Consider the following 57,671-nt stretch of genomic DNA (forward strand, 5'->3'; position numbering starts at 1 on the left):
AGAGTAGGACGTTGCCAGGCTTGTATTATTCCGCAGTAGCTCAGCGGTAGAGCTATCGGCTGTTAACCGATCGGTCGTAGGTTCGATTCCTACCTGCGGAGCCATTATGCTTCCATAGCTCAGCTGGTAGAGCACTTCCATGGTAAGGAAGAGGTCACCGGTTCAAGCCCGGTTGGAAGCTTGGGAACAGTTTTTAAATTTTTGGCCCGTTGGTCAAGTGGTTAAGACACCGCCCTTTCACGGCGGTAACACGGGTTCGAATCCCGTACGGGTCACCACTTTTGGAGGATTAGCTCAGCTGGGAGAGCACCTGCCTTACAAGCAGGGGGTCGGCGGTTCGATCCCGTCATCCTCCACCATATATGTTTAAATGTCGGAGGGGTAGCGAAGTGGCTAAACGCGGCGGACTGTAAATCCGCTCCTTCGGGTTCGGCAGTTCGAATCTGCCCCCCTCCACCATTTTCTTTAAAAATAACCTGAGAGGGTTTATTTTTTTGAAAAGATAACCATACTAGTAAATATTAATGGGCTATAGCCAAGCGGTAAGGCAACGGACTTTGACTCCGTCATGCGCTGGTTCGAATCCAGCTAGCCCAGCCATTTACGAGCCATTAGCTCAGTTGGTAGAGCATCTGACTTTTAATCAGAGGGTCGAAGGTTCGAATCCTTCATGGCTCACCATTTTCGCGGAAGTAGTTCAGTGGTAGAATACAACCTTGCCAAGGTTGGGGTCGCGGGTTCGAATCCCGTCTTCCGCTTAATTACTAAGGGGCCTTAGCTCAGCTGGGAGAGCGCCTGCCTTGCACGCAGGAGGTCAGCGGTTCGATCCCGCTAGGCTCCATATAAATAGAGAAAGCTTACATCCTATGATGTAAGCTTTTTTTGTGTTTAAAAAGACAACTTTCATATTTGTCGTTTAAAATGAAGAAAACGTAAAAATAAAGGGTGGGGGATAATTGTGAAAGTTGTCATTGCATCTGATTCATACAAAGAAAGTCTAAAAGCTATAGAAGTATGTGAAGCTATTGAAAGAGGTTTTGGAGCAATTTTTCCTAAAGCAGAGTATGTAAAAATACCAATTGGAGATGGAGGTGAAGGAACTGTTGATTCACTTGTTGATGCCACTGGAGGAAGGATTGTATCACTTCATGTGACAGGACCACTTAGAGAGGGTGTACAAGCCTTTTACGGTATGTCTAAGGATAAAAAGACAGCGTTTATTGAAATGGCCGCAGCATCAGGGTTACAACACGTTCCGATTGAAAAGCGAAACCCACTTATCACAACGACAAAAGGAACAGGAGAACTTATATTACATGCGCTAGACCAAGGGGCTGAGCATATTATTTTGGGACTTGGAGGAAGTGCTACAAATGATGGTGGAGCAGGTATGTTGTCAGCTTTAGGAGTAAGGTTTATAAATGAAAAAGGCAAAGTAATAGAGCCATCTGGAGGAACATTACATTCAATTGCAGAAATTGATTTTTCACGAATGGATTCGCGTCTAATGCATATAAAGATAGAAGCGGCATGTGATGTAGACAACCCGTTAGTCGGAATAAGGGGAGCGTCTTTCGTATTTGCGAGTCAAAAGGGTGCGACTGTAGAGATGCAAAAAGAGCTGGATGAGAATTTAAAACATTATGCGAATATCCTTAAACGGTACTTATCTTTTGATGTATCTAAAATATCTGGTGCAGGGGCAGCTGGAGGAATGGGAGCAGCCGTTATTGCAGTGTTAAAGGGAAACTTACGGAAGGGAATTGAAATTGTATTAGATTATACAAATTTTGATAAGCATATAGAAGGAGCAGACTTAATTATAACTGGTGAAGGTAGAATAGACGAACAAACAGCATATGGAAAGGCTCCTGTAGGTGTTGCGGAGCGCGCGAAGTATTTTCATATTCCTGTGATTGCTATTGGAGGATCTGTATCTCCAAATTATCCAGTTGTTTACGAAAAAGGAATCGATGCAGTATTTAGTATTACAGCGAGTCCAATGACACTAGAAGAAGCATATAAAGTAGCAGAAGAGAATATCGAAATGACAGCAAAGAATATTGCAGCAGTGTGGAAAATAGCATCAAAAAAACGCTTCTAAATTTAGGAGTGTTTTTTATTATTATTTAATAATAGTGATAGTAGTTGTTTCACTAAGTTAACTTTATACATAGAATAGTCTTAAGATTTGGATTTTAACGCAGATATAACTGAATAAATTGTATATCCATGCAGGAAAATGTTGAGTTGAGTCAGACTATATAAAAGATTTAAAATATTTAGGAAGGCATAAAAGGGGGATACTATCTATGAAAAAAGAAATCTCAGTTATTGGAGTTCCAATGGATTTAGGACAGATGCGTCGTGGGGTTGATATGGGACCGAGCGCGATCCGTTATGCAGGGGTAGTTGAAAGAATTGAAGGAATTGGATATGACGTTAAAGATATGGGAGATATATGTATAGAGAGAGAAAAAGAAGTAGATGAGAATACAAAATTAAGAAACCTTACACAAGTTGCGACTGTATGTAATGAATTGGCAAGTAAGGTGGATCATATTATAGAAGAAGGTCGTTTTCCACTTGTATTAGGTGGTGACCATAGTATTGCTATTGGTACACTAGCTGGTGTGGCGAAACATTATAAAAATTTAGGTGTTATTTGGTATGATGCACATGGTGATTTAAATACAGAGGAAACTTCACCATCTGGAAATATTCACGGAATGTCACTTGCAGCAAGTTTAGGTTATGGACACCCTTCACTTGTAGACTTATACGAGGCGTATCCAAAGGTGAAAAAAGAGAATGTTGTAATTATCGGTGCACGTGCGTTAGATGAAGGAGAAAAAGACTTTATTCGTAATGAGGGTATTAAAGTATTCTCAATGCATGAAATTGATCGTATGGGTATGACTGCTGTTATGGAAGAAACAATTGCGTATTTATCTCATACTGATGGTGTACATTTATCATTAGATTTAGATGGTCTTGATCCTCATGATGCACCAGGAGTTGGAACACCTGTAATTGGTGGTCTATCTTATCGTGAAAGTCACTTAGCGATGGAAATGTTAGCGGAAGCGGATATTGTTACATCTGCTGAGTTTGTTGAAGTAAATACGATATTAGATGAGAGAAATAGAACGGCAACAACAGCGGTTGCTTTAATGGGTTCTTTATTCGGTGAAAAACTAAAATAAATGTAAGAAAAGCAACTGAGAAGTTGCTTTTTTTATTTGAAAATAGGCGTATAATAATGATTTATATTATACTGTACGATAAGAATGTTTGACATCTTACCAATTTAAGCTAAAGGGGGTTGTTTGTAATTGTTGTTTGTTTCATGTATGGTATAATTAACTAGTTGTTGGAAATACATACAGATAGAGCATAAAACAATATTTCAATATATGGATAGAATTGCTCGTAAGTAGGAGGAAGGGTTAGCATGCCTTTTGAAGATACGACCATTTTGAAATATCTTAGTACGGTATTAGATATTGCCGTTGTATGGTTTATTATATATAAGCTAATTCTTATAATCCGAGGGACGAAAGCTGTTCAACTTTTAAAGGGGATTACAGTTATTATTGTCGTTCGGATGATCAGTATTTTCCTTGAATTGCATACGCTATATTGGTTAACGGAACAAGTATTAACGTGGGGATTTTTAGCCGTTATTATTATTTTCCAGCCCGAATTGCGAAGAGCGCTTGAGCAGCTAGGACGCGGAAGTTTATTTTCGCGTGTGGGGACTAATGAGGAAAATGAACCTGAAATTGTTGCCACAGCGATAGCGAAAGCAACGGAATACATGGGAAAACGTAGAATTGGTGCGTTAATTACTTTGTCAAAAGAGACCGGTATGGTTGATTACGTGGAAACGGGAATTCCGCTAAATGCAAATGTATCATCGGAATTACTCATTAATATTTTCATTCCAAATACGCCTCTTCACGATGGCGCAGTAATTATGCAAGGAAGTACGATTAAAGCTGCAGCATGTTACCTTCCATTATCGGAAAGTCCTTTTATTTCTAAGGAATTAGGAACTAGACATCGCGCTGCAATGGGAGTTAGTGAAGTCACTGATAGTATTACAGTAGTTGTATCGGAAGAAACTGGCCAAATTTCTTTAACAAAAAACGGTGAGTTGCATCGTGATTTGAAGACAGAACAGTTGAAGGATATGTTATTAGCAGAGTTTAGTGGAAATGAAAAAACGACTTCTTCGTCTTTATGGAATTGGAGGAGAAAGCGTCATGGATAAGTTAATGGAGAATCATTGGTTTTTAAAGGGAATCTCATTACTATTGGCGTGTATGCTTTTTATGTCAGCAACTCTAACCGAAAAAAATACGACAGCGAATGTATTACCTTTCGTAAATGAAGCGAAAGAAACATTAACTGACTATCAAATCGATCTTAAATATGATGAAGAAAAATATATTGTGAGCGGAATTCCGCTAGGTGGAGTTAAGGTGAAGTTAGAGGGCCCAAAAGCATCTGTTGCTGCAACAAAAGCCAAAAGACAATTTAATATACCAGTTGATTTGCAAGGCCGTCCAGAAGGAACTTATGAAGTTTCTTTAAAGGCGAATGGTCTTCCAGATGATGTGAAAGGAACAGTTCAGCCATCAACAATTAAAATCACTCTTCATGAAAAAGCGAAAAAATATGTTCATGTAGACTTAAAATTATCAAATGAAGATCAGATGCCAGCAGGTACTACTCTTGAGAAATCAAGTATAAAGCCGGATACGGTTGAAGTAGTTGGGACAAAGGAAGAAATAGAAAGTATTTCATCTGCTAAGGCATATATCGATTTGAAAGATGTTAATAAAACTGTTACAAAAACAGCAGAAGTTACATTGTACAATAAAGAAGGAAAACGTTTAAATGTAAAAACGAATCCTTCTAAAATTAGTGTAACGTTGAATGTAGCAACGCAAGCTACAGCAAATAACATCGAAAAGACCGTTCCTGTAACATATACAAAAAAGGGAAGTTTACCGGAAGGGTTGGCTGTTACAAATGTCAGTATTGAGCCAAGCGAAGTAACGATAGCAGGTCCAAAGGAGACCTTGGATAATATACAAGCTATAGAGGGGGTCGAAGTAGATCTTAGTCAATTGACAGAGTCTACAACATTCGATACCTCTGTTTTATTACCAAAGGGTATAACAAGTGCAAAGCCGAATCAAGTGAAGGTTTCCGTAGGAGTACAAAAAACGAAACAAACGAAAACCAGAACGATTGATGGTATCCCGATTCAAAAAAATGGAGTTTCTAAAGATGTTACGGCCCAGCTACTTTCGCCGCAAGATGGAAAGATAAGCGTTGATATTTCAGGAGAAGCAAGTATAGTAGATAAAATAACAGCTGCTCAAATAACAGCTGCAATTAATTTGCAAAATGTATCTCCAGGGACGAAAGATATTTCGATTCAAGTGAGTGGTCCTGGTAATATTTCAATAAATCCAAAACAAACAAGTGCTAAAGTCTCGATTGTGAAGAAAGAAAATCCAGACAAAGAAGTACAGGGTGATGGTCAACAACCAGATTCAAATAACAATCAAACTGAAAAACCAAAAAATCCTGAATCTGAATCTGATTCAGAAGAGGACCAGGAAAAAAATAAAGATAAAGAAACTAATCAAGAACCAACATTAGATAATCAAAAAGAGCAAGAAAAAGGAGCGAATCATAATGGGTAAATATTTTGGTACAGATGGAGTACGTGGGGTTGCGAACCAGGAGTTAACACCTGAATTAGCATTCAAAATTGGACGTTTTGGTGGTTACGTATTAACAAAAGATACAGATCGTCCAAAAGTAATTATTGGCCGTGATACACGTGTATCTGGTCATATGTTAGAAGGAGCTTTAGTAGCAGGTCTATTATCAACTGGAGCAGAAGTAATGCGCCTTGGTGTTATTTCTACGCCAGGTGTTGCTTATTTAACAAAAGCGTTAGATGCACAAGCAGGTGTTATGATTTCTGCATCTCATAATCCGGTACAAGATAACGGAATTAAGTTTTTCGGTTCAGACGGTTTTAAATTAACAGATGAGCAAGAAGCTGAAATTGAAGCTTTATTAGACAAAGAAGTTGATGAATTGCCGCGTCCAACAGGTACTAACTTAGGACAAGTGAGCGATTACTTTGAAGGTGGACAAAAATATTTACAATACATTAAACAAACTGTAGAGGAAGATTTCTCTGGTTTACATATTGCTTTAGATTGCGCACATGGTGCTACGTCTTCTTTAGCTCCATACTTATTTGCAGATTTAGAAGCTGATATTTCAACAATGGGAACTTCACCAAATGGTATGAATATTAATGATGGAGTAGGTTCTACGCATCCAGAAGTATTAGCTGAATTAGTAAAAGAAAAAGGTGCTGACATTGGTCTTGCTTTTGATGGTGATGGTGACCGTTTAATCGCTGTAGATGAAAAAGGAAACATCGTTGATGGCGATCAAATTATGTTTATTTGTGCGAAGTACATGAAAGAAACGGGTCAACTAAAGCACAATACAGTTGTGTCAACGGTTATGAGTAACTTAGGTTTCTACAAAGCACTTGAAGCGAACAATATTACAAGTGATAAAACAGCAGTTGGTGATCGCTACGTAATGGAAGAGATGAAACATGGTGGTTACAATTTAGGCGGAGAACAATCAGGTCATATTATCTTACTTGATTACATTACAACTGGTGATGGAATGTTAAGCGCACTTCAACTTGTAAACATCATGAAAATGACGAAAAAGCCATTATCTGAGCTTGCAGGTGAGATGACAAAATTCCCACAATTACTAGTAAACGTTCGTGTAACAGATAAAAAATTAGCATTAGAAAATGAAAAAATTAAAGAAATTATTCGTGTTGTAGAGGAAGAAATGAACGGTGATGGCCGCATCCTTGTTCGTCCATCTGGAACAGAGCCGCTTATTCGTGTAATGGCAGAAGCACCAACACAAGAAGTTTGTGATGCATATGTACATCGCATTGTAGAAGTTGTTAAGGCTGAAGTTGGCGCTGAATAATTTGATGAATTTATGAAAAAGGAGCACAAGAAGTGCTCCTTTTTCATATGTTTTAAAGACGATGAAAAAAATTTCATTGACGGTTTATATTGTTTGTTATAAGATGGTCTTGTTCTTTTTCTCAAAGTAAATATTGTAAATTATAAAAGCGCCAGAACTACAAGTAGTGTAGTTGACGAGGTGGAGTTTATCGAGATTTCGGCGGATGACTCCCGGTTGTTCATCACAACCGCAAGCTTTTACTTAAAACATTAAGGTGACTTAGTGGACAAAGGTGAAAGTGTGATGAGAGAAAAGGAACGGATGAAAACTAGCTGTATAAGTATATACGGACTTAAACCCCAATTGAGAGGAAGGTGAAAGCCGTTACAAGCTTACAGGGCTAGCAATATGTAATCCGTTTTTTAGGATAAATAAAAAAATGGTATCGGACTATGTCGTTACATGTTCGCAAAGCAGTGTAAGCATTTGTAACGGCGACTAAACATGTGTGGAATCGTAGGATTTATTGGAGAGCAAGATGCAAAGGAAATTTTATTAAAAGGTTTAGAAAAGCTAGAATATCGAGGATATGATTCAGCAGGTATTGCGGTACAAGCAGAGAACGGTGTTGTTGTATACAAAGAAAAAGGCCGTATTGCAAAACTTCGTGAAATCGTAGACGAGAACGTAGCAGCAAGCGTAGGAATTGGTCACACACGCTGGGCTACACATGGTGTTCCAAGCAAAGTAAACGCGCATCCGCATCAAAGTACATCAAAACGCTTTACATTAGTTCATAACGGTGTAATTGAAAACTATGAATTAGTGAAAAAGGAATATTTACAAGATGTAACGTTCGTAAGTGAAACAGATACAGAGGTTATCGTACAGCTTATGGAACAACAAGTGAGCACTGGATTAAGTGTAGAAGAAGCGTTCCGTAATACGCTGTCTCTTTTACATGGTTCTTATGCAATCGGATTACTTGATGCTGAAAATCCAAACATGATTTATGTTGCTAAAAACAAAAGCCCGCTATTAGTAGGTGTTGGTGACAACTTTAATGTTGTGGCGAGCGACGCTATGGCGATGTTACAAGTTACAGATCAATTTATCGAGTTAATGGATAAAGAAATTGTAATCGTAACAAAAGAAAGCATCACAATTAAAAACTTACAAGGTGAAACGATTGAACGTGCACCTTATACAGCGGAATTAGACGCAAGTGATATTGAAAAAGGAACATACCCTCATTTCATGCTTAAAGAAATCGATGAGCAACCACTTGTAATCCGTAATATTATTCAAAAGTATCAAGATGAAAATGGCGAAATTGAATTAGATCAAGAAATCCGCAATGCGATTTTAGATAGCGATCGTATTTACATCATTGCATGTGGAACGAGTTATCATGCAGGTCTTGTTGGAAAGCAATTTATCGAGAAGTTTGCAAAAATGCCAGTTGAAGTACACGTAGCAAGCGAATTTTCTTACAACATGCCATTATTAACAGAAAGACCATTCTTCATTTACATTTCGCAAAGTGGTGAAACAGCAGATAGCCGTGCAGTACTTGTACAAACAAACGAAATGGGTCATAAAGCATTAACAATTACAAACGTACCTGGTTCTACACTTTCTCGTGAGGCAGATTATACACTTCCGTTATATGCGGGACCAGAAATCGCAGTTGCATCAACGAAAGCTTACACAGCACAACTTGCAGTACTTTCAATTTTAGCAGCGGATATTGCTAAAGCGAAAGGTGAAGTTCTTGATTTCGATTTAACATACGAACTAGGACTTATAGCAAATGCAATGGTAGAGCTTTGTGATCAAAAAGAAGAAATGGACGCATTAGCAAAACAATTTTTAGCAACAACGCGTAACTGCTTCTTCATCGGACGTAGCGTAGACTTCTTCGTAGGTTTAGAAGGTGCGTTAAAACTAAAAGAAATCTCTTACATCCAAGCAGAAGGATTTGCTGGAGGAGAATTAAAACACGGTACAATCGCCTTAATCGAAAACGGTACACCAGTTATCGCACTTGCTACACAAGAGCACGTAAACCTTGGAATTCGTGGTAACGTGAAAGAAGTAGTAGCACGTGGAGCTAACCCATGTATCATCTCAATGAAGGGCTTAGAAATGGAAGGAGACAGCTTCGTATTACCAGCTGTACACGAAGCACTAGCACCGCTAGTAGCAGTTATTCCATTACAACTTATCTCATACTACGCAGCGCTTCACCGCGAGTGTGACGTTGATAAGCCACGTAACTTAGCTAAGTCGGTTACTGTTGAGTAGAAGAGTGATAGGTTTGAAATAAAATTGCGAAGCTTTGCCCCTTTGGATAGGATTATCTAAAGGGGCATTTTTGTGTCGAAAAGAAATCTCTAAAATCGATAAGTAAGTTAAAGAGGACAGATTAAAAATTCGATATGTTTCCTTATTAGGCCGGTCAACAAGATTAAAAGGTATAAAAGCAGACAACATGAGTTTTTATCGGTTTGGAACAAAACTACTTTTATCTATCTGAATTTTCCGTTATCATTTTAGGTATTCGTGAACAATGTCCTTTATTGCGACAAGAAGAGATGATAGATGGATAGACATTACGAGGGGGATTAATGAAAGTGAAAGAAAAAACATATCTAAGTATAGAAGAGATTATTTCATTACCAACCGTATTAAGTACAAACATAAGTGATGATGGCAAAAACGTAGCGTTTGCCAAAAAGACAGCTAACTGGAAAGACAATACATATAGGAATCATGTATGGATATATGAAAAGGATAAGGGGCAGAGTTATCCATTAACAAATAGGGATATAGATAGTACATGCCCGTTATGGTCTCCAAATTCCAGGGATATTGCATACCTTAGCCCTGTCGGCAATGGGAAAAATCAAATCTTTGTTAAGTCACTAGATGGTTATGGTGGGGTGCAAATTACTGATGAGGAAGAAGGGATCAGTACATTCAAATGGGAGCCTACTGGTAAAGGTTTTTATTATGTTGCACAATCAAAAGAATGCGAGGAGATAAAGAAACGTAAGGAACTATATGGAGATTTTCAACATATAGGTAAGGACCACCAGAATAATTGTTTATATTACATTGAAATAGAAAAAGGGATACAAAATGATAAAGGGGAACGAGAGATTAACGGTGTTTATCAACTAACTGATGGTAAGGATTTTCATATCCATGACTTTGATATTTCAAATGATGGGACAAAGGTTGTATTTATGGCTACACCAAGCCTAAACGATCATATGAATGGTGATCTATACATATTAGATGTTGAAGCTGAGGAACTACAAAAGATGAATGTAGATAAGTTGTTGGGCGGGAGCGTTTGCTTTTCTCCTGAGGGCAGCAAAATATGTTACTCAGCAAGCATAAGAGAGAAGGATTACTATAGAAACCATATACAAGAAAGTACATTAGAGATATATGATATGAATACTGGAGAGGTAATTCAGCCTCTAACAAACTTTGATAGTACGGTTATGCCATTACAGTGGACAGCTAAGGGGATTTTAATTAGATGGCAGGATAAAACTAACTATCGTATTGGATTGCTATGTGAGGATGGCACTGTGGAAATGTTAAGTGAGAAAGTAGATGGCTTTATAATGGATGCTTCTATAACAAGGGATGGAAAGCATATATCCTATAGTAAGGCTATAACAAATGAAACCTTTGAAATCTATTTAGACAATAAAAAAATAACGGATGAAAATAGCTTTTTTAAAGGGAAACTGAAAAGTAGCAGGGAAATAATCTCATGGCAAAGTAGTGATGGTCTTGAAATAGAGGGTGTTTTATCAACCCCAGTAGATTTTGATGCCAATAAAAAATATCCCTTATTAGTAGTAATCCATGGTGGTCCGGCTTGGGCATCTTTTCCGATATTCTCAGACTGTTTTAATGAGAAATATCCGATTGAGCAGTTTATCGAAAAAGGTTTTATAGTTTTAGAGCCAAACTATAGGGGAAGTTCTGGTTATGGTAATGAATTCTTAAAAGCCAACTATAGAAAACAGGGAATTGCTGACTACGATGATGTTATATCTGGAGTGGATAAACTAGTTGAAGAAGGGATTGCAGATAAAGATAGAATAGGGGTTATGGGATGGAGCAACGGGGGATATATATCAGCTTTCTGTGCTACATTTAGTAGTAGATTTAAGGCGATTTCAGTTGGAGGCGGAATTACTAACTGGAGTACCCATTACGTAAATACAGATATACCTTACTTCATTAGGATGCACTTAGGAGATACTCCATGGAATGATCCAGAGATATATACGAAAACGTCACCAATGACGTATATGAAATCAGCCTGTACTCCTACCCTAATCCAACATGGCGAAAAGGATGCAAGAATCCCAACTACAAATGCATATGAGCTCTATCAAGGATTAAAGGATATGGAAGTTGATACAGAATTAATTGTATTTAAAGGAATGGCATATGGTCCTGATCAGCCAGGAATGAATGTGGCTATTATGAAGCAGAATTTGATGTGGTTTTCACACTATATTCTTGGAGAAAGTATGGAGGATTTTAGTACTATATAATGGATATCCGCACAGGGATTTTTCGTTGTGCAATCGGGTCAGATTGTTGAAAAAGAGATACAACAAATTATATAATTTGTTGTAAACTGCATTTAAACCATTATTGAGAAGATTTAAGTGATTAGAAGGAAACGTAATTCGGAGGGCTAATATGACAGAGAATAAAAATGTGTTACCAGTAGAACAGCGTGAAGAACTATTAAAAGTATTAAAAGCTCGTTTTGAGAAAAACATGAACCGCCATGAAGGACTTGAATGGGCTAAAGTTGAGGCAAAGCTGAATGCTAATCCTGAAAAAGTAGGGTCACTTAACGAAATGGAAGTAACGGGCGGTGAGCCGGATGTTGTTGGGTACGACAAAGAGAAGGACGAATATATTTTCTGCGATTGCTCAAAGGAGAGTCCTAAAGGCCGCAGAAGTCTTTGTTATGATCTTGAAGCGTTAGAAGCAAGAAAAAAACATAAACCAGAAAATAACGTCATTGATGTGGCAACCGCTATGGGTATTGAACTATTAACTGAAGAACAATATCGAGAGTTACAACAACTTGGAGATTTTGATATGAAATCATCGAGTTGGGTACAAACACCTTCAGATATTAGAGAACTTGGTGGTGCTCTATTTTGCGATTATCGCTTCGGACACGTTTTCGTGTACCACAATGGAGCAGACTCCTATTATGCTGCCAGAGGTTTTCGTGGCTCGTTAAAAGTTTAAATTTGGATAAATAAGAAAAAGAGCCTATACTCAGGCTCTTTTTCTTATTTATATTTTAAGAGTAAACCGTTACTACGCAGTTTTACTTAATTTATATGTTCCGTGGTTGCTTTTACGGAAAAATTTTGGGAAAACATAGCCATCTAATCCAATACGTCCAGCATTCTGCCCTGCAACTAAAATGAACATAGTCAAAATAAGCAGGTTTGGGTTTACACTAACAGTTCCGCTTAATAAAAATGAAAGATTCATTATGATTCCGAAAAATGCAGCTGTTTTTGTTAATCCGCCTAAAATCAAACCTAGACCTACTAAAATTTCTCCCCATTGAACTAAAAAGCTAAATAGGTCTGCGTTTGGAAGAACAAAATGTTGAAGAAAATCTGCCCACCAACTTTGTACTGCAGGGTGGTCACCTGATGCTTGAGCAATAGCACCCTTTAGAAAACCACTTGCGTCAAAAGATTGTCCGAAGACTTTGCCTATTCCAGCAGCGAGCCATGTATATCCTATGTAAAGTCGTAAAAATAATAATATGAAAGTAGCACGTTTATCAGTTCTTAAAAAATTGATAACCATTGAAATCCCTCCAATATTGTATTTACAAGTTTATTATATATCCATTGTGAAAATAATCACAATGGATAAAATGTGAACAAATTTATGATTTTTTATTTATAAAATTGCACATAAAATATTGTGAAGTTTATTTTTGAAAATTAAGCAATAAATGAGGGATAGGAGGTCAATATATTTTCTTTTCCCATCATTTTTCCTCCCTACACTTATACAACGGATAGGTAATCATAAATGTATACACTTAAATTAAAGTTTTGTTCTTGATACAAATAGAAAAGGCGTATAACAATCATATGTTATACGCCTTTTCTATTATATATTTAGTAATTTATTTAGGTAATGTAAATTTAGCTTTTTTACCTTGTGAAATATCTTTAGCTTCTTTATTTCTCATAGGTCCTAGTTCAATTTCAAAGCTTTTTTCTTTCCAAATCTTTTCATACTGTTCTTGATCTAAAATATATACTTGCAGCAATTCTCCAGATGTTCCAGTTTTAACTGCAGCGTTATAGTCGTAATTTAATAGCATACCTTCACTAATCGTATATTGTGTACCATCATTCATTCTTAATGTAGAGCTTATAGGAGATAGTGCAACGTCTTGAGTATCTTTGTTATCAAGCTTGAATTTCACTGTTAATAGAACAATACCGTTTTTGAAATTTGCAAAGCGTGGAGCTTCGACGGAATTTGGTGTGAATTGAGTAAATTGGTATCCATCTAATGTAACATTAACAGCGCCTAATTCTTGGCTGTTATTAATATTTGATTTCTCTTTTAACATTTTTTTATCGCCCATGTTATTAGCTGTAACTTTATCTTGGTAGAAAGTTTTATCTGCTGCAACTTTTTCAGAACCTTGTTTGTTTAAACTTAGAGAAAAGTTTCCAGGGCTTCCGATTGGGGCATCAAATTTCCCTTTATTAGCTTGTGCAGTTGGAACTGTGACTGAGACAGTTGAGAGACCTGAAATTTTCGCTAAATCATCTTTTCCAAATGGATAAGCGATATAACCAGAAATAGTTTCTCCTGCTTTTACTAAGTAATCATTTGTTGGAGAAAGCTTAGTTGGTAGCTGATCTTCTTTTGGAATTAAATCTTTATAGTTACTATATACTTTCTGCGCACCAGTAAACGACATGTCCAATGCTGGCATATAATAGATATCTTTAGCTGAACTATTTTTCACGCTATAGTTCACAAGAATAACCCCGCCCTCTGTTTGACGGTTAAATGGAATGTCGAAGTTCGTATGGAATCCATTTAATTCAACTAATGTATAACTATTCATTGATACTGAAACATCTTCAGCTTTATAGACTTGTGGTTCTTTATTTTCAAAAAGAACTTTTGTTTTACCACCTGTTTCTTTTTCCATATAGGAAATCAGCTTAGAATAATCGCTTGAGCTAGTAGCTGTATTTTCAGGCTTTTTATCTTCAGTTTTTTTATCTTCGGATTTTTCTTCAGCAGGTTTATTTTCTTTCGTTGTATCCGTTTTTTCTGTTTTGTTTTCTTTGGCTGCATTTTCTTTTTGTTCTTTATTTGTCGTATCGCTTTGACCACAGCCAGTTATTACAAAAGCTGCTACGATTACTGTAGAAAATAAAGAAAGTAATTTTTTTGACATGTTTCTTCCCCCTATTTGTGTAAAACTAAACTCTCACATTAGCCCCACGTTTTATTATAAGAAGGTTAGTCAATATTTACCAGTGTTTTTTCTGATTATTTCCATTGTTTAAATATTATAATGTAGTAAAATTGATAGAAGTTTGGAATGGAATAGTGATTTTTATTTTTTTATCATTTGAAATATTACATCGTATGGGTATGATAGAAATAGAGATATATGGAAAGGAGACAAGGACTCAATATGTGGATGAACTTGTGAAGATTAGAAATGAGATAGATGAATTTTTCTCTCATGAGTGAGGGTTTATTTAGCTATCTGTAAATCATGCAAGGACTGCATATTTGGCTTGTACATCCCTTTTGTAAGGATAGATACCTGTGGGGGGAATTTATATCTCTTGTATAAAATATGCGTCCTTTAAACTTGGAGGAGTATATGATGAATCAATTAAAAAATAAAGTAGCAGTTGTTACAGGTGTAAGTCGTCTAGACGGTATAGGCGCAGCGATTTGTAAAGAGTTAGCTGAGGCTGGATACGATATATTTTTTACGTATTGGACAGAGTATGATAAAGAGATGCCTTGGGGCGTTGAGCGAAATGAACAAATACAATTAAAAGAAGAGCTATTGCAAAACGGTGTGAAAGTATCGAGTATGGAGTTAGACTTAACTCGAAATGATGCACCACAGCAGCTTATAAATAAAGTTACTGAACAACTGGGATACCCTCATATATTAATTAATAATGCAGCGTATTCTACAAATAATGACTTCTCTAATTTGACTGCTGAAGAACTGGATAAGCATTACATGGTAAATGTTCGTGTGACTACGTTGTTAAGTAGTCAATTTGCCCGAGGATTTGATAAAAAATCTGGTGGTAGAATTGTGAATATGACTTCGGGGCAATTTCAAGGGCCTATGGCTGGAGAACTGGCGTATGCAACAACGAAGGGAGCTATTGACGCTCTTACTAGTACGTTGTCAGCGGAAGTCGCCCACTTAGGAATAACAGTGAATGCAATTAATCCAGGTCCAACCGATACAGGCTGGATGACTGAAGAGATAAAACAAGGATTAAAGCCGATGTTTCCTTTTGGTAGAATTGGTGAGCCAAAGGATGCAGCAAGGCTCATTAAGTTTTTAGTAAGTGAAGAAGCAGGATGGATTACAGGGCAAGTTATTCATTCAGAAGGTGGATTTAAAAGATAAAGTGAAACTTTAATCGGTGGGGGGGTGTTCATCCCCACTGATTATTAGCCTTCACCAATCGGGCTTTTACGGGCAGCCCGACCCCCACCTAACTTCTTTGCTTCCACTGAATTTTGAGGTAGGGGTCTTACTGCCCACAAATAGCGGGATAAAAAGAAGGTATCTCATTTCGGTGAGATACCTTCTTTTTAATCTTTCTTCAATCTTCGTGCAACACCATTCCCTAAAGACTGCAACCCTTGAACGAGGATAATTAAAATAAAGACGGTTGCATACATTACTTCAGGTTCATAGCGTAAATGTCCGAAGCGATATGCTAAGTCTCCTAGCCCGCCAGCACCTACAAGTCCAGCCATTGCTGTTGCGCCAATTAGGCCAATGGTTGCGATTGTTAATCCGAGTACAAGAGATGGACGTGCCTCTTTAACCATGACGTGCCAAATGATTTTAATAGTAGAAACCCCCATCGCTTGATAGGCTTCAATGACGCCGCGATCCACTTCTAATAAAGCAGTTTCCATTAAACGTGCAATATAAGGGGCTGTGAATACGACAAGTGGTACGATAACACCTTTCACGCCAATGGATGTTCCCATTAGAAACTTTGTGAAAGGTAAAATAAAGAATAATAGAATGATAAATGGAAGAGAGCGAATGACATTAATAACTGTATTAAGAATAGGATAGATGAGTTTATTTTCCCGCTGTCCACCAGGTCTCGTTAAAACCAGTGTGACACCAAGAGGTAATGCGATAAGGATAGAGATAAGTAATGAAATAGATGTCATTTGAAATGTTTGGATTGTTGCTTCCCATATGACGTTACCCCATTCATCCAAAAAGGACTTGTTTCCCATAGTCTGTTCTACCTCCCTCTACGATGATCCCTTGTTCTTGTAAAAATGATAAAGCACGGTGTACTTCATTTTCTTCCCCTTGCATATGAACGACAAGTTTCCCATATGCCTCATGTTTTAACTGTGTAATATTACCGGATAAAATGTTCGGATATACTTGGAAGCGTTTTGTAGCAACAGCTAATGCTGGTTTTCCTGAAGAATTTCCGATAAAAGAAAGAGTTACAATTTCACCAGTAGTTTGCAGTTCTTTCTGTACGTCTTCTGGAATTTTCGCTGCAAATGCGCTATTTACAAATTTCTTCGTCGTTATATGTTGTGGGTTTGTGAAAATATCTTTCACAGTCCCGCTTTCGACTACAGATCCATGTTCCATAACAGCAACGCGGTCACATATACGCTGGATGACATTCATTTCATGTGTAATGAGTAAAATCGTAATTCCGATTTCTTCGTTGATCTTTAATAGCAAATCAAGGATGGAATCGGTTGTTTCTGGATCTAATGCGCTTGTTGCTTCATCACTTAATAAAACTTCAGGTTCATGTGATAGTGCACGAGCAATTGCAACCCGCTGTTTTTGGCCGCCAGAAAGCTCACTTGGATATGCATCTTTTCGATTAAAAAGATCGACAATACGTAAATACTTTTCTACTCTTTTTCCAATTTCGGCTTTTGGAATGCCGGCAAGGCGTAAAGGTAATGCGATATTTTCATAAACAGTAACAGTTTTAAGTAAATTGAACCCTTGAAAAATCATTCCGATTTTTTGTCTCGCTTTTGCTAGTTCTTTTGTCGATAAAGTTGTTAAGTCTTGATTGTTTACAATGATATTTCCTGTCGTTGGTTTTTCTAATAAATTTACACAGCGGATTAATGTACTTTTACCAGCACCGCTATATCCGATGATTCCAAATACTTCGCCCCTTGCTACTTTAAGAGAAGTTGATTTAAGAGCTTCGACATTCCCTTTTTTTGTTGAAAATACTTTGGAAATATTTTTTAATTCAATCATTATCGTCAGCTCCTACCAAGACGGTAAAACAGAACCATCAAATTTTTTCTCGATAAACTCTTTTACTTCTTTAGATTGATAAGCTTTCTTTAATTTATTTACAACTGCATCATCTTTATTTTCGGTACGAACAACGACCCAGTTTACATATGGTGAATCTTTTCCTTCGCGGAAAATGGAATCTTTCGCTGGGCTTAATTTTGCACCTAATGCGAAGTTTGTGTTAATTGCAGCTGCTTTCACTTCACTTAGCTGCGTTGGTAATTGAGATGCCTCTAATTCAACGATTTTTAAATTTTTCGGGTTTTCAATCACATCTTTTGCAGTCGCTTTTTCTGTAGCCTTTGGATCTACTTTTAAAACCCCTGCTTTTTCAAATAGCTTTAAAGCTCGAAGTTCATTCGTTGGATCATTTGGTACAGCGATCGTATCGCCCTCTTTTAATTCTTTTATATCTTTTAAGCTTTTTGAATATACGCCCATAGGGAAGGTTACTGTTGAAAATACTTCAGTTAATTTCATATTGCGTTCGGATTTAAATACGTCTAAATATGATTTAGTTTGATAGCTATTTACATCAAGGCTTTTTTCATCTAAAGATACGTTTGGTGCTACGTAATCATTAAATACTTTTACATCAATTTCGAGGCCATCTTTTGCCGCAACTTCTTTTACCTTTTCAAAAATTTGTTCATGTGGTCCACCTGTTACGCCGACAGTAATCTTTTTCTCATCCAGTGCTTTAGCCTCTTTATCTGAACCTGGGCTACATGCGCCTAATAATAATACCGCCCCGCTTACAATACTTAATAATACTTTCTTCATTTATAATTCCCCCTTAATATACGTTCCAAAATAAAAAGCACCTCTCAAAATAAGAGAGGTGCCGAATAGACAAAATAGGTTCCTCTCTTATCTTCCAAAACGAAAATTCGTTTTGCAGGAATTAGCACCTTAGCTTATACGTTATAAGCTCGGTTGCCGGGCATCATCGGGCCAGTCCCTCCGCCACTCTTGATAAGAGTTTGTGTATGTAGTTTTTTAATATGGTACTAATAGTAAATCTTACAACGGGGATTGTCAATAATGTTTTCTGAATATATTTTATTTTAAGGTAATCGAAACATTCCCTTTTTTATGCCCTGTCTCTACGTACATATGGGCCTCTCCAATTTCTTCTAACGGGTAGGTTCTATCAATAACAGGCTTTAGATTTTCTGTTTCAGTTAGTTTTTTTAGTAGAATCATATCGTCTTTGCTTACCTTTGCCATCATTCCATTAACAGATACATATTTACCAGTAGGCGTTAATACTTTTTGGCAAAGGGATTTTTTAATTTTTCCAACTGCATCAAAGATAATATCGTAGCGTTCATCTCGCTTTGTAAAATCTTCTTTCGTATAATCAATTACTTGATTAGCTCCTAAAGATTGCACTAGTTCAAAATTTGAATTACTACAAATAGCCGTAACGGTTGCGCCGAAATGTTTAGCAAGTTGCACAGCGGCGGTACCTACTGATCCAGAGGCACCATATATGAGAACTTGTTGCCCTTTTCGTATATGTCCTTTTCTCAGGAAATGTAGTGCTGAAGTTCCTCCAAATGGAATAACGGCAGCTTCTTCATATGTTAAGTTATTTGGCTTTAATGTAAGTAACCCACTTTCATGTACACATGTATATTCAGCATAAGCACCCGCATGAAGCCCGGTTAATGCAAAGACTGAATCCCCCTTTTGAAATTGAGTCACATCCATTCCTATTTCTTCGATCTCTCCAGCTAATTCTACGCCAAGTATAGGGTTTCTCGGTTTTCTAAGCCCTAATACAAGTCGCATAGGAATCCAAAATAAAAGTGGACTAGTAAAGCTTCGCATTCTACAATCTCCAGTGGTTACACTTGTTGCATGAATCCTAATTAATACTTCATTTTTTTTAGGTGTAGGTTTCTCTACATTTTGGAGCTGTAGAACACTAGGTGGTCCATATTTTGTGCAAATAATTGCTTTCATAATGACCTCCTGAAATGAGTTGTTTTTCTTTACATCATATTTAAGTGTTTCTCTAAACATGTTGTTATGAGAGGAATAAAATTAGATAGAAATATTAAAAAAATATGGATTTAAAAGGAAAATAGATGATATCCTTTTGGAAAGGAGGGGGAATTATGAAAAAATTTATTTTAATTTCTAGTTTAGTCCTTACGGTTAGTTTAGGTGCAGGGTGTAGTAATGAGAAAACAACAAAAACTGATGAACCGAAAAAAGAATCGGTACAAAAAGAGAAGGAATTAGCAGCGAAGGATGTTTTCAAGAAAGCGAATGAGGCTTTTAAAAATGAAGAAAATGTAACGATGACATATGATGTAGGGATAAAAGCTGAAGGGACAGAGATGGATGTACTAAAGGCTAAAATGCAATTAGAGCCAAAGAAAAAGAATTCTCGTTCTGAGATGAATGTTTCTGGTACAGATATTGTAGTTTATACTGTGGATGGTAAAGTTGCTGGTCAGGTGAAAAATCCGAATACAGGAGAAGTTATATCTGTACCGGAGGAGCAATTAAATGCTAGCGGAATGAAAGCAACTCAAGATATTGTAGATAATTTAGAAGTGCCAGCAGTAGTTTTAGATAAACTGAAGATGGAGAAAAGCGGAGACAAATATAAACTGAAGTTCATATTAAAAGGGCAAGAGACAGAAAGTATGTTAGCTAGCGTGGATGAAACACAAAAGAAAATGCTACAAGCACAAAATGCAAAGATAGAAGAAGTGAATGCAGAATATATCATTACAAAAGACTTTAAATATGAATCAGCAAAGATAGATATGATTATGAGTAGTAATGGTACAGATAAAGCGCACATTATGACTGATGCAAAATTCACATCGTACGAAAAGTTCGAGCCAATACAATTGCCAGCAGCAAAGTGATAGTTTTGATGAGGGAGGGACCTGAAATAAGTGGGCTCTCTCTTTTTTGTTAATACTTTCTTCTTAGGAAAATAGGTACAATATGAAGAGGAAGAATGCTAGAAGAGGAGAGTGCCATTTGAAAAAAAGAAAGATAGTAGTTGTCATTATAGCGTATACGGTGTTGTTAACAGCGTCTATACATACGTATAAAAAACAACTTGATCATCCTATTATGAGTGATGTAGGTAAATTGCTTCCAACAAAAATAAAACGTGTTGAAAGTGCTACGGATGAGCACTCATTAATAAAATTAGTGCAAGATGCAAGAGTCTCAGGAGAGAAGATTTCTATTGCAGGTATGCAACATAGCCAAGGCGGACAGACGTATTATCCGAACGGTACGATGCTTGATATGAAAGGGTATAATAAAATATTAGAATTTGATCCAGAGAAGAAGCGGATTACAGTTCAAAGTGGTGTCACGTGGAATGATATTCAGAAGAAAATTAATCCATATGGTCTTGCAGTTCAGGTGATGCAATCGCAAAATATTTTTACAGTTGGAGGCTCATTAAGCGTAAACGTACATGGGCGTGATATTCGTCACGAAGCCTTAATTGATACAGTAGAGTCGTTCAGATTGTTAATGGCAGATGGTACTGTACGTAATGTAAGCAGGGAAGAGAATAAGGAGTTATTCCCTTATGTCATTGGTGGTTACGGATTATTTGGTGTGATTTTAGATGTGACGCTGAAGTTAACAGATGATGAATTATATGAAATGCACACAAGAATGCTAGATTATAAAGAATATACGACGTATTTCAAAGAGAAAGTAAGAAAAGATGAAAATGTTCGTATGCATTTAGCTCGTATTTCTGTTGCACCAAATTCATTTTTAAAAGAGATGTATGTGACGGATTATATATTGGCACAAGATCAAAATATGAGAGCAGAGTACAGTGAATTAAAAGAAGAAAATATTATAGCTGCGCCGAAATTTTTACTCGGATTAGCCCGTTATAGCGATTGGGGAAAGAATACATTTTGGGATATACAAAGAAGTTATTTTGAACGTACAGATGGAAAGTATGAGACGCGAAATAATGTTATGAGATCAGATAGTGCTTTTATGGAATATGAAAATCCGAACCGTACAGAAGTGTTACAAGAATACTTTGTACCCATAGATTCTTTCACGGAATATATAGATGATTTACGTAATGTATTAAGTGAAGAAGAGCTGAACTTGCTCAATATTACGATTCGTTACGTGGAGCAGAATGAAAATGCAGTTTTATCCTATGCGAAAGAGGATATGTTTGCGCTGGTGCTTTTAATTAACCAGGGGCGTTCTGAAAATGAGATAAAGAAAACAGAAGCTGTGATTCAGAAGATGATTGATGTTACTTTAAAATATAACGGTAGTTACTATTTGCCGTATTATTCTTATCCAACGAAAGAACAGTTAAAGAAAGCATATCCTCGTATAGAAGAGCTTTTTCAGAAGAAGAAGGATGTAGATCCAGAAGAGAGATTTGTGAATTTATTTTATAGGGAGTATACGAAATGACATATAGAAGATTTGTAGCGTCACAAAGTATCATTATGATGGCTGGAAGTATGGTATTTCCTTTTTACATTCTATTGCTCCGGAATGTTGGAAATAGCTTCTCTCAGTTTGGTTGGGCATATGGCTTATTTGCTTTAACTTCAGCACTTGTATATCCGCTAGTAGGAAAGATGTCTGATAGAGTAGGAGATAGAACATTATTAATAATATACGCTTGGTCCATGGCGATATTAATGCTTTGTTTTCCGATTGCCACAGAAGTTTGGCATGTATACATTCTTCAAATTGTAATGGGAATTTTAGGCGCTGTACAGCGTAACACTGAGAAAACGTCTTTAGCAAGAAAGGTGATGCAGGAAAAGGCAGGATATGAGATTGGAAAATACCATGTTTGGACATCGATTGGAGGAGCAGTAGCAATTATTGCAACGGGGTATTTAGTGGATTTCTTTACAATTGGTACGATTTTTTATATTGCATCTATCTTATATGTAGTGAGTGGAGTTGTATTAAGTAGTAAAAAAATATAATTATTCCTATTTTCACCTGAATACCCTTTATTTGTTATACTAAAAGGGAAGACAAAAGAAAAGGGGACATTGCCTTTGATGAAATTTTTAGTTTTAGCTATTCTCACTTTGTTTTTGATTCCATGGACAAGAAGCGGTAGGAAACTTCGAACGGTGGATAAGAAAGGAGATGAGAGAATTGTAAAGGGTAAGAAATCATCTATTTTAGTTATTCCTATTTTATTTTGGATTGGTATAGCAATCTATGAATATCTTTGGCTAATTGATGATCGCGTAGATTCGATTCTTACTCATTATTCTGTTGCAGTAGCAATTTTAATTGGGCTTGTTTTATTTTCACAGGATAAGGTAGGGAAATTAGAAGGTACATTAAAAGGACTTTTAATGTTTGTTTTACTTGCAAGTTACGGTTATTTTGGTTATTTGCATGATATAGTAATCACGCAAAAGAAATATGATTCTGTTGTTAAGGTAGAGAAAGATATTTCAGAGCCATTTACTGAAAATGATCAGCCGTTTACAGTGCCGCCTAAAACAGCGGAAAATAAAATGAAAAAGGTATTTGGGGATATCCCCAAAGTAGCTTATTTTGAACTAGGCGAATTAACACCACAAATGGTAAACGGTGAAGCTTTATATGTAGCACCGATTGAAGTTTCAGGCTTTTTTAAAGCACGTAAAGCTGAAACAATTCCAGGTTATGTAACGATGTCAGGTACAAATCCTGATGCGGAAGCGAAACTACATCTCGGTTATAAAATGAAATATGTACCAAGCATGTTTTTCGGTAATAAATTAGAACGTGTCGTTCGAAAAGCAGAACCAGATCTAATCTTTAAAGGGAAACCTAAATTTGAAGTTGATGATAAAGGGAAACCGTATTATACAATGACGTACGGTGAATTTATTTCAGGAAGATCTGGATTTGAGGTAGAGGGTGTTGTTGTAGTAGATGCACAAACAGGTGAAGTGAAAAGATATGATAAAGGAAAGGCACCTAAATTTGTTGATGGTGTATTAAATCACGAGACAGCATCTACGTTAAATACGTATTTCGGTAAATATATTCACGGATTTTGGAATACAAAATTCTCGCAAACTGATATGAAGATTCCGACTGAGTGGGGAACGAAAGAAGGAGTCACACCAATCTTCGGTAAGGATGGAACTCTATATTACTTTACTGATTTCACCTCTCCAAAAGAAGGCGTAGACTCTGCGTTAGGTTACTCACTCATTGATGCAAGGACAGGGAAGTTATATTACTATAATGGAAAAGAAGTAAAAGGAATTATGGATGGTTCGGCTGCTACAGAAGTAGTGGATAATTCCTTTAAGAGAGAGAAATGGCATGGAACGATGCCAGTTATTTATAACGTGTACGGTAAACCTTCTTGGATTGTACCTGTCATTGATGACGGGGGATTAGTACGTGCGCATACTGTCATATATGCTTCTAATGCGAAAATATTTGCAACAGGTTCGACGCAAAAAGAAGCGCTTGAGAACTATAAAAATGCGCTGAGCGGAAGTGGAGATTCATTTAGACCGACTTCAAGTGGAAAAGAAGCACAAAAAGAAGGTATTGTACAACGTGTATATAAAGAAAAATCAGGTGAAAATACAATTGTATACGTACTGTTAGAAAATGAACAAAAAGTATTTATGATACCTGCGAAAAAATTCCCGTATGCTATGTTTACGGAAGTGGGAGATCCAATTCAAATCACATATTTAGATACAGGAGAGGCGATGTCTTCCGTATCTAAGTTTACAAATAGCAATTTGAAAAAGTAAAGCGATAGAATTTCTATCGCTTTTTTTTTACAATATGAAACAGGAAAATACGCTATACTTGACGTATGTTTATGTTGTAACTATAATTGTTACGATTCAGTATGTATAGGAAAGGGTGAATGGAAAAAGTGAATGGAGTTAATCAAGAAATATATAAGCCTGTAAAGACAAACAGGTTATGGATGATTCTTGTACTAGGGACACTTACAGCGATTGGGCCATTATCTATTGATATGTATTTGCCTTCTTTACCGAAATTAACGGATGATTTACAAACGGGTGCATCCCTTGCACAGCTTACGTTGACAGCTTGTTTACTGGGGTTATCAGTAGGACAATTATTTGTCGGTTCCATTAGTGATATTTACGGAAGACGTAAACCTCTTATTATTGCTCTTATTATTTATGTTGCTTCTTCTTTACTTTGTGCTGTTGCGCCATCTATTTGGACTTTAGTATTATTGCGCTTCCTACAAGGAGCTTCAGGATCAGCCGGGATTGTTATATCTCGTGCAATGGTACGTGATATGTACTCAGGTTCTGAAATGACGAAGTTTTTCTCACTGCTCATGTTAGTCAACGGAGCAGCACCTATTTTGGCGCCGATTATTGGAGGGCAATTATTACAGTTCACAACATGGCGCGGTGTCTTTATTGTTCTTGGAGCAATTAGTGTATTCATGTTAATATCGGCTACGTTTGTATTACGTGAAACATTGCCTCCGGAAGAAAGAGAGACTGGTGGTTTATCAGGAACATTAGCTACGTACGGGAAATTGTTAAAGGACCGTTTATTTATGGGATATGCATTGTCACAAGGATTAGTAACAGCGGCAATGTTTGCGTACATTTCTGGTTCACCATTTGTGTTACAAAATATATACGGGGCATCACCACAGCAGTTTAGTTTATTCTTTGCGATTAACGGTATCGGTATTATTATTGCCAGCCAAGTTACTGGTCGTTTAGCAGGAAAAGTTAGTGAGAAGATATTATTTGTTTCTGGCATCATTATTGCGGCTGTTGGTGGTCTATCTTTACTACTGACAATTGTATTAGGACTAGGTTTAATTGGTGTTTTATGCTCGTTATTCCTTGTTGTATCAAGTGTTGGGGTTGTATCAACAACTGGATTCTCGTTAGCGATGAGAAATCAAAAACAAGCTGCAGGAACAGCATCAGCTTTATTAGGTTTATTACAGTTCATTTCAGGAGCACTTGTTGCACCGTTAGTAGGTATTGGTGGAAGTAATACAGCATTGCCGATGGGTGTTGTTATTGCACTTTGTGAAGTGGGAGCCGTGTTATGTTATTTATTTATGGCGAAACGAAGTGAAAAGCAATTTGATTTGCAAAAAGGATCAAATATAGAAGTATAGGAAAATAAAAAGCGATGACATGTTGTCATTGCTTTTTATTTTTGGAATGTAAATCTAATTATTCTGTAATTTCATTGTTTTCGATTTATTGTTTGCTTATAATGGATATTGGGTCTGTCTTATATTCTGTAAAGAGTATAGGGTGGTATAGATAATAGAATGGTATCAATAATAGGGGAGGAATATTTTTTATGTTTAAAAAGGTAAGTGCAGTAACTCTTGTATCACTTTTAGCTTTATCTCCTGTTGCAGCGTTAGCGGCACCGGAAGATAATAATGTGAAGCAAGTAAATGTGGAAAAAGTAGATAAAGAAATTGAAGATGGAAATAACGATGCGAAATTAAAAGAACTAGAACAAAAGAAAGATCAGAATCAAGGAAATAAAGAAGTTTCTAAAGAAATAGAGCAGACTATAAAACCAGAAGAAAAGAAAGAATTCAAAGAATCAAAACCTAGTGTAGAAAAGAAATTGGAATCAGTAGAAGAAAATAAACAAGAGCAAAAGAAAGAGAATATAGGACAAAAAAATGTAACACCTGCAAAGCCGGTAGCACCGTCAGGACAAGTTACTAATAAACCGTTAGCGCCACCTTCTTCAAAAGTAGATGAAGAGGAAACAATAGATGTATCTAATTTTAGTGGGAACGTAGTAGGAAAAGCAAAATGGGATCCGAAAGAAAATCATTATGTATTAGATATAACAGCAACAGTAACAAATAACTCTAAGGAAAAGGCAAGTGACCTTTATATTGGTATAGCTATACCAAAGGGATTAGATGGAGATTTTGAAGATGTCCATGGAGTAGAACTTGAGGACGGTTCTGAGGCGATTGCAATTCAATTGCCAGAAATGGATGCGGGTAAAACAGTTACAAAAAATATTAAGATTCCTGTTTTAGGAAATGTAGCCGGTGAAAAAGTAAGTAAAGATATCGAATTATATTTAATTGATCATGCAAATAATGAATATGAGCCTCTTGGGAAAATTAAAGGGAGTGCTAATATTGATTTCTCAGAAATGAACAAAGATATACGTTTTGAAGGGAAAGTAAAGGCAACAACATGTGTACAGAATTTAGGGGAAAATCAATTTATACTAGATTTCTTATTAACAACTCAGAATTTAACAATTGAGGACTTAAAGGGATTTGATGTGGAAATTGATGTTCCAAAAGATATTAAATTAACAATTCCTGACCATTATAAGCAAGCAGAAATTCCTGATTATTTAAAGGATGCTTCTTTACAAGAAGGGCTTCATGAAGGGGCAATGAATCTAGATATTAAATGGAACGGAAATGTAGCGACAATCCCAGTGCAAGCAATGGAAGCAGGAGAAGGATCTGTATTATACTTCCAAATTGTTGGTGAAACGGCTAAAAATTTAAAAGATTTAAAAGTGACCTTTACTGCAAAACGTGGAGATCAAACTGTAAAGAAACAAGTAGCGATTGAAAAAGTAGAGAATAAAGACTGTAAAAAGAAAGATGATAAAAATACAGCAGGAAATAATAATGGTGAAGGAACTGGAAATAATACACCTAATACAAAAGAACCAAATTCAAATCAAGTAATCGATAAGCCAAATCAAATTACACCAACACCAGTTACACCGACACCAGTTACACCAACAAAAGTAACTCCAACACCAGTAACAGTGAGTGATAAAGCAACTTTGCCAAAAACAGGTGCTTCACAAAATGATAATTTACTTACATTAGTGGGTGTTGCTATGCTGGTGGGAAGTGTTCTCGTCCATAAACGTAGTCGTATGAATGTGAATAAATAAGAAGCGGTAAAGATACATAGTAAATTTTCCGTTTGAAAAGACCTGGTAAAGTTATTACCAGGTCTTTTCATATCTATATTTTAGTTCTTTATGTGTGCTTACTACAGTACTGTGAGGTGGCAATACAGTAAAGTAGTGCAAAAGTTACTTGCATAAAGTGACGATACTGTGACAAAAATGTATGTATATATATTACGATATCGTCTTAAGTGTTAAAAATAGAGCATTCTCGGTATAATAACAAGTAGAGATAAAAGAAACTATAATTATAAGTAGCTGTAGATAAAAGGAGAAAATGAAATGAAGAAGGTTTTGGGTATTGCTGTAATGGGAAGTATGATCCTCCTCGCGGGGTGTAATGGAAATAAAGATACGAAAGAACCACAAAAATCGCAAGAAAAGGTAGAGCAATCTACTGAACAAACAGAAGAGATGAAAGTGTATCGCGAGGTACATGAAAAGTATGATGTGAAGATGAATAAAGAAATTAATAAAGCATTACAGTTATTTGAAATTGCAAAAGAAAAGGGCGGTAAGGAAATAACTAATGCTAAATATAAAGAAGACGTGCAAAAGGTAACAACGGATATGTTAGAAGATATCGATCACATGCGCAAAGAAATTCGTGTGCCGAAGTCAAAAGAAAAAGAACATGAGTTATATGTTGGTTTCTTGAATGAATCGGAACAAGCGATGAAAAAATTACAGAAGTTAGCTAAAGAAGAAGATTCATCATTGATTCGTGATATCGAAATTAATTTCTCAACAGCATCGACATACTATAAACGTTTTCAAGAAGAAACGAAAAAATAACCTTGCGCATGCAAGGTTATTTTTTTCTCATCATCACGGTCTTCATCCGCACATACTAACACCTATCGTTCTTCATGAAATTCGGAAATGATTTGTCCGGCAATGTTATCAAAGGGAGTGTAAACAGAAGTGATATTTTTCTTTTTAATAAAGACGTTGATAACTTAATTAATCAAGCAGAAGATATTATGTTTACAGAATATCCTTTAATCCCGCTAGTATTCCAGGCAGACTCTTATTTACAAAAGTCATCTGTATTTGGGTTTAGGATCTCAATCAAGCTTACGGTATGCTAAAAAATAAAATAAAGAAGTAGGCAACTGCCTACTTCTTTATTTTATTTCTCTTTTATATTCCTTTTTCGTTCCATCAGAGAAGACAACTTCTAAATCGAATTTTTGGTAGTCTTTATCAAGTTTGAACACGTTTACTACTTGATCGATTACTTCTTGGTCAGGAGTATCTTTATCAAATTTTAACTCTTGTAGAAGTGGGCTTAATTTTGTAATAGCCTCATCTCCTGTTAATTTTACATCTGCTTTATGATCTTCGATTTTTGCTTCCATTTTCTTATCAGCTGCTACATTTTTATAATCAGCTTCGTAGTCTTTCTTTGTATCTTGATAGTCTGCCTTTAAATCGAATTTATTGAAGTTTAACTTTAAATCAGCAGGAGCTTCATTCTTTGCCTCTTCTGTAGTCTTTTTATTAGAAGTTGTGTCTTCTTTTGCAGGAGCTTTACATCCTGTTAATGCAGGTACTAGCATAAGAGCTAATAAAACTGATAGTAGAATTCTCATTATAAATTCCTCCTTATGTAAATTCGTTCTATACAAGTTTTTCCCAAAATCATGTAATTATGTATGTGTTGAAAATAAAATATTTTCTTATACCTTTGAGGGTTAATCCGCAATTTAAATCAAAACTGATTTGTATGTATATGGTAAATTGAAGCTGTGAGGAGGTACTGAAATGCATGAAGAATATAAAGAGATGATAAAAAAAGCAATCGAATATATAGAGAATCATTTAGATGAAGAGCTTACAACAGAACGAGTGGCATTCCATAGTGCAGTATCGATGTACCATTTTCATCGTATTTTTCAAAGTTATATCGGGATGAGTGTAACGGATTATATTCGAAAGAGAAGATTAACTCATGCTGCACAGGCTTTAGTGTCGACTGAAAGAGCGGTTATTGATATTGCAGTGCAATATGGTTTTTCCTCACAAGAGGCATTTACGAGGGCTTTTAAAAGAATGTTTCAATTCCCGCCAAAGAAATATCGAAAATATTTTCAATCATTTTATATTGAAAGAGAGGGTGTTTCGATGCAAAAAGGTATACCGAAAGGGTGGATATTAAGTGGAAGTCATCCTGCTGAATATGAGATGGGTTTAGATTATGAAGTTGTCCATCAAGGAAAAGTATCCGCATATATAAAGGCAAAAGAGGACGTTACGCATGGAGGATTTTCAACATTAATGCAAATGTTCCGAGCGGATAAATACATAGGTAAGAGATTACGTTTAACAGCATTTGTTAAGAGTGAGAATGTAAAAGACTGGGCAGGATTGTGGATGCGAGTAGACGGAAAAGATACTGAGCCTATTGCTATGGATAACATGCAAAATCGTCCAATAAAAAATACGAATAACTGGCAATCATACTCGGTTGTACTAGATATAAAAGAAGAGGCGCTTGGTATTGCATTTGGTGTTTTATTATCAGGAGAAGGCTGTGTATGGCTGGATAGCATTCGGTTTGATGAAGTGGATGAAAAAATTCCTGTAACGGATTTGGCAGAAAGCTTTTATGAAAAACTCTTAGAAGAACCGGTGAATCTGCAATTTGAAGAAATAGAAAAGTAATAAAGTAAGGAGAAAATATATGCTCAAATATGTAAAACTAATAAGTATTAGCTTAGTAATATCGTCGTGTATTATGGGAATCAACTATTTAATTAGTTATCTTTGGTCAGGACATATACCTTCTTTGACGTGGAAAACATATTTGATGTTTATGTTTATATTTTTTATGAGTTTTAGCTCAATACAAAAAGAAGGGAAAGAGGGTTATTGACGATAGTCTTCTTCTTATTTCTTTCATTAACACATAAATGCTTATCACTGTATTCGGGATTATTTCCCGCGATACACGCAGCGAACGGTTATTATACAATAATATTTGGTGGAGTTAGTTTAGAGGGAAATATTATTTCATTATTGTTTATTATTTTAGATACACAATTGGTAGCAGGAATCACTCTAGTTATAAAAGGAATAGCAAAGGGAAGAAGTCCTGTAGTTAAAGAAGTATAAAATAAAAAGGTATCCTTCAATTGGATACCTTTTTAGTAGAAACATGATGATTAAAATTGTATCTTATTTCTCAATTTTTGCCCATTTGAAGTTTAATTGACCGGCAAAGTCTACTTGCACAATTCCTTTCACATAAGAACGTTCTAAATAAGATTCTCCTTTTTGGTAGAGAGGAGCGATAACAGAGTCTTTAAATAATATTTTCTCTGATGCTAGTAATGCATCAAAGCGGGCTTTTTCATCACCGGCTAAAGTCGTTTTCACCTTTTCGATTGTGTCATCAAACTCTTTATTAGAGTAATGATCTAAGTTGTAAGGGTTATTCGTTGTAAACAGTTCAAGGAATGTAATTGGATCAGCGAAGTCAGGGCTCCAACCATCAATTCCAATTTCATAGTCACCTTTTAATAAGAGTGAAACTTGTTGTTTACGCGGTTGTGGTTTTATATTTACTGTTAAGCCATCTAAATTCTTTTCTAGTTGTCCTTTTAGGAACTCACCAGTTTTCTTCTCAAGGTCCCCGTCACTTGTTAATAATTCTAATGTGATCTTTTCAGAACCAAGTTCTTTTTTTGCTTTTTTCCATAATTCTTGTGCGGATTTTGTATCAACTTTTGTTAAATCACCGTTTGTAGCACGGAAGTCTTTTCCATCAGGCCCTTTTGCAAAGTTTTTTGGCACGAGACCATAGGTTGGTGTAGATCCATCATTTAATAGCGTATTTACAAAGGATTTTCGATCAATTGTTTGATCAATTGCTTGGCGTGCAGAAACGTTTTGAAGTACTTTATTTTGTTGATTCATACGTAAAAATTGTACTCCTACGTTTGGACGTTCTTTAAAGTTAGCATCCTTTTTATATTTATCAACGAAATCAGATGTTAGTTTGATACGATCTAATTGTTTAGATTCGAATAAGTTCACTTCTGTTGATTTTTCTTTTACGACGTTAAAATTGATTTCTTCCAATTTGACAGTATCTTTATCCCAGTAGGTAGGATTTTTCTTAAATTTAAAGCTTTGTTCATGCTTCCAATCACTTAGTGTAAAAGCCCCGTTGTACAAAATTGTATTATCTTCTAAAGCGTACTTATCACCTTGTGCTTTAAAGAATTCTTCGTTAATTGGTAGAAATGTTGGGAACGCCGTTAAGCTAATAAAATAAGGAACAGGACGCTCTAATTCTACTTCAAACGTATGGTCATCAACTGCTTTTACACCAAGTTGATCGGCTGGAAGTTCTTTGTTGTTAATTTGTTTTGCATTTTTAATATCAAAGAATAAAAAAGCGTATTCAGAGGCTGTTGCTGGATCAACGGCTCTTTGCCAAGCGAAGACAAAGTCTTTCGCTGTAACAGGAGTACCATTTGACCATTTGGAATCTCGTAAATGGAATGTGTATTTCGTTTTATCGCCACTTACTTCATGAGATTTTGCAACACCTGGGACAGGGTTGTTACCTTCACCAAGATTATACAAACCTTCAAATACGTTTCTCATTACTTGACCAGAATCAGTATCTGTAGCACGAGCTGTATCCATTGTTCGTATTTCAGTAGGTGAAGATAAGTTTAAAACCTGTTTACTAGGTGCCTCGTCTTTTGCATTTGCTCCGCTGGCTTCGTTTTTATAACTACCACAACCAGTTAATAAAATACTTACTCCTACAACTGATGCAATACCGGGTACAAACTTCTTTTTCATTTGATTTTCCTCCTAGATAATTAATAAGATTGGATGATGATGAGGGAAATGAAAAATAAAAAATCCCTCTTTTCTGATTGAGAAAGAGGGATTTTCATATACAAGTTATGCATCAGTATATAAACGAAGTCCCTCATTCTATCTTTCAAGCATAAAGCTTGCAGGAAGTGGCACAGTATTCAAAATGAACCTGCTGCCGAGGTTTCAAAGGGCCAGTCCCTCCACCTCTCTTGATACAATGAGTAAACAAATAAATTTTATTAATTTTTGTGTTTCTTTGATAATTCAAAATCTTACACCTTGAAGAATGAAGTGTCAATTGAATGCAATATAGTTTAAATTTTCAGTTTTTTTAATTTAAAAAAACCACTGCCTTATGCAGTGGTTTTCCTACTAGAAGTTAAAGTTATCTGGATCTGGACCAACGCGATGGTTTTCATTTAAAGCTTGAATCGCGCTCATATCATCAGCACTTAATTCAAAATCGAATATATTTGCATTTTCAATAATACGATGTTCTTTAATAGATTTAGGGATTGTTACAACTTCATTTTGTAGATCCCAGCGTAAAATGATTTGTGCAGTTGATTTATTATATTTTGTCGCGATTTCTTGTAATGCTGGGTTATCAAGGAGTTGGCCCTGCATTAATGGTGACCAAGCTTCAAGCTGAATGTTATGTTCTTTACAGAAAGTATGCAATTCTTCTTGCGTTAGACGTGGATGGTATTCTACTTGGTTAACCATTGGCTTAATCTCAGCGATTTCAAACACGTCTTGCAGATGGTGAATGTGGAAATTACTCACACCGATAGCACGAACACGGCCATCTTTATAAAGCTTTTCTAACGCTTTCCATGATTCAGTATATTTTTCTTTTACAGGCCAATGTACTAAGTATAAATCTAGATACTCAAGGCCTAATTTTTCTAATGTAGTTTCAAACGCTTGAAGTGTTGATTCATAACCTTGATCGCTATTCCATACTTTTGATGTGATAAATAATTCTTCACGTGGAACGCCTGATTCACGGATTGCTTGTCCAACGCCCTCTTCGTTTTGATAGATTGCAGCAGTATCAATGCTACGGTATCCATTTTTGATTGCTGCTTTTACAGACTCAATTACTTCTGAACCATCTTCTACTTTAAAAACACCTAAACCGAACCAAGGCATTTTTACACCATTATGCAATGTTGTATAGTCTTTTAAACTTGTTACACTCATATTATTTCCCCCTAGCTTTTTTGTTTGTTGCTTCTACTGCGTTTTGAATTGCTTCTGAAAAATTATATTCATATAAAGTTTTGAGACCTTCAGCTGTGGAACCGCCTGGTGTTGTTACTTGTTCGCGGAGGTTAGCTGGATCTTGCGTCTGTTCAAGCATAGAAGCAGAGCCAGAAATCATTTGAATGACAAGGTGTTTTGCGGTTGCTTCATCGACTCCATAACTTTTTGTTGCTTCAATCAAGCTTTCAGCAAAGTAATAAAGGAAGGCTGGTGCACTTCCAGTAACTGCAGTAAGCTGATGAATTTCTTCCTCGGTGCAAAGTTGTGAAGTACCAATGCCTCTTAAAAGCAGTTGCAGGGTGTCTTGATGCATCTCGTTTACTGATTGTCCCATTGTATATAAGGAGATAGACTTACCAATTTCAGCAGCTGTATTTGGCATAATCCAAGCAACAGGTGTGCCCCCGGGAAGTCTTTCTTCTAAATAAGATGGTCCGATTCCGGCAGCTACTGTTACGACAAATTGGTTGGTTAGAAGAGGAGATAACTCCTTTAATAACTGTTCATGTGCAGCAGGTGGCATCGCTAAAACAATCGTATCAACAGATGCAATATGCTGCTTCCAATCTGTTGTAGTAGACACATTATATTGCCCTTGTAATTGTTCTAGTTTTTCTACGTTGCTTCGGTTGGAAACGATAATCTCTTCGATGTATTCTCTGCTTGTTTTCAGTAATCCGGAAAATATAGCTTCTGCCATACGACCGGCACCAATAAATAAAATTCGATGTTTATTTTGCATATCCTTTATTCCTTTCTAGTGGAGATATGTTATAAAAAACGATACCATCTTTAAGAGAATTTTGTAAAAAGAAAAGGCTTATAGTGAAAAGAATGAAATTGGAGGGAGGAGGATTGATACAAAAAGGTTATAAATATTATTATATTTGAAAAATAGTTGTAATTAAAAAATCCCTGAAGTAGTTATACTTCAGGGATTAATAGCATATAAGTCTATGCTTTCGTCATACCAAGCAATACGGCGCCGCCGATAATTAGAACACTACCTAGTGCAATAAAGATCAATTGGCGTTTTGTTTTCTTTTCACCTAAGAAGACAATCGCACCGAATGTTGAGATAATGATACCAGTTTGAGATAATGGGAAGCTTGTTGCGACTCCGACACGTGGTAGTGAAAGAAGTAAGAATAAGTTTCCTGTTCCCCATAGTAAACCAGATAAAGCATTACGAATGGCATATTTGTTAAATGGTTTATGTTTAGATGTCAGTACAACTGCTCCAACGAACATACCAACTGCCTGCGGTAAAATAGCAGACCAACCATCGATATTGTACCAACGAATAATAATTACATATACAAGATAGCCGAAAGTAGAAACAATTAAAGTAAGAAGTCCTTTTTTCAATTGTCCTGGTGGCTGTGCATTTTCTTTATCATCTAATGAAGTGAATACAACACCAACTACAATTAATAGGATTGCAATCGTTCCCATAATGATCGTTGTAGTAGTAGTCCACTCATGAAAAGCGATAACCCCAAAGATAGAAGTTGCAACAAGTTGCATACCAGTAGAAATAGTTACAGTAGTTGAAACACCTAACTTTTCAACTGTTTTTAATTGGTTTACTTGTCCTAAAGCCCAGAATAAACCTGAAATAAAACCAACAATCAAGATTGTCATTGTTAAAGCTGGTTGAGTAAATACATACATAACTGTTGCGAAGAATAGAGCACCGATTGTCATACCTACCGTTTGGCTATATGCACCACCGCCCATTTTTACGCTTACTAATAAGATGTTTCCCCATGCAATTGCAGGAAGAAGCGCTAATAAAATGTCCATTACAAGACTCCCTTCGTTTTGCTATACCAATATAATTACATATCGTTCTAACGATCGGTAATGCCCCACTAATAGAGTAGAAGATTACCGATCGCTAAAACAGGATGAAGAACTTACGATATAAATGCGTTTTCATTTCTTCATCTTTTCAAACACCTCCATATAATAACAGGAAATTGACTGTTTTAGAAAGTGAATTCAAATAAAATGTATATTTAAATAAAAAGTAAAATTCAGTTATTAATCAAACCATTTTATTTTTCGGGAAATAAAAAAAGCAGCTTTTGTCGAAAGCTGCTTTAGGAAGTGGTAATTCGTTTATTAATGAGTTGAATACATAATAAAAATAGAAGTGACATGCTAATCGTTATGATGACAAGGGTCCAAGCGAGTTGCATATTACTTGCATCGATAGCCATGTAAATGGCGGTTGGGATTGTCTGTGTTTTCCCAGGAATGTTTCCGGCAAACATGAGTGTAGCACCAAATTCTCCTAGTGCACGAACAAAGCTTAAAATCATACCGCTTAGTAGTGCAGGAAATGCAAGCGGAAGTGTAACGTGTAGAAAAACTTGATATTCACTTGCGCCAAGGTCGCGAGCACCGTCCTCAATTTGCATATTTGCGACAGAGAATCCTGTTTTCGCTGATTGATACATAAGAGGAAATGCTACGACTGTAGAAGCAATGATAGCAGCAGTAGATGTAAACATAATAGACTGCTGAAATAATGATTCAATCCACATTCCAATCGGACTGTTATTTCCAAAAATGATAATGAGAAAAAAGCCGATAACAGTTGGTGGAAGCACCATTGGTAATAAGAAAATAGTTTCTAGTAGTACTTTATATCGCCACGAGGATCGCGCTAATGTTCGTCCAATAATCGTTCCCAAAATCGTAACGATAATGGTGGCGCACGCAGCTACTCGCAAAGATAGAAAGACAGGTGACAAAATTGTATCAAAGCTCATAGCAATTATGGCAGGATTGTAAATCCATATTTCTTAAAGATAGATTGTGCATCTTTTGACTGTAAATACTCATAAAACGAAGTCGCCTCTTTCTTATGCTTTGATTCTTTTATAACGCCTAAAGGATAGTGGATTGGCCCATGAGAAGTAGCTGCTGCCGTCTCACCAATCTTTACTTTATCCGAAATGAGGGCATCTGTTTTGTACACAATACCAGCATCGACATTACCTGTTTCTACATATGTTAACACTTGGCGAACATCTTTTGTAAATACGATTTTATTTTGAACGTCATTCCAAAGATTTTCATGTGTAAGAGAAGCCTTTGCATATTTTCCAGCAGGCACAGATTCAGGTGTACCAAGTGCGATCTTTTTGATTTTCTCATCTTTTAAGTCTTGAAATTTTGTAAGAGAACTATCTTTTGGAACGACTAGAACTAGTTCGTTTCCAAGAAGGTTTTTTCCTTCTTTTTCATCAATGAAGCCTTTTTTAACAAGGGTTTGGAATTTATCTTCTGCTGCAGAGAAGAATAAATCAGCAGGAGCACCTTGTTCAATTTGTTGTTGAAGTGCCCCAGAAGCACCAAAGTTAAAAGAAAGTTTAATATTTGGCTCTTTCTCTTTATATTGTTTTTCAATTTCTTTTAATGCATCTTGTAAGCTTGCAGCAGCTGATATAGTCAGTTCGACTGTTTTTTCCTCTTTAGCAACTGACTTCTCTTTCTTTTCTTCGCTTGTACAAGCAGCACTAAATATAAGAAGGGAAGAAAGTATAAGTGCCCCAATGAATCGTAATGTGAATTTGTTCATAAAAAAATCCCCTTTCATGTACTATGTTAATTATAACTAATTATATCTAAATATAAATAGTTATAATTGAATATAATTAGAAATATGTAATTCTACTTAAAAGCTAGGAGAAATATTCTTTTCTTTGTTACAATGAAGGGAGAAAGTGAGGAATCGTCTATGGATCATCATTCCTACACAACGGAAGAAGTAGCAAAGCGATTAAAAGTATCAAAATTAACTGTATACGACTTAATTAAAAAGGGAGAATTGCCTTCTTATAGAGTTGGAAGACAGATGCGCATTGATGCAGTAGATTTAGAACAATATATAAAACAAATGAAAACAGGGAAGATACAAGTTACTCCTGTAAAAAACGATGGTAGTAGTATCTCGAATACGTGTATTATTAGCGGACAAGAACTAACGTTAGATATGTTAGCAAAACGTATAGAAAAGCGTCTGCCAAGTTCTAATGTGTTACGGGCATACCAAGGTAGCTTAACGAGTTTAGTGAAAATGTATCAAGGTGAAGGTAGTATCGTTAGTTTGCACTTGTTTGACGGGGAAACGGGTACATATAATGTTCCTTACGTAAAACGTATTTTAGTGGGACAACCATGTATTATGATCAATTTACTAGCGAGAAACGTAGGGTTTTATGTCCAAAAAGGAAATCCAAAGAAAATAAAGACATGGGCTGACATATCTCAATCCTCTGTAAGATTTGTAAATCGAGAAAGAGGCTCTGGCATTAGAGTGCTAGTGGATGAGCAATTACGAATCCAAAAATTAAATAAAGATGATATTAGCGGATATGAATGGGAAGAATCGAATCACCTCGGCGTTGCCACGCAAGTTGCGAATGGGAAAGCAGATGTTGGGGTAGGATCAGAAAAGTTTTCACAAATTGTAAATGTAGACTTTATTCCGATAATGGAAGAACAGTATGATTTAGTAATATTGAAGAATAAAGAAAACGAGGAACTTATTGAGGCTATAAAAGAAATCCTGCAATCGGAAGATTTTCATAATGAATTGAAAGCAATTGGTGGATATGATATGACGAAAACGGGTCGAATTATATACGAAACAAATTAAAAAGCTGCTTGTCTATAAGACGAGCAGCTTTTTCTATATATAAAGGGGTTTGGGGAACAAAGTATTAAACAAGACTTTGAGCAAGTGTATAAATGAAAGCTGTAAGAAGAGTCGCTCCACTTGCAAGTCCGAAAAAGTCTGATTTGTTGAATGTAATGTTGTTCATCATGATCTCTCCTTATTTGTTTAATGTAGTTGCAACGGCTTTTGCATCGACAAGTGCGGATAGCACCATGCCCATTGTATTTAAAAATTTGTTTGATTTCATGTTGTTCATCATGCGTATCCGCTCCTTTTCGAATTGTTGTTGCCCTGCTTATGTCTTAATTATAGGAAATATGGTCACCTGCAACTATCGAATTAGCTTACGAAAGACTTACACTTTTGTAAGAAAAAAAGACATTCATGTAAGAATGTCCTTCACAGCATATTGATATGATGGTGCTCTTTAATTGTTTTTAAAAAGCTTTGCATCGAATTGGTCATATAACTATCTTTACGGCGTATGAAAACTGTTGAAATACTGCCGTATTTTTCGGGAATTGGATGGCAGTGTACTTTGCCTGCTGCAGAAAGATGTTGTACCGCAGACTGGGGGACGAGTGTAATCCCAAGACCGAGTGCTACACTATTTAATATAGTTTCTAATATGTTAAATTCCATAATTCTTTTTGGTAGTAAACCTTCATCTTTAAGCCATCGTTCTAGTTTGGAACGGTATCCACATCCTTGATTAAAAACGAGTAGGGGCGTCGTTGTAAATTCTTCTATATGAAAAGCTTTATTTTGTGTCACAAGCATTAATTTTTCTGTACTAACATCGTACTGTTCAATAAGTGGATGTTTAATAGGACCTGATATAAAAGCACCATCCAATTGATGATCAAGCACTTCTCTAATAAGTTCTTCTGTTAGACCAGCTTGTAATGATAAATCGACATGGGGATAACTTTTGTAGTAAGAAGACAAAATGGTAGGTAATGTGCTTACTGTTTCGACTGTGCCGATTTTTAATATACCAGAGGGTGTTTCACTATCTAAAAATACTTGTTTTAGTTCTTCAACGTCCTGCAAAATTTTATTGACGTAAACAAGCATTTTTCTGCCTTCAGCTGTTAAAGTCATGCCTCGTTTATGACGATAAAAGAGCGGTGTTTTTAGCTCATTCTCTAATTGTTTAATACGTGTTGTTACATTAGATTGTACGTAATTTAATTCCTTGGCTGCGCCGCTTACACTACCGCGGTCGGCAACGCTTTGGAAGATTTGTAAGTCTCTTAATTCCATTTTATGCTCCCCCTTGATGTTAACTATCATTATAAGTGATAGTTAACATCATTTTGAATCATTTTACGTGATATATTTTTTCTTTTACAATTCTCTTTGTGCAAATAGAAAGAAGCGGGGGATTGTAGTGAGAAGAAGTCAAATGATAATAGGAGCTTTGGCATGTTTAATCGCAAGTATGTCATGGGGAGCAATGTTTCCAGTTGCTGATCATGCGCTAGAATACATAGATCCATTTTATTTTTCACTTATTCGCTATGGAGCGGTGGCGATAGTACTGGTTGTATTATTGTTAATGAAAGAAGGAAAACAGGCATTTCGTTTAGAAGGAAGAGGAAAGTTACTCGTCTTTTTTGGAACAATGGCGTTTACTGTATATAATGTACTCGTATTTTTAGGTCAAATGCTAATGGGGAAATCAGGTGTAATGGTAGCATCCATTATGGAAGCACTTATGCCGATGATTTCTATTTGTATTTTATGGGGATATAAGCATGTAAAACCGAAAAAGTATATGATAACGAGCATGATTATCGCTTTTGTAGGAGCGGTGTTTGTTATTACGAAAGGTGATATGAGCTTCTTTTTAACATTGAAAGATAACATGTTTTCGTTAGCATTTATATTTGTTGGAGTTGTAGGTTGGGTTATTTATACGATGGGTGGTCAAACGTGTAGCGATTGGTCAACATTACGCTATTCTACGTTGACGTGTGTATTCGGTACGACTGTTACAGGAATTATAACGGTAATTATTACGGCGCTTGGATATGTTTCGGTTCCGAATATGGAAACGATTTCTATTGTGAAATATGATTTATTATTTATGATGACATTACCAGGTATCGTAGCGTTACTTGCTTGGAATTATGGTGTAAAAATTTTATCATCCATTAATGGTATTTTATTTATTAACTTTGTACCCATTACGACTTTAGTGATTATGATGATGCAAGGATATCAAATCACAACATTTGATATTGCAGGAACTTTACTTGTTATTGCAGCACTTATTCGCAATAACGTTTGTCAGAGAAAAGAAGAAAATATAAATAAACGAGTTTTACAAGAGGAGCAATTACGTCAAGCTGTTTAATAGGCAATTGGAGGATTTCACATGTTAGAAAGTTTATTGTTTTTCTTCGCGGTCGGGGTTGCCTGTGAGCTGGCAGCGATTAATCGGAATGGTCGTAAGAATATAAAACAACAAGCTGAGCTAATACAGCTTTTGAAAGAATTAAAAGAAAGAAAAATTTAAAAAGACGACCGGGCATAGACGGTCGTCTTTTTCTATATAAAGGGGAAAGGGGACACAAAGTTATACAAGCGTAGCAGCGTAAATGAAAGCAGTAAGAAGAATTGAGCCGCTAGCTAGTCCTAAAAAATCTAATTTGTTAAAAGGGATGTGATTCATAATACATTCTCCTTACTTATTTAATGTAGAAGCAACAGATTTTGCATCGATAAGAGCGGAAAATACCATGCTCATTGTAGTTAAGAAATTGTTCGTTTTCATTGTGTTCATCATATAGATCCGCTCCTTTTCGAGTAGTTGTTGCCCTGTTTCTAACTTAATTGTATGAAATATTGCGGATAGTTACTATCGAATTAGCTTACAAGAAAATTACATTTTTGTAAGAATTGAAATTTAACAATAAATACTTATTTTTATTACCAACTCCTAAAACTTAGTGTTATAATCATTGTAAGAAAATGATTATACTTCGGATATTCAGAAAGGGACGAAACAAATGTATAAACCAATTACATTTTTGTTGAAATATATATTTAAAACAGCTGGGAAAGTAGAGGTACAAGGGAGAGAGAAATTACCGGAAGGTGGCCCTTACGTTGTTGCGTGTACACATACAAGTTTTATGGATGTTTTAATGTTGGCGACGGGGATGTATCCAACCCAAATTCATTACATGGCTAAAAAAGAATTGTTTGAAGGGAAATTCAAAAATTGGTTCTTTAAAAATGTAAATGCATTCCCGGTAGATCGTGCGAATCCAGGACCAAGTACATTAAAAATACCATCGCGTTTATTAAAAGAGGGAAAAGTAGTAGGGATTTTTCCGAGCGGAACGAGATCGACAGAAGACGTTTCATTAAAAGCTGGGGCCGTTACGATTGCACTGCGTTCTAACGTTCCATTAGTGCCGGCAGCTTATATTGGTCCATCAAGTGTAAAAGAATTAATGAAAGGGAAAAGGGCGCGATTAATTTTTGGAGATCCGATTCAAATTGATGTGGGAGAACAAATAGATCGAAAAACGGCTATGAAAATGATGACAGATCAATTAAATGAAAAGTTTGAGGAGTTAAAGGTAACTTTGCAATCAAATTAAAAGTGAGAAAAGACGACCGGGCATAGACGGTCGTCTTTTTCTATATAAAGGGGAAAGGGGACACAAAGTTATACAAGCGTAGCAGCGTAAATAAAAGCAGTAAGAAGAATTGAGCCGCTAGCTAGTCCTAAAAAATCTAATTTGTTAAAAGTGATGTGATTCATAATACAGTCTCCTTACTTATTTAATGTAGAAGCAACAGATTTTGCATCGATAAGAGCGGAAAATACCATGCCCATTGTAGTTAAGAAATTGTTTGATTTCATTGTGTTCATCATATCGATCCGCTCCTTTTCGAATAGTTGTTGCCCTGTTTCTGACTTAATTGTATGAAATATTGCGGATAGTTACTATCGAATTAGCTTACAGGAAAATTACACTTTTGTAAGAAAAACGAATGAAGGTGTAATATGGTAGGGATATTTGAGAAGGATAATTTTACGCTATGTTATCAACATGGAATTTTTGCTGCCACTACTAGACGTCTCCTTTTTTACGGGAAATTTCCATACTATCCTGCAACATTTAAAGATTACTCATATTTGCATATAGATGACATAGATTTCCGTCCGTGTTTCGAGTTTACTTGTAATCATGAAACCGTTCGAGCTAAGTATATTCAGAGAGGGAATGTAGAGCAGTTTGTTCGTACGATTAGAGCGAATATGAATAATTAATCAACCCTCTGTTTAAACATAATGTCATGGTCAATATGAGAAAAAATGCGGAATAAAAACCACTTCTATACCTCTAGGAGATAGTGATACAATGTCAAATGGGGGGAGGTATGAACTATGGTTAATCAACGTATAAAGGAAATAACATTAATTACAATTGGTTCATTATTATTCGCAATCGGTATTAATTACTTTGCAATTCCAAACCGTTTATCAGAAGGTGGAATTATTGGTTTAACGGTTGTTACTTATTATTTATTTGATTGGTCGCCGGGGATTGTGAACTTTGTTTTAAATGCAATTTTATTGGCTGTAGGTTATAAATTTTTTGATAAGAAAACGATGGTTTATACAATTTTAGGGATTGTAGAAACATCTTTGTTTTTATATGTTACAGAACACATTGAGTATCATGTAAATAGTGATACATTATTAGCAGCTTTATTTGCTGGTGTATTTGTAGGTGTTGGATTAGGTTGTATGTTCAAAGCTGGAGGTACATCAGGAGGATCGGCAATTTTAGCTCGGTTAGCAAATCAATATTTAGGTTGGAGTGTAGGTAAGGGTGTACTTATTATTGATATTGTTGTAATTGCTGGTTCTGTATTTATAATAGGACAAGAAAAAGCAATGTATACACTTGTTGCTGTATTCATCGGAGCGAAAGTGATTGATTTCATTGTAGAAGGAATGGATACAAAAACGGCTGTTACGATTATCTCGAATCAACCAGACTTAATTCGTGAAGCTATTACGAAAAGCATGACACGCGGCGTTACTGTATTGGAAGGGCGCGGTGGATATACTGGTAAGAATAAAGAAGTATTATATGTAGTTATAAATAAACAAGAACTTGTTAGGTTAAAACAAGTTATTAGCCGAGTAGATGAAGATGCCTTCGTAGTTATTCACGATGTGCGCGATGTACTTGGCGGTGGCTTTAAAGCAAGCTAAAAGATGAACGGGTAAATTCGTTCATCTTTTTTTATGCTTACAAAAATGTAAGGGTAATGTAATGGGATTGAATGGTAGATTTCATTCCTCCTTTTTAAAATGGATGTATAGATATCCTGCAGAGGAGGAAGGTTTATTATGAAGAAAAAAATGATTGCTACTGTAATAGCAATAGTCGCAATAGTAGTAGTGTTACTGCCTACGAAACTTGGTCCGGTTATCGATAAATATAATCCACTTTATAAGACGAAAGAATACTATACGATTGTGAATACGATTGGTCAGCATGTCGGTGATGAATGGTATGAATATGAATTTATTGCATTTGATGAACGTGGAAAAGAGCAAAAAATAAAGAAAACGGTTAAACATATGTTAAAGAGAGATGAAGCATTAAAGGTGTTCGCAAAAGGACGTTACGGTGAGTCGATTGAAGAGATTGAGGCTACGAGTATTCCTATAAATGCTAAAAGTAAGCTTTTGGCGATACGATAGCAAAAATATACCCCCATCTATTTTTTGTCGAAAGTAAAAATACTAGGATGGGGTATATTTTTAACGTATAAGAAATGCCCTAGTCCATAGGAACTAGGGCATTTCTTTATATAAAGGGGAAGGGGACACATTGTAGTAGTATAAATGAAAGATATAAGAAGAGTAGACTACTAGCAATGTAATTTGGTTATGTGAGTGCTCTTCTTATTTTGCTTGCTTTCTAACCTTATTGTACGAAACATATGTAAGAAGGACTATCGAATTACATTACACATATCTTACAAATATGTAAGCATCCTGTAATGTAATTCGATAGTTAGATAGTAGTAAACTGAATATAATGCAAATATAAAGTTTTAATTTTTTACTTTCTGATTTGTAATGTTACTGAAGAACGAAAAACCAACTAACTTTGAATAGCCCTCATCTTAGCTTAAGATGGGGCTATTTTTTTTACCTTACAACATTGTAAGGTTTACGTAAGTTAATTCGATAGTAATTTTGTCATATTTTTTGCATAATAGATACAAATAGATAAAATAATTAGGGATCTAGTAAGAAGGGAGAAAAGTGGGATGCGTAAAGAAGAAGTAGTGAAGTTTCCAATTAAAGATTTCTGTAGCTACTTTACTGTTGCCGTAGTGTGTATTGGATTATTTGATATCATAACAAACTTAGTTGTTAAATAATATAGATGATAAAACAAGAAGGGAGCCCCTTTCTTGTTTTTTTTATGGGGGAATAAAGATGAAATGGATTGATAGTCATATACATGTTGATCAATATGGGAATGAAGAGAAAAGTAGATTACTTATAGATGTGGAAAACAGTAAAGAGATACAAGGGCTTATTGCAGTATCAATGAATAATCAATCATGTCGAGAAACGCTATCTTTAGCAAAACAATATCCTTTTATATATCCAGCTCTAGGTTTTCATCCAGAGCAACCGGTTTATAAAGAAGAATGCGAGCAGATTTATCAACTCATTGAAGAGCATGCTGAGGAAATCGTTGCAATCGGTGAAGTGGGCTTGCCGTATTATTTAAGGAAAGAAGACAGAAATATTGCTATTAATCCATACATAGCGGTTTTAAAAAAGTTTGTTGAACTCGCTAGTAAATATGATTTACCAATTGTATTACACGCAGTGTATGAAGATGCGGATATTGTATGTGATTTGCTTGAAGAATATAAAGTTTCACGTGCACATTTTCATTGGTTCAAAGGAAGTGAAGAGACAATGAAACGGATGATGAGGAACGGTTACTATATTTCAATTACACCGGATGTTTTGCATAAGGAGAAAATTAGAAAAATCGTTTCGTATTATCCGCTTGAATATATGATGGTAGAAACAGATGGGCCGTGGGAATTTCAAGAGGGTGTTATGACGCATCCTAGAATGATTAAAGAGGTATTAAAGGAAATTAGTATTATAAAAAACATACCTGTTGATAAGGTTACAGAAACAATATATGGAAATACCATTCGATTTTATTTGAAAGGATAGGAGAGTTGCTCTTATCCTTTTTATTATGGATATTTTTTCTATTATTTTCTATAATTTATCATGTGTTCAATTTAATGAAGGAAGTAGGGAAGATAATGGGGAGAGCATATAAAAAGATAGCTATTACGATTATGGCCGGGGCGCTTTCACTTGCAGCGTTTGGGTGTGAAGCAGAAAAAAAGGTTGCAAATACAGATGTAGCACAAGAAAAAAAGGAAGAACAAATTGACCCAGTAGTTGAAAAACAGATGAAAGAAAATGAGAAAAATGGGAATACGGTTGGAAACAGTTCTAATAATGGGAAGATGGCAGAAAGCAATGGATGGATTTACTATGCGGTGGATGGTGATAAAGATACAGGAGGCATTTATCGTACGAAAGATCAATTTCAGACTTCAGAGCTTGTAGTGAAAGGTGTAAATGCTTCTTACATAAATATAAAAAACAAATCTTTATACTTTATTCATACGGATGAAGAGAAGAATGCGGGATTATCTTCTTTAATGAAGTATGATGTATCTAGCAAAAAGCTAGATACGTTAAAAGCAGGTACAAATTATGTTTATGTAAAAGATCAAACTTTATTTTATCCGAAAAAGTATTCTGAGCATGGTGGTTTTGATATTGTAGGGATTGTAAAAATGGATTTAAAAACGGGACAGGAAGAAGAAGCGGCGTTTAAAAATTCTGGTTGGTCTCGAACAATAGACGATAGTATTTTACATTGGAACAAAAATCGTGGAACACAGGTAACAAAAGATAATAAAACTTGGTCAAAAGAAGGTTATGCAACAATATCTAGCGCTACTTATAATAATGAAAAATTATATGCTGTTGTTGATTTTTCATTGCCTTTTGAAACAAATCAGGCTGAGCACGGTATATATGAGATAGACACGCAACAAAACAAGGAAAAGTTATTGGTAAAGGATGCCTTACAGATGAATATGAAAGGCGATACTTTTTATTACTTGAAAAATGATGGAGTGTATAAGAAGAAACTTAATGGTGGAAATGAAAAGTTAATTTATAATAAAGCGGTCGAACCAACTAAATCCTATTTATATTTTGCAGCAGGAGATATGTATCTCTATACGGATAATGGAACTATTTTAAATTTGGATACAAAGAAATCAAATGAAGCAAAAGATAAGAAGCTAGCTGATGACGTTTTGTTAAATAAAGTATTACATGCGCAAAAGGAACTTACTAATATTCAAATTTCTGTACTAACAGGAAGTCCAAAACGGATAGGGAATTTTTCATATGGGGAATTAGTAAACCCTGCTTATAATACGAAGGCTGCTTTAGAGACTACATTGTCTACATATTTCTCAAAAACATTTATAGCAGAATATATGAAGAGTGAGTATATTAAAGAATTAAATGGAAAGATGCACTATGTCATGGGGGATCCAGGAGCGAGAGCTGGGACTAAATACACAAAGATTATTTCTGCTCAGTTACAGGATGGTAAGATAAAAGCACAGGTAGAAACGTATAATGATTATGATAATGCAACGGAAAAGGTAGAAATTGAATTTATTTATGAGAATGACCAATGGGTTGTTAATAAAATGCCACGTTTTGATTTAGGTTAAAAAAACACCAAGCATCTCGCTTGGTGTTTTTTATGATTCTAATTTTTTCGCACGTCTTAATAATAAAAGAAAAACAATGATAAAGAATCCAAGTATAAGAAAGAACCCATATTGTTTTATATAATCAATTACGTCATTTGCACTTGTTGGTTTTTCAACGTGAATGCCGTCTTTATTAGTAGTAATATGAATATCTTTCATTTTTACTTCATTCGTCTCTTTTTTTAAATCAATCCATTCTATGTTTGGAATGCTTTCCAGATCTTTTAACACTTCTTTTAATGGTTCCACCCCTAAGTAAGGATGATAGAATGCACCGATAATGCCGTCAGATAGTTTTGCAACAGATACAGCACGTTCCTTCATCTTTGCAACAGCTTGTGGCTTATCTTCTTCAATAAAGCCAACTGTTTCAGGCATTAATTTCATTCCGTGTAAAAATGATGGTGTACTTGTATAAAATGGTGAGTGCATGGATTGCCAAGTTGTATCATTTAACTGTAGTTGTCCTACATAAGTTGAAAAGTACCTTGATAATATTTCATATCCTTTTTGAGACATCGTGTAATGAGGTGCTTCAAACGCGACAGGATAAAGTTTAGCATCTACAAGTTCTGTAATCCCTTTTTCGATATGATCCGTTGTATATTTTTCTTCAAACTCTTCCCCGTTTTTTACATATTGTTTATATGCTTCTGTATTGGGGAAATCATCCTTTGTTTTTGGTTTTTCATGATTAGGTTGGCGAATTGGTTGATCTGTTTTTACGTCCCAAAACTCAAAGCCTTCTCCAGTTTCACTGTCATAGAATTGGTGAGTATAGCCATGCATAATAATTGCTGCACCGTCATCTTGCATAGAGCGTAAAAGATTGACTAGTTCTGGTTTATCTTTTAAATGTATCGTTTCTCCTGTGTTTGGATCTTTATATACGGGAATAACTGTAATCATATAAGGAATTTTTTTCTCCTTTAATAATTCAGCAATGTCCTGTAAGTGTTTTAGATTTGCAGCCGGATGAACATCTTCAAGACGTAAATAAGCTGCAGTTTTATTTGTCGTAGGCTTTTGCCCGAAGTAAGAGAATAACATTTCACCGACATAATGAGAAATCCAATCAAAGAGATTTGGAGTTGCAACGTAATAAGATGTATCGTTTTGAACAATTAATGGATTCGTGTTATTAGAGCTTAAAGCATTAGCAAGAATGGTTCCGTTCGTATCAAACGATTGAATTAATCGTTCCTCTTCTAAGGTGTTTTTTAGCTTCTTGCTTGGATATTCAATTGTGTTAACTCGTACATCATCGCTTTTCAATGTAATGAAAGAAAAACGATTAGATAGTTGTTCGACATTTTGCCCTAACACTAAGACGGGACCTGAGAATTTTTCTAGAAATTGTTTTGTTTCATCAGAAAACTCTTCTTTTTTTTCACCGATATAAACAATATGTGTATAAGAAGATGCGCTAGTAATTGTAGTTGCCTCTTTCAAGCTTTTCACAGTTATATCATTTGTAAAATGTCCTAACTGAGTATTAAGGATTTGGACGTTATTTGAAACCTTATCGTCTGTTGTACTATATAGGACAAGTACTTTTGGCTTTGATGATGTTTGTGCAGAGGCATGTATAGGAATGAGTAGTACAATACTGAATAAGAGTAGTATGCATTTTTTCATTTTGTGTGCTCCTAGTCTATATATGGAACTCAATTTACAATTATATACAAAAAATAAACTGTAGTCCATTTAAGTTACATTTTTACACGTATTTACCAGATGTTTTTTCATAAAATCGGTCTAAAGCATGATGATAACATATATGGTTATTTGCTATGATGAAAGGATAAGAGAATGATAGAGTGTAGGTAATGGTAAAGGGAAGAAGGCTGAAAGGGGACAAATTTCAGCGAAGAAAGAGGTAGAGATAGTGAAGAAATTCTTTGTAGGATTTTTAGTTGTTCTTGGAGTATATTTATATTTCCAAGGAAAGTCTGAAGGAATGGATAAGCTAGTGAATGAGACAAGTTATGTTGATTCAGAGGAAGCAAAGCAGATGAAACAAATCATTATAGAGGAAGCAAAGAAAGTAAATCTTCCAGAATGGATACCTCTTACAATTGCCGAACATGAAAGTCGGTTAAATCCAAGAAGTGTTGGAGATAATGGAACTTCATTCGGATTGTTTCAATTACACCGTGGCGGTGGGCTTGCACCAGATCATTTAACTGATGAAGAGTTGAAAGACCCACGTACGAATACACAAATTGCAATGCCGTATTTGGTGAAGGGATATAAGCGTGGGATGGAAAAAGGTTTGACTGATTTTGCATTACTGAAATATGTAGCGAATACATCGGGGTGGCCAGGGAATTTAGGGCCAGAGTGGACGGATAATAACATGAAGTATAACGTTGGATTAGAGGACGTATACTATCGAAATAAAGGTGTAGTAAAGTAAAGCTTTAATTAGTGGGGGAGTTTTACGACCCTAAAATAGTGGAAAAACAGAGTAGGTTTTTGATACCTACTCTGTTTTTTTATGGAGAATTTCATCTTCTTGTCTCGTGAAATACTGCGCTAGTTGTATTTTTATATCCTCTAGTTTTGTAGAAACTTGCGGTATTTTATATCCTACATACAATGGTGAAACGACAAACCTAGGAACAACTTTACAAATGATTTTCCCATTTAAATGATAGAAGAATAAGTTATAACTGCTACACCCTTTATGGAAATCTGTCAGTATGTAACGTACAGTTTGCTGAATGTAATTTGCCATTTCATCTATATATGCAATATCATCAATGATTATGTTAAATTCAGTAAATCCGATAATAGGACGCTCGGAAATATTTAGTTCAATGCGTTCGTTTTTTTGAACAATTACCCCTTGAAAATTTTCTTCTTCAATATTTTCGAGATAATCTACATGTTTCATTCCGATAATTTGCATGTGTGCATGATGCAAACTTCCACCTGAAAATGGACCGTGATTTTTGTATAGAATCACAGATGCAAACTCTTTGTTGTTCTGTAAGTGTAACCAATGTTGAATGGAAAAATGCATGAGTCTTCTCATATGTTCTTCTGTATATGTTGCAATATGATCTTTACAGTTATCAGTTTCAATTAACACCGTTTGAAAAGTATCTTTCAATGTAGGGAATTTATTTTTTAGCCAAATAATAGAATTCTCAGTTGCTAAAATATCCGTTAAATTCTCTCTGTCGCAAAATGGACATGCAGTGCCCCTATTCCGAATACTTTCCGGTTTTTGTTTACCGATATCGTTTAAAAAATATAGTTGTTGTGTATCCATTTGTATATATGCCCCTTTAAAATATGTGTAAAAAATCCCGCTTAATACATTCGGGAAAAGAGGACGGAAATCCTTTAAGGCAATAGGAAAAAATAAAAGACAAGATATCCTCATTATGGTAGGGTACCTTGTCTTTTATTTTTTCTTTAATAGTGTGTATGGATAATACAGAGTATTTTTATCGTGCTTCTTTTTTCTATTTTTCATTGTGTATAAGGCAATTGCCGTACTTGCGATTACAATAATGGCTTTCTTCATATTCATATACCCCTTTTTATTGTTGGTTTAATTCATGGCTAACTGCTTTTGCATCGACTAAAGCGTGTAAAACCATTTTTACCATGTTCATCATATTTCTTCACTCCTTTTTATAGTTCATTTAGTTCTTTTACAACTGCTTGTCCGTTCACTAATACCTCAAAGATTGCTTTTAAGATTTCTTTCATCATGCTTGTTGCCTCCTTTTGCTTTTCTCTCTTGTTTACATCTTTATTGTATAGGGAGGCATCTTTTCGTACTATCGCTTTCCATTACGTGAACATAACAGTTTTGTAAGATTTGGTGTCACTTATTGAAATGTTTAGTCTATCTTCATTATTTTCAGAAAAATGACTATTCAAACATGAAATGGGAAAGTATAATAAAGAAGTAAGTATTAAATTCCGTACGAAAGGGGTGAATGAGATGAAACGTTCTTTAGCTGCACGTGCCAAATTTTTAGATTTTATCTATTTTTGTCGTGCGATTTTTCATGATGTAGTTGTTAACGGGATACGTATGCCCTTTTTTAACAATTGCATAGTGACTATTGAACGATAGAAATCTCTTCACCCATTTTTGATAAACGTGTGAAAAGGGAGCTATTTGGCTTCCTTTTTCTATGCCGAAAACCATGGGGAATGTTTCTTTCCCATGGTTTTTTATATTGAAAGGAGTACGGAAAATGACAATTTGTAGCGTAAATAATGTAACGAAATCTTTTGGTGGAAACATCATATTTGAAAATATATCGCTTGAAATAAAGAATGGTGAACGTGTCGGGTTAGTTGGTCGTAATGGTAGTGGGAAGACAACAATCTTTCAGCTTCTAACAGGAATGGAGAGTTTGGATGCAGGAACCATTCACATGAAGAAAGGTACACGCATTGGTCATGTCGCACAAATTCCAAGATTTGATGAGGAGATGACTGTATATGATGTATTGAGTTCCGCTTTTAAAGCGGAAAAGGAATTAGAACAAGAAATGCATGTTTTAGAAAAGAACATGGCGGAAGAACAAGAACCATCTGCTTTACAAAAATTGATGGAGAGGTATGGAGTAATTCAAGAAAAGTTCACGTTTCTCGGTGGTTATGAAATAGAAGCAAATATTACGAAGGTAGCAAATGGTCTACAAGTGACGGAACTATTTCCTCGATCATTTATGGAGTTAAGTGGTGGAGAACAAACAAAAATAAGCCTTGCGTACATGCTATTGCAGAAACCAGATTTACTTCTATTAGATGAGCCAACCAATCATCTAGATTTATTTGCCGTAGAGTGGCTAGAGCAATTTTTAAAAGAATATACAGGAACAGTTATGGTCATTTCACATGATCGTTATTTCCTTGATGAAGTTGTAACGAAGATTTTTGATTTAGAAGATGGAGAAATTCACGTGTATCATACGAACTATTCTCAATTCGTTGCGGAAAAGGAAGAAAGGTTGCTTCAGGAGTTTCAAGCTTATCAAGAACAGCAGAAGAAAATAAAAAAAATGAAAGAAGCCATTAAGCGTCTACGTGAATGGGCAAATCAAGCGAATCCTCCGAATGAAGGATTGCATAAAAGAGCGAGAAATATGGAACGTGCGTTAGAACGTATTGAGAAGTTAAAGAGACCAATTTTAGAACGGAAACAGATGGGACTTCAGTTTGAGGGGCAAGAGAGAAGCGGAAAAGATGTTGTTGTAATGAAAGAAGTGAGTAAAGGATTTGCTGACAGATCGTTATTCGAGCATGCCAATTTACATGTTCGTTTTCAGGAGCGTGCGGCTATTGTTGGTCGTAATGGCACAGGAAAGACTACGCTACTAAAATTACTATTAGAAGAAATAGAGCCAGATGCTGGAGAAATTCGGATTGGTAGTAGTGTGAAAATCGGTTATTTATCGCAGCATGCGTATGGAAATATGAAGAGTAATGTATTGGAAGCTTTTAGAGAATGCGTAGCTGTAACAGAGGGAGAAGCAAGACATATATTAGCTAAGTTTTTATTTTATGGTCCAGCGGTGTTTAAGAAAGTAACCCAACTTAGCGGGGGAGAAAAAATGAGGTTAAGGCTCGCACAACTTATGTATCAGGACATCAATTTTTTAATATTAGATGAGCCGACAAACCATCTTGATATTGAATCAAGAGAAGTTTTAGAGGAAGCCCTTGAACAATATAATGGAACGATTCTAGCTGTTTCACATGATCGTTATTTTTTAAATAAGTTATTTGAAAAGACGTATTGGATTGATGAACGGAAATTATTTGAGTTTGCAGGGAACTATGCATGGGCTCGTCAAAAGTGGGAAGAAAAAGTTGAGAAGCAAGTCATAAAGCAGAAACGCCAGGGGAGAAAAAGTATTGAAACAGCTCATGTGAAAAAGAAAGAGCCTAGGAGTTTTGAGGAGATTGAAAACGAGTTAATGTATATAGAAGAAAGTATATATACATTAGAATGTGAAATGGAACATGTAGTTGATGTTGGAAGACTTGAAAAATTATATGAGGAAAAAACGAAAAAAGAGTTGTTACGAGTAGAGTTATATAATGAATTAGAGAGTATTGTGGAGTAAAGAGTAAAGAGTAAAGAGTGAATTCCTTTTAGTTTTGCTGAGGGAACTCACTCTTTTTTATAGCAATATTTTATCCCGTAACAGCCCGATTGGTGAAGGCGCTCCACTGAATAGAGTTTCACTTTATTTTAAGGGATAAATAAAAGCTGTGTTTCACGTGAAACAGTAACTTCGATAAATATTTGTTACTCAATTTGCATAGGTTGTGAAACATGTGAAATGGTAAGGGGAAACATAAATGTTATTGGGGCTTTTTCGATAGGGGAATTATAAAAGTATGGGCTAATTATTTCCCGAGACATAAGTATGTGTAACAGAGATTCATGATTGAAAACAAAAAAAGAAAGCAGAGTTACAGCTTTACACGCTGAACTTTGCTTTCTTTTTTTGTAATATCTTCCCTTGTTGAAATTATAATAGCGATCCCGAGCATAATAAAAAAAGCTAAAAAGAGGACGAACTTTGGGAAGAACGGGAATAGTAATAGCGCCCCCACTATCATAATCGTTAATAATACGTAGTGCAGGACATATTGGAATAGGTTGTCCATATTTTCGCCCCCTTTTTGGTAGTGTATTGTTATTATTCTATGCATGACTATTAAAGGATAGAATGTGTTTTTTTTTTTTGAGTGAAGATAATTAACAAGGATGGACATAAATAATGAAAAGGAATAATCCTGAAATTAATTCATGCTATTTTTATAGGTGAAATAAAGATAGTTACAGAGAGGGCGATTACGTTACTACATGATCAGGCTTATAGCGGCGGCACTGATATAAGCCAAACAGCAATAAAAGGTGATTATGATTTAGAGATGGTATCTACGCCAATGATTGATGATCCTAGCGGGACAATTGAGGAGTTTGTTTCGACAAGTAAACGAAACTATGATGGATATCATAATTTGAAAGTAGATGAACGAGCAACGGAGGCGCTACAAACGTTAGATATTGAAAAACGGAAAGAAATTTATAAGAAGTTGTATCAAGAATTAAGTGAAGGTCCACCCGTTATTTTCTTAAATAATAGTAAAGTTGTGTCTGCACATCATGCACGAATTCAAGGGTTACAAGAAGATAACTATAACGGTATTTTGTTAAGTTTACCTAAATTAAAGATAGAACAATAATTTTGAAGGAATTCTCGAAAAATTCATTCAGAAAGAATTGACAAAATATAACGGACGATATAAGCTAATAACCATAAAGTCTACCGGAAAGGTCGGAATAAGATTGTTACCCCTCAAAAACATCTATTTTTTTACGATTAAAACCGACTTTTCCGATTGGCTATAAATGTTGCTGTGGGAGGCATACATAAGGCAAGCAGTTCATAAGGTGTAATTATTAAAAAAAAAGTTAGGGTGGGGACAATGAAGAAAAAGACAAAAAAATGGGCTGGTGTATTTTCGGTATTACTGAGTAGTTCGCTTGTGTTATCTGCTTGTGGGGGACAGGAGGATACGGCTTCTACAGAACCGGTTAAACAGCAAGATTTAAAAAATATAAAAATTGAAAAGATCGCTGCGGCAGATAAAACGAAAGTGCCAGATAAAGCGAAGAATCGAAAAGATACGTTAGTTGTGGGGATTAGTAAACCAGGCGGCGTATTTTTACCATATTTCCAACAAAACGGTTGGGATGGAAACGTGACTTCTGTTATTTTTGCATCTCTTGTATCAACTGATAAACAGGGGAAACCAATTCCTGAATTGGCTGAGAAGTGGGACGTTTCTTCTGATCAGTTAACATATACATTCCATTTACGTAAAGACTTGAAATTTAGTGATGGGTCGCCATTAACAGCAGATGATGTGGCATTCACATTGACACTGTTACACGATAAGGCATATGAAGGCGAAGTAGACATCTCTCAATATGCGGTTAAAGGTGGTAAAGAATATAAAGAAGGAAAAGCAACTTCAATTGAAGGTATTCAAGTTGTTGATCCACAAACAATTAAAGTTACGACTGAAAAAGTGAATTCACAAGCTATATTTGTTTTAGGCGGTACGGTATTATCAAAAGCGTATTACGGAAAAGATTATAAACAAAATACAAGTTTAGATTATTTGAAAGATTTATATGGAAAACCACTAGCTGCAGGTCCATATAAATTTGATAAATATATTCCAGGCCAAGAAGTACGCTTTGTAGCAAATGAAAATTATTATGCAGGGAAACCAAAAATTCCAAACTTCATTTATAAAATTACTTCTGGTGATACGAAGCTTCAATTATTCCAAACAGGTGAAGTTGACTACACTGGCCTAGGTACTGGTGACGAAATTCTTGAACAGGCGAAAGCTTTAGAATTTGCAAATATCCAAATCGAAACGGCAGCGTCATTTAGTTACATTTATATGAATAATAATAAGCCGTACTTAAAGGATAAAAAGGTTCGCCAAGCACTTATTTACGGATTAGATCGTAAAAAATATGTTGATACAGCGTTAAAAGGATACGGTACGGTAGCTAATGTACCAATTCATCCAACTTCTTGGGCTTATACGGAAGAAGGAGTTAATAAATATGAATACGACAAAGAAAAAGCGAAAAAATTATTAGATGAAGCAGGCTGGAAAGTTGGTTCGGATGGAATTCGTGAAAAAGATGGTCAAAAATTAAAGCTTTCTTATTTCGGCCCAAGTTCGGCTAAAGATAGTGATTTATTAATTCCAATTGCGAAAGAGAATTATAAAGAAATAGGTGTAGAATTTAACCCTGAATTTATGGACTTTAATACGATGCTTTCAAAGGTAAATAAAGGTGACTATGATTTAGCTTCTGTTTCGACACCGATTACAAGTGATCCGAGTGAAACAGCTGGTGAATATTTGTCTGGTGTCAATGAGAAGAGCCTTGGTTATAAAAATGAGAAAGTAGATGAGTTAATTCAAAAAGGTATTGAGACAGTTGATATTGAGAAACGTAAACCTATTTATAAAGAATTATATAAAGAATTAAGTGATGATCCACCAGTAATTCTATTAAACTACCGTAGAACAATTACAGGATACAACGGGAATATAAAAGGGATTGACCCTGAAAAATACAACAGTATTAGCGCAAACTTACCAGTATTATCATTTGAAAAATAACGATAAGAATGTATAAGTAGAAGACATTTTTTCATTCGGTTAGTAAGGTGCCGCTTTGAAAAAATGTTCTTCTATTTTAAGCATAAGATTGGAGAGAAAAAGGGTGAAAACATATATCGTTCGTAGGTTGTTGCAAATGATTCCTACACTATTTGGTACATCAATTATTATTTTTTTCTTGTTTGCGCTTCTTCCAGGTGATTATATTGATTCGAATCCAAAAATCACACCAGAAAGAGCAGCTGAACTTAGGGAATTGTATGGATTAAATAAGCCAATTGTTGAGCGTTATTTTCATTGGTTAGGTAATGCTTTGCAAGGAGATTTTGGTTTTTCACTTCAATATCAAGAGCCTGTAACGTCATTATTAAATAAATTTATTTGGAATTCTTTTAGTGTAGCAGTTATTGCATTATTTTTTATTTGGTTAATTGCACTTATTATCGGTGTATTCTCAGCAACGAAGCAACATTCTTTATTCGATAAACTTGTAACAATTGGTGTCTTTGCAGCAATGTCATTCCCTTCATTCTTTATAGGCCTATTTTTAATTAAAGTGTTTGCGGTTGACTTTAAGTTATTACCGATAGGTGGAATGATTGATGTTGGTAGTAATTCTACTGGGTTTGCTTATGTGATAGAAGTTGCAAAACATATGGTTTTACCAGTATTTATTTTGACACTTCTTGGAGTGGGGTCATTAACTCGTTATTTTAGAACAAGCATGTTAGAGGTTGTAAGGCAAGACTACATACGGACAGCACGAGCAAAAGGATTGAAAGAAAGAACAGTTATTTATAAACATGCCTTGAAAAATGCGATTTTACCAGCGATTACTTTATTAGCATTTGAATTACCAGGTTTATTTTCAGGAGCGATTATTATTGAACAAATTTTTAACTGGCCAGGTATCGGTAATATTCAATTAGAAGCACTTAATTTCCGTGATTATACAGTATTAATGGCATTTACGATGTTTCTTTCTTGTTTAACAATCGTTTCAAACTTTTTCGCAGACATTGTATATGCAGTTGTTGATCCACGTATTCGGTTGAAGTAAGGGGGGAAACGAGATGGAAACTGTTACAGAGATTATAGAGAAAAAAGAAACAA

The 57,671-nt window shown here is 35.5% G+C and carries 56 protein-coding genes, 9 tRNA genes, 3 pseudogenes and 2 riboswitches (1 of these 70 running past the window's edge); of the genes and pseudogenes, 46 read left to right on the top strand and 22 right to left on the bottom strand.

What is annotated here, in order from left to right; genetic code table 11:
* Window positions 1-29: 29 nt before the first annotated feature.
* The 19 genes and pseudogenes from COI75_RS04870 to COI75_RS04960 all read left to right on the top strand — a co-directional run bounded on the left by COI75_RS04870 (window position 30) and on the right by COI75_RS04960 (window position 12,351).
* Window positions 30-104: transfer RNA gene (locus tag COI75_RS04870), tRNA-Asn, on the top strand.
* Window positions 105-108: 4 nt separating this feature from the next.
* Window positions 109-181: transfer RNA gene (locus COI75_RS04875), tRNA-Thr, on the top strand.
* 22 nt (window positions 182-203) lie between these two features.
* Window positions 204-278 (top strand) — tRNA-Glu (locus COI75_RS04880).
* Between the two features lie 5 nt (window positions 279-283).
* Window positions 284-359, top strand: a tRNA-Val gene (locus COI75_RS04885).
* A gap of 16 nt (window positions 360-375) precedes the next feature.
* Window positions 376-459, top strand: a tRNA-Tyr gene (locus COI75_RS04890).
* A gap of 66 nt (window positions 460-525) precedes the next feature.
* Window positions 526-600 (top strand) — tRNA-Gln (locus tag COI75_RS04895).
* A 5-nt stretch (window positions 601-605) separates the two neighbouring features.
* A tRNA-Lys gene (locus tag COI75_RS04900) sits at window positions 606-681 on the top strand.
* A gap of 5 nt (window positions 682-686) precedes the next feature.
* A tRNA-Gly gene (locus COI75_RS04905) sits at window positions 687-758 on the top strand.
* A 10-nt stretch (window positions 759-768) separates the two neighbouring features.
* A tRNA-Ala gene (locus tag COI75_RS04910) sits at window positions 769-841 on the top strand.
* A 117-nt stretch (window positions 842-958) separates the two neighbouring features.
* Complete coding sequence (locus COI75_RS04915) at window positions 959-2,104, top strand: glycerate kinase (RefSeq protein ID WP_000869565.1); 1,146 nt, start codon at window positions 959-961, stop codon at window positions 2,102-2,104.
* 208 nt (window positions 2,105-2,312) lie between these two features.
* On the top strand, window positions 2,313-3,206 hold the full coding sequence (rocF, locus tag COI75_RS04920) for an arginase (protein ID WP_000711587.1): 894 nt from the start codon (window positions 2,313-2,315) through the stop codon (window positions 3,204-3,206).
* Between the two features lie 248 nt (window positions 3,207-3,454).
* Window positions 3,455-4,276, top strand: coding sequence for a diadenylate cyclase CdaA (cdaA, locus tag COI75_RS04925; protein ID WP_001115708.1), 822 nt, complete (start codon window positions 3,455-3,457; stop codon window positions 4,274-4,276).
* A complete protein-coding gene (locus COI75_RS04930; protein ID WP_000359561.1) occupies window positions 4,269-5,723 on the top strand; it encodes a CdaR family protein in 1,455 nt (484 codons plus the stop codon). Before cdaA ends, COI75_RS04930 begins: the two co-directional genes overlap by 8 nt.
* The gene (gene glmM / locus COI75_RS04935) at window positions 5,716-7,062 is read left to right on the top strand and encodes a phosphoglucosamine mutase (protein ID WP_098448248.1); all 1,347 of its coding nucleotides are present in this window, start codon (window positions 5,716-5,718) and stop codon (window positions 7,060-7,062) included. The genes COI75_RS04930 and glmM overlap by 8 nt, the downstream gene beginning before the upstream one ends.
* A 285-nt stretch (window positions 7,063-7,347) precedes the next feature.
* A pseudogene (locus COI75_RS27215) lies at window positions 7,348-7,536 on the top strand (hypothetical protein).
* A 12-nt stretch (window positions 7,537-7,548) separates the two neighbouring features.
* Window positions 7,549-9,351: a glutamine--fructose-6-phosphate transaminase (isomerizing) gene (gene glmS, locus COI75_RS04945; RefSeq protein ID WP_000334166.1), complete on the top strand. Its 1,803-nt coding sequence runs from the start codon at window positions 7,549-7,551 to the stop codon at window positions 9,349-9,351.
* Between the two features lie 121 nt (window positions 9,352-9,472).
* Window positions 9,473-9,647 (top strand): annotated as a pseudogene (locus COI75_RS27595) (heteromeric transposase endonuclease subunit TnsA); the annotation flags it as partial.
* A gap of 27 nt (window positions 9,648-9,674) precedes the next feature.
* Window positions 9,675-11,633: a S9 family peptidase gene (locus tag COI75_RS04955; protein WP_098448249.1), complete on the top strand. Its 1,959-nt coding sequence runs from the start codon at window positions 9,675-9,677 to the stop codon at window positions 11,631-11,633.
* Window positions 11,634-11,784: 151 nt separating this feature from the next.
* Window positions 11,785-12,351 carry a DUF4256 domain-containing protein gene (locus tag COI75_RS04960; RefSeq protein WP_000138396.1) on the top strand — a complete coding sequence of 189 codons (567 nt, stop codon included), beginning with the start codon at window positions 11,785-11,787 and terminating at the stop codon, window positions 12,349-12,351.
* A 72-nt stretch (window positions 12,352-12,423) separates the two neighbouring features.
* On the opposite strand, the gene COI75_RS04965 is transcribed toward COI75_RS04960, so the two are convergent.
* Together COI75_RS04965 and COI75_RS04970 are read right to left on the bottom strand one after the other, a co-directional pair.
* Entirely contained in the window at window positions 12,424-12,930 is a 507-nt protein-coding gene (locus tag COI75_RS04965; protein WP_000236349.1) for a DoxX family membrane protein, read from the bottom strand.
* Between the two features lie 328 nt (window positions 12,931-13,258).
* Window positions 13,259-14,560 carry a DUF5068 domain-containing protein gene (locus COI75_RS04970; RefSeq protein ID WP_098381061.1) on the bottom strand — a complete coding sequence of 434 codons (1,302 nt, stop codon included), beginning with the start codon at window positions 14,558-14,560 and terminating at the stop codon, window positions 13,259-13,261.
* 438 nt (window positions 14,561-14,998) lie between these two features.
* On the opposite strand from COI75_RS04970, the gene COI75_RS04975 reads away from it, so the two are divergent.
* The gene (locus COI75_RS04975) at window positions 14,999-15,775 is read left to right on the top strand and encodes an SDR family oxidoreductase (RefSeq protein WP_002095959.1); all 777 of its coding nucleotides are present in this window, start codon (window positions 14,999-15,001) and stop codon (window positions 15,773-15,775) included.
* Between the two features lie 188 nt (window positions 15,776-15,963).
* Here the strand turns inward: COI75_RS04975 and COI75_RS04980 are convergent, their stop codons facing one another.
* The 4 genes from COI75_RS04980 to COI75_RS04995 form a co-directional block, all read right to left on the bottom strand.
* Window positions 15,964-16,632 carry a methionine ABC transporter permease gene (locus COI75_RS04980; RefSeq protein ID WP_000527156.1) on the bottom strand — a complete coding sequence of 223 codons (669 nt, stop codon included), beginning with the start codon at window positions 16,630-16,632 and terminating at the stop codon, window positions 15,964-15,966.
* Complete coding sequence (locus COI75_RS04985) at window positions 16,607-17,647, bottom strand: methionine ABC transporter ATP-binding protein (RefSeq protein ID WP_000571300.1); 1,041 nt, start codon at window positions 17,645-17,647, stop codon at window positions 16,607-16,609. The genes COI75_RS04980 and COI75_RS04985 overlap by 26 nt, the downstream gene beginning before the upstream one ends.
* 12 nt (window positions 17,648-17,659) lie before the next feature.
* A complete protein-coding gene (locus COI75_RS04990) occupies window positions 17,660-18,472 on the bottom strand; it encodes a MetQ/NlpA family ABC transporter substrate-binding protein (protein ID WP_000756986.1) in 813 nt (270 codons plus the stop codon).
* A gap of 84 nt (window positions 18,473-18,556) precedes the next feature.
* Window positions 18,557-18,671, bottom strand: a riboswitch (SAM riboswitch).
* Window positions 18,672-18,751: 80 nt separating this feature from the next.
* Window positions 18,752-19,660, bottom strand: coding sequence for an NAD(P)-dependent alcohol dehydrogenase (locus tag COI75_RS04995; RefSeq protein WP_000643868.1), 909 nt, complete (start codon window positions 19,658-19,660; stop codon window positions 18,752-18,754).
* A gap of 155 nt (window positions 19,661-19,815) precedes the next feature.
* Between COI75_RS04995 and COI75_RS05000 the strand changes: the two genes are divergently transcribed.
* The 7 genes from COI75_RS05000 (at window position 19,816) to COI75_RS05030 (ending at window position 28,444) form a co-directional block, all read left to right on the top strand.
* Window positions 19,816-20,580: a hypothetical protein gene (locus COI75_RS05000; protein WP_000713526.1), complete on the top strand. Its 765-nt coding sequence runs from the start codon at window positions 19,816-19,818 to the stop codon at window positions 20,578-20,580.
* Window positions 20,581-20,698: 118 nt separating this feature from the next.
* Entirely contained in the window at window positions 20,699-22,135 is a 1,437-nt protein-coding gene (locus COI75_RS05005) for an FAD-binding oxidoreductase (RefSeq protein ID WP_000746309.1), read from the top strand.
* A complete protein-coding gene (locus tag COI75_RS05010; RefSeq protein ID WP_000222366.1) occupies window positions 22,132-22,665 on the top strand; it encodes an MFS transporter in 534 nt (177 codons plus the stop codon). Before COI75_RS05005 ends, COI75_RS05010 begins: the two co-directional genes overlap by 4 nt.
* A gap of 78 nt (window positions 22,666-22,743) precedes the next feature.
* Window positions 22,744-24,462 carry a DUF3981 domain-containing protein gene (locus tag COI75_RS05015; RefSeq protein WP_000670915.1) on the top strand — a complete coding sequence of 573 codons (1,719 nt, stop codon included), beginning with the start codon at window positions 22,744-22,746 and terminating at the stop codon, window positions 24,460-24,462.
* 119 nt (window positions 24,463-24,581) lie between these two features.
* Window positions 24,582-25,841 carry a multidrug effflux MFS transporter gene (locus COI75_RS05020; RefSeq protein WP_000416916.1) on the top strand — a complete coding sequence of 420 codons (1,260 nt, stop codon included), beginning with the start codon at window positions 24,582-24,584 and terminating at the stop codon, window positions 25,839-25,841.
* Between the two features lie 191 nt (window positions 25,842-26,032).
* On the top strand, window positions 26,033-27,631 hold the full coding sequence (locus tag COI75_RS05025; RefSeq protein ID WP_000475290.1) for an LPXTG cell wall anchor domain-containing protein: 1,599 nt from the start codon (window positions 26,033-26,035) through the stop codon (window positions 27,629-27,631).
* Between the two features lie 300 nt (window positions 27,632-27,931).
* The gene (locus COI75_RS05030; RefSeq protein ID WP_000756537.1) at window positions 27,932-28,444 is read left to right on the top strand and encodes a hypothetical protein; all 513 of its coding nucleotides are present in this window, start codon (window positions 27,932-27,934) and stop codon (window positions 28,442-28,444) included.
* 62 nt (window positions 28,445-28,506) lie between these two features.
* Here COI75_RS05030 and COI75_RS05035 read toward each other — a convergent pair whose 3' ends face one another.
* Window positions 28,507-28,605: a DUF3951 domain-containing protein gene (locus COI75_RS05035; protein ID WP_080013392.1), complete on the bottom strand. Its 99-nt coding sequence runs from the start codon at window positions 28,603-28,605 to the stop codon at window positions 28,507-28,509.
* Window positions 28,606-28,776: 171 nt separating this feature from the next.
* Window positions 28,777-29,244, bottom strand: coding sequence for a YusW family protein (locus COI75_RS05045; protein ID WP_001221559.1), 468 nt, complete (start codon window positions 29,242-29,244; stop codon window positions 28,777-28,779).
* Window positions 29,245-29,416: 172 nt separating this feature from the next.
* Between COI75_RS05045 and COI75_RS05050 the strand changes: the two genes are divergently transcribed.
* Genes COI75_RS05050 through COI75_RS27605 form a run of 3 tightly spaced genes read left to right on the top strand, consistent with a single transcriptional unit; the run spans window position 29,417 to window position 30,766 of the window.
* A complete protein-coding gene (locus tag COI75_RS05050; RefSeq protein ID WP_000544214.1) occupies window positions 29,417-30,316 on the top strand; it encodes a helix-turn-helix transcriptional regulator in 900 nt (299 codons plus the stop codon).
* A 19-nt stretch (window positions 30,317-30,335) separates the two neighbouring features.
* Window positions 30,336-30,527 (top strand): hypothetical protein, encoded by a 192-nt coding sequence (locus tag COI75_RS05055; protein WP_000922539.1) that lies wholly within the window; start codon window positions 30,336-30,338, stop codon window positions 30,525-30,527.
* Window positions 30,524-30,766, top strand: coding sequence for a hypothetical protein (locus COI75_RS27605; protein ID WP_000156948.1), 243 nt, complete (start codon window positions 30,524-30,526; stop codon window positions 30,764-30,766). The genes COI75_RS05055 and COI75_RS27605 overlap by 4 nt, the downstream gene beginning before the upstream one ends.
* 63 nt (window positions 30,767-30,829) lie before the next feature.
* Here COI75_RS27605 and COI75_RS05065 read toward each other — a convergent pair whose 3' ends face one another.
* The 6 genes from COI75_RS05065 to modA form a co-directional block, all read right to left on the bottom strand.
* The gene (locus COI75_RS05065; RefSeq protein WP_000726489.1) at window positions 30,830-32,470 is read right to left on the bottom strand and encodes a peptide ABC transporter substrate-binding protein; all 1,641 of its coding nucleotides are present in this window, start codon (window positions 32,468-32,470) and stop codon (window positions 30,830-30,832) included.
* Between the two features lie 135 nt (window positions 32,471-32,605).
* A riboswitch (SAM riboswitch) is annotated at window positions 32,606-32,710 on the bottom strand.
* A 153-nt stretch (window positions 32,711-32,863) separates the two neighbouring features.
* Complete coding sequence (locus COI75_RS05070; protein WP_000117534.1) at window positions 32,864-33,697, bottom strand: aldo/keto reductase; 834 nt, start codon at window positions 33,695-33,697, stop codon at window positions 32,864-32,866.
* Window position 33,698: 1 nt separating this feature from the next.
* The gene (gene proC, locus COI75_RS05075; protein WP_001179928.1) at window positions 33,699-34,502 is read right to left on the bottom strand and encodes a pyrroline-5-carboxylate reductase; all 804 of its coding nucleotides are present in this window, start codon (window positions 34,500-34,502) and stop codon (window positions 33,699-33,701) included.
* 212 nt (window positions 34,503-34,714) lie between these two features.
* Complete coding sequence (locus COI75_RS05080; RefSeq protein WP_000353550.1) at window positions 34,715-35,566, bottom strand: GRP family sugar transporter; 852 nt, start codon at window positions 35,564-35,566, stop codon at window positions 34,715-34,717.
* A 299-nt stretch (window positions 35,567-35,865) separates the two neighbouring features.
* The gene (gene modB / locus COI75_RS05085) at window positions 35,866-36,540 is read right to left on the bottom strand and encodes a molybdate ABC transporter permease subunit (RefSeq protein ID WP_002095957.1); all 675 of its coding nucleotides are present in this window, start codon (window positions 36,538-36,540) and stop codon (window positions 35,866-35,868) included.
* Window positions 36,541-36,545: 5 nt separating this feature from the next.
* Window positions 36,546-37,352, bottom strand: a complete 807-nt coding sequence (gene modA / locus COI75_RS05090) for a molybdate ABC transporter substrate-binding protein (protein ID WP_001032222.1) — start codon at window positions 37,350-37,352, stop codon at window positions 36,546-36,548.
* Window positions 37,353-37,484: 132 nt separating this feature from the next.
* Here modA and COI75_RS05095 point away from each other — a divergent pair, with 132 nt between their 5' ends.
* On the top strand, window positions 37,485-38,432 hold the full coding sequence (locus COI75_RS05095; RefSeq protein ID WP_000675616.1) for a helix-turn-helix transcriptional regulator: 948 nt from the start codon (window positions 37,485-37,487) through the stop codon (window positions 38,430-38,432).
* 64 nt (window positions 38,433-38,496) lie between these two features.
* Here COI75_RS05095 and COI75_RS05100 read toward each other — a convergent pair whose 3' ends face one another.
* A complete protein-coding gene (locus tag COI75_RS05100) occupies window positions 38,497-38,598 on the bottom strand; it encodes a DUF3948 family protein (protein ID WP_001060014.1) in 102 nt (33 codons plus the stop codon).
* A gap of 254 nt (window positions 38,599-38,852) precedes the next feature.
* Entirely contained in the window at window positions 38,853-39,719 is an 867-nt protein-coding gene (locus COI75_RS05110; RefSeq protein ID WP_000423066.1) for a LysR family transcriptional regulator, read from the bottom strand.
* Between the two features lie 127 nt (window positions 39,720-39,846).
* On the opposite strand from COI75_RS05110, the gene COI75_RS05115 reads away from it, so the two are divergent.
* Complete coding sequence (locus COI75_RS05115; protein ID WP_001254694.1) at window positions 39,847-40,815, top strand: DMT family transporter; 969 nt, start codon at window positions 39,847-39,849, stop codon at window positions 40,813-40,815.
* Between the two features lie 21 nt (window positions 40,816-40,836).
* Window positions 40,837-40,977 (top strand): YrzO family protein, encoded by a 141-nt coding sequence (locus tag COI75_RS05120; RefSeq protein WP_000894073.1) that lies wholly within the window; start codon window positions 40,837-40,839, stop codon window positions 40,975-40,977.
* Between the two features lie 60 nt (window positions 40,978-41,037).
* Here the strand turns inward: COI75_RS05120 and COI75_RS26425 are convergent, their stop codons facing one another.
* A complete protein-coding gene (locus tag COI75_RS26425; RefSeq protein WP_001015595.1) occupies window positions 41,038-41,133 on the bottom strand; it encodes a DUF3948 family protein in 96 nt (31 codons plus the stop codon).
* Between the two features lie 337 nt (window positions 41,134-41,470).
* Here COI75_RS26425 and COI75_RS05130 point away from each other — a divergent pair, with 337 nt between their 5' ends.
* Window positions 41,471-42,070, top strand: a complete 600-nt coding sequence (locus COI75_RS05130) for a lysophospholipid acyltransferase family protein (protein ID WP_000277784.1) — start codon at window positions 41,471-41,473, stop codon at window positions 42,068-42,070.
* Between the two features lie 68 nt (window positions 42,071-42,138).
* On the opposite strand, the gene COI75_RS05135 is transcribed toward COI75_RS05130, so the two are convergent.
* Window positions 42,139-42,234, bottom strand: coding sequence for a DUF3948 family protein (locus COI75_RS05135; protein ID WP_001015683.1), 96 nt, complete (start codon window positions 42,232-42,234; stop codon window positions 42,139-42,141).
* Between the two features lie 246 nt (window positions 42,235-42,480).
* On the opposite strand from COI75_RS05135, the gene COI75_RS05145 reads away from it, so the two are divergent.
* From COI75_RS05145 to COI75_RS05170, 5 genes are all read left to right on the top strand, one after another.
* Window positions 42,481-42,747, top strand: a complete 267-nt coding sequence (locus COI75_RS05145) for a PH domain-containing protein (RefSeq protein WP_000232802.1) — start codon at window positions 42,481-42,483, stop codon at window positions 42,745-42,747.
* Between the two features lie 117 nt (window positions 42,748-42,864).
* On the top strand, window positions 42,865-43,701 hold the full coding sequence (locus COI75_RS05150; RefSeq protein ID WP_000248050.1) for a YitT family protein: 837 nt from the start codon (window positions 42,865-42,867) through the stop codon (window positions 43,699-43,701).
* Between the two features lie 138 nt (window positions 43,702-43,839).
* Window positions 43,840-44,196, top strand: coding sequence for a YxeA family protein (locus COI75_RS05155; RefSeq protein WP_000728374.1), 357 nt, complete (start codon window positions 43,840-43,842; stop codon window positions 44,194-44,196).
* Window positions 44,197-44,943: 747 nt separating this feature from the next.
* Window positions 44,944-45,708 (top strand): TatD family hydrolase, encoded by a 765-nt coding sequence (locus COI75_RS05165; RefSeq protein WP_000871060.1) that lies wholly within the window; start codon window positions 44,944-44,946, stop codon window positions 45,706-45,708.
* Window positions 45,709-45,803: 95 nt separating this feature from the next.
* Window positions 45,804-47,309 (top strand): DL-endopeptidase inhibitor IseA family protein, encoded by a 1,506-nt coding sequence (locus COI75_RS05170; RefSeq protein ID WP_000532156.1) that lies wholly within the window; start codon window positions 45,804-45,806, stop codon window positions 47,307-47,309.
* A 30-nt stretch (window positions 47,310-47,339) separates the two neighbouring features.
* Here COI75_RS05170 and COI75_RS05175 read toward each other — a convergent pair whose 3' ends face one another.
* Window positions 47,340-48,989, bottom strand: a complete 1,650-nt coding sequence (locus tag COI75_RS05175) for a DUF2334 domain-containing protein (protein WP_000710582.1) — start codon at window positions 48,987-48,989, stop codon at window positions 47,340-47,342.
* Window positions 48,990-49,239: 250 nt separating this feature from the next.
* Here COI75_RS05175 and COI75_RS05180 point away from each other — a divergent pair, with 250 nt between their 5' ends.
* A complete protein-coding gene (locus COI75_RS05180) occupies window positions 49,240-49,770 on the top strand; it encodes a transglycosylase SLT domain-containing protein (RefSeq protein WP_000713244.1) in 531 nt (176 codons plus the stop codon).
* A gap of 66 nt (window positions 49,771-49,836) precedes the next feature.
* On the opposite strand, the gene COI75_RS05185 is transcribed toward COI75_RS05180, so the two are convergent.
* Both COI75_RS05185 and COI75_RS26430 read right to left on the bottom strand, forming a co-directional pair.
* Window positions 49,837-50,631: a DUF4931 domain-containing protein gene (locus COI75_RS05185; RefSeq protein WP_000381018.1), complete on the bottom strand. Its 795-nt coding sequence runs from the start codon at window positions 50,629-50,631 to the stop codon at window positions 49,837-49,839.
* A 135-nt stretch (window positions 50,632-50,766) separates the two neighbouring features.
* Complete coding sequence (locus COI75_RS26430) at window positions 50,767-50,895, bottom strand: hypothetical protein (RefSeq protein ID WP_002095953.1); 129 nt, start codon at window positions 50,893-50,895, stop codon at window positions 50,767-50,769.
* A gap of 420 nt (window positions 50,896-51,315) precedes the next feature.
* Here COI75_RS26430 and COI75_RS26795 point away from each other — a divergent pair, with 420 nt between their 5' ends.
* Together COI75_RS26795 and abc-f are read left to right on the top strand one after the other, a co-directional pair.
* Complete coding sequence (locus tag COI75_RS26795) at window positions 51,316-51,450, top strand: RAxF-45 family protein (protein ID WP_000830643.1); 135 nt, start codon at window positions 51,316-51,318, stop codon at window positions 51,448-51,450.
* 73 nt (window positions 51,451-51,523) lie between these two features.
* On the top strand, window positions 51,524-53,455 hold the full coding sequence (gene abc-f, locus COI75_RS05200; protein WP_141530725.1) for a ribosomal protection-like ABC-F family protein: 1,932 nt from the start codon (window positions 51,524-51,526) through the stop codon (window positions 53,453-53,455).
* Between the two features lie 352 nt (window positions 53,456-53,807).
* Here abc-f and COI75_RS05205 read toward each other — a convergent pair whose 3' ends face one another.
* On the bottom strand, window positions 53,808-54,005 hold the full coding sequence (locus COI75_RS05205; protein WP_000369255.1) for a hypothetical protein: 198 nt from the start codon (window positions 54,003-54,005) through the stop codon (window positions 53,808-53,810).
* Window positions 54,006-54,248: 243 nt separating this feature from the next.
* On the opposite strand from COI75_RS05205, the pseudogene COI75_RS05210 reads away from it, so the two are divergent.
* From COI75_RS05210 to opp4C, 4 genes and pseudogenes are all read left to right on the top strand, one after another.
* Window positions 54,249-54,587: pseudogene (locus COI75_RS05210) on the top strand (ABC transporter substrate-binding protein); the annotation flags it as partial.
* A 243-nt stretch (window positions 54,588-54,830) separates the two neighbouring features.
* Window positions 54,831-56,558, top strand: coding sequence for an ABC transporter substrate-binding protein (locus COI75_RS05215; protein WP_000730678.1), 1,728 nt, complete (start codon window positions 54,831-54,833; stop codon window positions 56,556-56,558).
* A gap of 103 nt (window positions 56,559-56,661) precedes the next feature.
* Window positions 56,662-57,618, top strand: coding sequence for an ABC transporter permease (locus tag COI75_RS05220; protein ID WP_000860739.1), 957 nt, complete (start codon window positions 56,662-56,664; stop codon window positions 57,616-57,618).
* A 13-nt stretch (window positions 57,619-57,631) separates the two neighbouring features.
* Window positions 57,632-57,671 carry the beginning of an oligopeptide ABC transporter permease gene (opp4C, locus tag COI75_RS05225; protein WP_000451068.1) on the top strand. It continues 884 nt past the right edge of the window, so only the first 40 of its 924 coding nucleotides appear in the window; the start codon lies at window positions 57,632-57,634; its stop codon lies beyond the right edge, outside the window.

Origin of the sequence: Bacillus cereus (genome assembly GCF_002564555.1) — a bacterium.
Classification (GTDB): Bacteria; Bacillota; Bacilli; order Bacillales; family Bacillaceae_G; genus Bacillus_A; species Bacillus_A cereus_K.

What these genes read in the sequence shown, in the direction of transcription:
- rocF (WP_000711587.1), top strand. Translation starts at nt 2,313, where the DNA reads ATGAAAAAAGAAATCTCAGTTATTGGAGTTCCAATGGATTTAGGACAG.
- cdaA (WP_001115708.1), top strand. Translation starts at nt 3,455, where the DNA reads ATGCCTTTTGAAGATACGACCATTTTGAAATATCTTAGTACGGTATTA.
- COI75_RS04930 (WP_000359561.1), top strand. Translation starts at nt 4,269, where the DNA reads ATGGATAAGTTAATGGAGAATCATTGGTTTTTAAAGGGAATCTCATTA.
- glmM (WP_098448248.1), top strand. Translation starts at nt 5,716, where the DNA reads ATGGGTAAATATTTTGGTACAGATGGAGTACGTGGGGTTGCGAACCAG.
- glmS (WP_000334166.1), top strand. Translation starts at nt 7,549, where the DNA reads ATGTGTGGAATCGTAGGATTTATTGGAGAGCAAGATGCAAAGGAAATT.
- COI75_RS04955 (WP_098448249.1), top strand. Translation starts at nt 9,675, where the DNA reads ATGAAAGTGAAAGAAAAAACATATCTAAGTATAGAAGAGATTATTTCA.
- COI75_RS04960 (WP_000138396.1), top strand. Translation starts at nt 11,785, where the DNA reads ATGACAGAGAATAAAAATGTGTTACCAGTAGAACAGCGTGAAGAACTA.
- COI75_RS04965 (WP_000236349.1), bottom strand. Translation starts at nt 12,930, where the DNA reads ATGGTTATCAATTTTTTAAGAACTGATAAACGTGCTACTTTCATATTA.
- COI75_RS04970 (WP_098381061.1), bottom strand. Translation starts at nt 14,560, where the DNA reads ATGTCAAAAAAATTACTTTCTTTATTTTCTACAGTAATCGTAGCAGCT.
- COI75_RS04975 (WP_002095959.1), top strand. Translation starts at nt 14,999, where the DNA reads ATGATGAATCAATTAAAAAATAAAGTAGCAGTTGTTACAGGTGTAAGT.
- COI75_RS04980 (WP_000527156.1), bottom strand. Translation starts at nt 16,632, where the DNA reads ATGGGAAACAAGTCCTTTTTGGATGAATGGGGTAACGTCATATGGGAA.
- COI75_RS04985 (WP_000571300.1), bottom strand. Translation starts at nt 17,647, where the DNA reads ATGATTGAATTAAAAAATATTTCCAAAGTATTTTCAACAAAAAAAGGG.
- COI75_RS04990 (WP_000756986.1), bottom strand. Translation starts at nt 18,472, where the DNA reads ATGAAGAAAGTATTATTAAGTATTGTAAGCGGGGCGGTATTATTATTA.
- COI75_RS04995 (WP_000643868.1), bottom strand. Translation starts at nt 19,660, where the DNA reads ATGAAAGCAATTATTTGCACAAAATATGGACCACCTAGTGTTCTACAG.
- COI75_RS05000 (WP_000713526.1), top strand. Translation starts at nt 19,816, where the DNA reads ATGAAAAAATTTATTTTAATTTCTAGTTTAGTCCTTACGGTTAGTTTA.
- COI75_RS05010 (WP_000222366.1), top strand. Translation starts at nt 22,132, where the DNA reads ATGACATATAGAAGATTTGTAGCGTCACAAAGTATCATTATGATGGCT.
- COI75_RS05015 (WP_000670915.1), top strand. Translation starts at nt 22,744, where the DNA reads ATGAAATTTTTAGTTTTAGCTATTCTCACTTTGTTTTTGATTCCATGG.
- COI75_RS05020 (WP_000416916.1), top strand. Translation starts at nt 24,582, where the DNA reads ATGGAAAAAGTGAATGGAGTTAATCAAGAAATATATAAGCCTGTAAAG.
- COI75_RS05025 (WP_000475290.1), top strand. Translation starts at nt 26,033, where the DNA reads ATGTTTAAAAAGGTAAGTGCAGTAACTCTTGTATCACTTTTAGCTTTA.
- COI75_RS05030 (WP_000756537.1), top strand. Translation starts at nt 27,932, where the DNA reads ATGAAGAAGGTTTTGGGTATTGCTGTAATGGGAAGTATGATCCTCCTC.
- COI75_RS05045 (WP_001221559.1), bottom strand. Translation starts at nt 29,244, where the DNA reads ATGAGAATTCTACTATCAGTTTTATTAGCTCTTATGCTAGTACCTGCA.
- COI75_RS05050 (WP_000544214.1), top strand. Translation starts at nt 29,417, where the DNA reads ATGCATGAAGAATATAAAGAGATGATAAAAAAAGCAATCGAATATATA.
- COI75_RS05055 (WP_000922539.1), top strand. Translation starts at nt 30,336, where the DNA reads ATGCTCAAATATGTAAAACTAATAAGTATTAGCTTAGTAATATCGTCG.
- COI75_RS05065 (WP_000726489.1), bottom strand. Translation starts at nt 32,470, where the DNA reads ATGAAAAAGAAGTTTGTACCCGGTATTGCATCAGTTGTAGGAGTAAGT.
- COI75_RS05070 (WP_000117534.1), bottom strand. Translation starts at nt 33,697, where the DNA reads ATGAGTGTAACAAGTTTAAAAGACTATACAACATTGCATAATGGTGTA.
- proC (WP_001179928.1), bottom strand. Translation starts at nt 34,502, where the DNA reads ATGCAAAATAAACATCGAATTTTATTTATTGGTGCCGGTCGTATGGCA.
- COI75_RS05080 (WP_000353550.1), bottom strand. Translation starts at nt 35,566, where the DNA reads ATGGACATTTTATTAGCGCTTCTTCCTGCAATTGCATGGGGAAACATC.
- modB (WP_002095957.1), bottom strand. Translation starts at nt 36,540, where the DNA reads ATGAGCTTTGATACAATTTTGTCACCTGTCTTTCTATCTTTGCGAGTA.
- modA (WP_001032222.1), bottom strand. Translation starts at nt 37,352, where the DNA reads ATGAACAAATTCACATTACGATTCATTGGGGCACTTATACTTTCTTCC.
- COI75_RS05095 (WP_000675616.1), top strand. Translation starts at nt 37,485, where the DNA reads ATGAAGGGAGAAAGTGAGGAATCGTCTATGGATCATCATTCCTACACA.
- COI75_RS05100 (WP_001060014.1), bottom strand. Translation starts at nt 38,598, where the DNA reads ATGAACAACATTACATTCAACAAATCAGACTTTTTCGGACTTGCAAGT.
- COI75_RS05110 (WP_000423066.1), bottom strand. Translation starts at nt 39,719, where the DNA reads ATGGAATTAAGAGACTTACAAATCTTCCAAAGCGTTGCCGACCGCGGT.
- COI75_RS05120 (WP_000894073.1), top strand. Translation starts at nt 40,837, where the DNA reads ATGTTAGAAAGTTTATTGTTTTTCTTCGCGGTCGGGGTTGCCTGTGAG.
- COI75_RS26425 (WP_001015595.1), bottom strand. Translation starts at nt 41,133, where the DNA reads ATGAATCACATCCCTTTTAACAAATTAGATTTTTTAGGACTAGCTAGC.
- COI75_RS05130 (WP_000277784.1), top strand. Translation starts at nt 41,471, where the DNA reads ATGTATAAACCAATTACATTTTTGTTGAAATATATATTTAAAACAGCT.
- COI75_RS05135 (WP_001015683.1), bottom strand. Translation starts at nt 42,234, where the DNA reads ATGAATCACATCACTTTTAACAAATTAGATTTTTTAGGACTAGCTAGC.
- COI75_RS05145 (WP_000232802.1), top strand. Translation starts at nt 42,481, where the DNA reads ATGGTAGGGATATTTGAGAAGGATAATTTTACGCTATGTTATCAACAT.
- COI75_RS05150 (WP_000248050.1), top strand. Translation starts at nt 42,865, where the DNA reads ATGGTTAATCAACGTATAAAGGAAATAACATTAATTACAATTGGTTCA.
- COI75_RS05155 (WP_000728374.1), top strand. Translation starts at nt 43,840, where the DNA reads ATGAAGAAAAAAATGATTGCTACTGTAATAGCAATAGTCGCAATAGTA.
- COI75_RS05165 (WP_000871060.1), top strand. Translation starts at nt 44,944, where the DNA reads ATGAAATGGATTGATAGTCATATACATGTTGATCAATATGGGAATGAA.
- COI75_RS05170 (WP_000532156.1), top strand. Translation starts at nt 45,804, where the DNA reads ATGGGGAGAGCATATAAAAAGATAGCTATTACGATTATGGCCGGGGCG.
- COI75_RS05175 (WP_000710582.1), bottom strand. Translation starts at nt 48,989, where the DNA reads ATGAAAAAATGCATACTACTCTTATTCAGTATTGTACTACTCATTCCT.
- COI75_RS05185 (WP_000381018.1), bottom strand. Translation starts at nt 50,631, where the DNA reads ATGGATACACAACAACTATATTTTTTAAACGATATCGGTAAACAAAAA.
- COI75_RS26430 (WP_002095953.1), bottom strand. Translation starts at nt 50,895, where the DNA reads ATGAATATGAAGAAAGCCATTATTGTAATCGCAAGTACGGCAATTGCC.
- COI75_RS26795 (WP_000830643.1), top strand. Translation starts at nt 51,316, where the DNA reads ATGAAACGTTCTTTAGCTGCACGTGCCAAATTTTTAGATTTTATCTAT.
- abc-f (WP_141530725.1), top strand. Translation starts at nt 51,524, where the DNA reads ATGGGGAATGTTTCTTTCCCATGGTTTTTTATATTGAAAGGAGTACGG.
- COI75_RS05205 (WP_000369255.1), bottom strand. Translation starts at nt 54,005, where the DNA reads ATGGACAACCTATTCCAATATGTCCTGCACTACGTATTATTAACGATT.
- COI75_RS05215 (WP_000730678.1), top strand. Translation starts at nt 54,831, where the DNA reads ATGAAGAAAAAGACAAAAAAATGGGCTGGTGTATTTTCGGTATTACTG.